54 protein-coding genes and 1 tRNA gene (2 of these 55 only partly in view) are annotated in these 57,422 nt (G+C 60.5%); 46 read left to right on the top strand and 9 right to left on the bottom strand.

The genetic code is table 11. The features are described 5' to 3' along the window. The 4 genes from ectB to RAS12_RS12480 all read left to right on the top strand — a co-directional run. On the top strand, window positions 1-251 hold the 3' end of the coding sequence (gene ectB, locus RAS12_RS12495; protein WP_306949997.1) for a diaminobutyrate--2-oxoglutarate transaminase. It extends 1,057 nt beyond the left edge of the window; 251 of the gene's 1,308 nt are visible here — the last part of the coding sequence; its start codon lies beyond the left edge, outside the window; the stop codon is at window positions 249-251. Continuing rightward, a complete protein-coding gene (locus RAS12_RS12490) occupies window positions 248-652 on the top strand; it encodes an ectoine synthase (RefSeq protein WP_306949995.1) in 405 nt (134 codons plus the stop codon). Before ectB ends, RAS12_RS12490 begins: the two co-directional genes overlap by 4 nt. Before the next feature lie 20 nt (window positions 653-672). Then, a complete protein-coding gene (gene thpD / locus RAS12_RS12485; protein WP_306949993.1) occupies window positions 673-1,599 on the top strand; it encodes an ectoine hydroxylase in 927 nt (308 codons plus the stop codon). 129 nt (window positions 1,600-1,728) lie between these two features. Next, entirely contained in the window at window positions 1,729-2,601 is an 873-nt protein-coding gene (locus RAS12_RS12480; protein ID WP_306949991.1) for an MOSC domain-containing protein, read from the top strand. 20 nt (window positions 2,602-2,621) lie between these two features. On the opposite strand, the gene sugE is transcribed toward RAS12_RS12480, so the two are convergent. Further along, window positions 2,622-2,939: a quaternary ammonium compound efflux SMR transporter SugE gene (sugE, locus tag RAS12_RS12475; RefSeq protein WP_306949989.1), complete on the bottom strand. Its 318-nt coding sequence runs from the start codon at window positions 2,937-2,939 to the stop codon at window positions 2,622-2,624. 213 nt (window positions 2,940-3,152) lie between these two features. On the opposite strand from sugE, the gene panD reads away from it, so the two are divergent. From panD to RAS12_RS12405, 14 genes are all read left to right on the top strand, one after another. Beyond that, entirely contained in the window at window positions 3,153-3,521 is a 369-nt protein-coding gene (gene panD / locus RAS12_RS12470; RefSeq protein ID WP_006224022.1) for an aspartate 1-decarboxylase, read from the top strand. Between the two features lie 56 nt (window positions 3,522-3,577). Further along, entirely contained in the window at window positions 3,578-4,624 is a 1,047-nt protein-coding gene (locus RAS12_RS12465) for a CDP-6-deoxy-delta-3,4-glucoseen reductase (RefSeq protein WP_306949986.1), read from the top strand. Window positions 4,625-4,804: 180 nt separating this feature from the next. Beyond that, a complete protein-coding gene (locus tag RAS12_RS12460; protein WP_306949982.1) occupies window positions 4,805-6,061 on the top strand; it encodes a D-amino acid dehydrogenase in 1,257 nt (418 codons plus the stop codon). 4 nt (window positions 6,062-6,065) lie between these two features. Continuing rightward, window positions 6,066-7,406, top strand: coding sequence for an extracellular solute-binding protein (locus tag RAS12_RS12455; protein WP_306949980.1), 1,341 nt, complete (start codon window positions 6,066-6,068; stop codon window positions 7,404-7,406). Between the two features lie 222 nt (window positions 7,407-7,628). Then, window positions 7,629-8,576, top strand: coding sequence for a TrbG/VirB9 family P-type conjugative transfer protein (locus RAS12_RS12450; protein WP_306949978.1), 948 nt, complete (start codon window positions 7,629-7,631; stop codon window positions 8,574-8,576). Then, the gene (locus RAS12_RS12445; RefSeq protein WP_306949976.1) at window positions 8,573-10,174 is read left to right on the top strand and encodes a hypothetical protein; all 1,602 of its coding nucleotides are present in this window, start codon (window positions 8,573-8,575) and stop codon (window positions 10,172-10,174) included. Before RAS12_RS12450 ends, RAS12_RS12445 begins: the two co-directional genes overlap by 4 nt. A 9-nt stretch (window positions 10,175-10,183) precedes the next feature. Next, on the top strand, window positions 10,184-11,524 hold the full coding sequence (locus RAS12_RS12440; RefSeq protein WP_306949974.1) for a type IV pilus inner membrane component PilO: 1,341 nt from the start codon (window positions 10,184-10,186) through the stop codon (window positions 11,522-11,524). Next, window positions 11,511-12,005, top strand: coding sequence for a hypothetical protein (locus RAS12_RS12435; protein WP_306949972.1), 495 nt, complete (start codon window positions 11,511-11,513; stop codon window positions 12,003-12,005). The genes RAS12_RS12440 and RAS12_RS12435 overlap by 14 nt, the downstream gene beginning before the upstream one ends. Continuing rightward, window positions 12,002-13,723, top strand: a complete 1,722-nt coding sequence (locus tag RAS12_RS12430; protein WP_306949970.1) for an ATPase, T2SS/T4P/T4SS family — start codon at window positions 12,002-12,004, stop codon at window positions 13,721-13,723. The genes RAS12_RS12435 and RAS12_RS12430 overlap by 4 nt, the downstream gene beginning before the upstream one ends. Then, window positions 13,716-14,846: a type II secretion system F family protein gene (locus RAS12_RS12425; protein WP_306949969.1), complete on the top strand. Its 1,131-nt coding sequence runs from the start codon at window positions 13,716-13,718 to the stop codon at window positions 14,844-14,846. The genes RAS12_RS12430 and RAS12_RS12425 overlap by 8 nt, the downstream gene beginning before the upstream one ends. A gap of 78 nt (window positions 14,847-14,924) precedes the next feature. After that, entirely contained in the window at window positions 14,925-15,542 is a 618-nt protein-coding gene (locus RAS12_RS12420) for a type 4 pilus major pilin (RefSeq protein WP_306949967.1), read from the top strand. Then, entirely contained in the window at window positions 15,539-16,672 is a 1,134-nt protein-coding gene (locus RAS12_RS12415) for a prepilin (protein ID WP_306949965.1), read from the top strand. Before RAS12_RS12420 ends, RAS12_RS12415 begins: the two co-directional genes overlap by 4 nt. Window positions 16,673-16,751: 79 nt before the next feature. Beyond that, window positions 16,752-19,376: an alanine--tRNA ligase gene (gene alaS / locus RAS12_RS12410; protein ID WP_306949963.1), complete on the top strand. Its 2,625-nt coding sequence runs from the start codon at window positions 16,752-16,754 to the stop codon at window positions 19,374-19,376. Next, complete coding sequence (locus RAS12_RS12405; RefSeq protein WP_306949960.1) at window positions 19,376-19,645, top strand: sulfurtransferase TusA family protein; 270 nt, start codon at window positions 19,376-19,378, stop codon at window positions 19,643-19,645. The genes alaS and RAS12_RS12405 overlap by 1 nt, the downstream gene beginning before the upstream one ends. A 91-nt stretch (window positions 19,646-19,736) precedes the next feature. Here the strand turns inward: RAS12_RS12405 and RAS12_RS12400 are convergent, their stop codons facing one another. Next, on the bottom strand, window positions 19,737-20,318 hold the full coding sequence (locus RAS12_RS12400) for a hypothetical protein (protein ID WP_306949959.1): 582 nt from the start codon (window positions 20,316-20,318) through the stop codon (window positions 19,737-19,739). 421 nt (window positions 20,319-20,739) lie between these two features. On the opposite strand from RAS12_RS12400, the gene rpsP reads away from it, so the two are divergent. From rpsP to RAS12_RS12360, 8 genes are all read left to right on the top strand, one after another. After that, complete coding sequence (rpsP, locus tag RAS12_RS12395; protein WP_006224007.1) at window positions 20,740-21,000, top strand: 30S ribosomal protein S16; 261 nt, start codon at window positions 20,740-20,742, stop codon at window positions 20,998-21,000. An 83-nt stretch (window positions 21,001-21,083) separates the two neighbouring features. Further along, complete coding sequence (gene rimM, locus RAS12_RS12390; RefSeq protein ID WP_306949951.1) at window positions 21,084-21,701, top strand: ribosome maturation factor RimM; 618 nt, start codon at window positions 21,084-21,086, stop codon at window positions 21,699-21,701. After that, the gene (trmD, locus tag RAS12_RS12385; RefSeq protein ID WP_306949949.1) at window positions 21,701-22,582 is read left to right on the top strand and encodes a tRNA (guanosine(37)-N1)-methyltransferase TrmD; all 882 of its coding nucleotides are present in this window, start codon (window positions 21,701-21,703) and stop codon (window positions 22,580-22,582) included. The genes rimM and trmD overlap by 1 nt, the downstream gene beginning before the upstream one ends. 108 nt (window positions 22,583-22,690) lie before the next feature. Then, window positions 22,691-23,365: a helix-turn-helix domain-containing protein gene (locus RAS12_RS12380; RefSeq protein ID WP_306949947.1), complete on the top strand. Its 675-nt coding sequence runs from the start codon at window positions 22,691-22,693 to the stop codon at window positions 23,363-23,365. 111 nt (window positions 23,366-23,476) lie between these two features. After that, complete coding sequence (locus tag RAS12_RS12375; protein WP_306949945.1) at window positions 23,477-24,232, top strand: ABC transporter substrate-binding protein; 756 nt, start codon at window positions 23,477-23,479, stop codon at window positions 24,230-24,232. 117 nt (window positions 24,233-24,349) lie between these two features. Then, window positions 24,350-25,003 carry an amino acid ABC transporter permease gene (locus RAS12_RS12370; RefSeq protein WP_306949943.1) on the top strand — a complete coding sequence of 218 codons (654 nt, stop codon included), beginning with the start codon at window positions 24,350-24,352 and terminating at the stop codon, window positions 25,001-25,003. Further along, complete coding sequence (locus tag RAS12_RS12365) at window positions 25,000-25,731, top strand: amino acid ABC transporter ATP-binding protein (RefSeq protein ID WP_306949941.1); 732 nt, start codon at window positions 25,000-25,002, stop codon at window positions 25,729-25,731. The genes RAS12_RS12370 and RAS12_RS12365 overlap by 4 nt, the downstream gene beginning before the upstream one ends. A gap of 9 nt (window positions 25,732-25,740) precedes the next feature. Further along, the gene (locus RAS12_RS12360; protein WP_306949940.1) at window positions 25,741-27,030 is read left to right on the top strand and encodes an NAD(P)/FAD-dependent oxidoreductase; all 1,290 of its coding nucleotides are present in this window, start codon (window positions 25,741-25,743) and stop codon (window positions 27,028-27,030) included. A gap of 82 nt (window positions 27,031-27,112) precedes the next feature. Here the strand turns inward: RAS12_RS12360 and RAS12_RS12355 are convergent, their stop codons facing one another. Continuing rightward, on the bottom strand, window positions 27,113-30,007 hold the full coding sequence (locus tag RAS12_RS12355) for a valine--tRNA ligase (RefSeq protein WP_306949938.1): 2,895 nt from the start codon (window positions 30,005-30,007) through the stop codon (window positions 27,113-27,115). Window positions 30,008-30,409: 402 nt separating this feature from the next. Here RAS12_RS12355 and ndk point away from each other — a divergent pair, with 402 nt between their 5' ends. The 20 genes from ndk to RAS12_RS12255 all read left to right on the top strand — a co-directional run bounded on the left by ndk (window position 30,410) and on the right by RAS12_RS12255 (window position 52,600). Then, window positions 30,410-30,835 (top strand): nucleoside-diphosphate kinase, encoded by a 426-nt coding sequence (gene ndk, locus RAS12_RS12350; protein ID WP_306949937.1) that lies wholly within the window; start codon window positions 30,410-30,412, stop codon window positions 30,833-30,835. Window positions 30,836-30,879: 44 nt separating this feature from the next. Next, window positions 30,880-32,034, top strand: coding sequence for a dual-specificity RNA methyltransferase RlmN (gene rlmN / locus RAS12_RS12345; RefSeq protein ID WP_306949936.1), 1,155 nt, complete (start codon window positions 30,880-30,882; stop codon window positions 32,032-32,034). Then, window positions 32,031-32,525, top strand: coding sequence for a helix-turn-helix domain-containing protein (locus RAS12_RS12340; protein ID WP_306949935.1), 495 nt, complete (start codon window positions 32,031-32,033; stop codon window positions 32,523-32,525). Before rlmN ends, RAS12_RS12340 begins: the two co-directional genes overlap by 4 nt. Before the next feature lie 14 nt (window positions 32,526-32,539). Continuing rightward, a complete protein-coding gene (gene ispG, locus RAS12_RS12335; protein WP_306949933.1) occupies window positions 32,540-33,826 on the top strand; it encodes a flavodoxin-dependent (E)-4-hydroxy-3-methylbut-2-enyl-diphosphate synthase in 1,287 nt (428 codons plus the stop codon). Between the two features lie 54 nt (window positions 33,827-33,880). Further along, on the top strand, window positions 33,881-35,167 hold the full coding sequence (gene hisS / locus RAS12_RS12330; protein ID WP_306949931.1) for a histidine--tRNA ligase: 1,287 nt from the start codon (window positions 33,881-33,883) through the stop codon (window positions 35,165-35,167). Window positions 35,168-35,170: 3 nt separating this feature from the next. Beyond that, complete coding sequence (locus RAS12_RS12325) at window positions 35,171-35,809, top strand: YfgM family protein (RefSeq protein WP_306949929.1); 639 nt, start codon at window positions 35,171-35,173, stop codon at window positions 35,807-35,809. A 5-nt stretch (window positions 35,810-35,814) separates the two neighbouring features. Beyond that, a complete protein-coding gene (gene bamB, locus RAS12_RS12320; RefSeq protein ID WP_306949926.1) occupies window positions 35,815-36,972 on the top strand; it encodes an outer membrane protein assembly factor BamB in 1,158 nt (385 codons plus the stop codon). 25 nt (window positions 36,973-36,997) lie between these two features. Beyond that, entirely contained in the window at window positions 36,998-38,350 is a 1,353-nt protein-coding gene (gene der / locus RAS12_RS12315; protein ID WP_306949924.1) for a ribosome biogenesis GTPase Der, read from the top strand. 3 nt (window positions 38,351-38,353) lie between these two features. Then, window positions 38,354-39,427 (top strand): histidinol-phosphate transaminase, encoded by a 1,074-nt coding sequence (gene hisC, locus RAS12_RS12310; protein ID WP_306949922.1) that lies wholly within the window; start codon window positions 38,354-38,356, stop codon window positions 39,425-39,427. A 157-nt stretch (window positions 39,428-39,584) separates the two neighbouring features. After that, window positions 39,585-39,821 (top strand): RNA chaperone Hfq, encoded by a 237-nt coding sequence (hfq, locus tag RAS12_RS12305; protein ID WP_006218585.1) that lies wholly within the window; start codon window positions 39,585-39,587, stop codon window positions 39,819-39,821. An 84-nt stretch (window positions 39,822-39,905) separates the two neighbouring features. Further along, the gene (gene hflX, locus RAS12_RS12300; protein ID WP_306949910.1) at window positions 39,906-41,012 is read left to right on the top strand and encodes a GTPase HflX; all 1,107 of its coding nucleotides are present in this window, start codon (window positions 39,906-39,908) and stop codon (window positions 41,010-41,012) included. Further along, window positions 40,978-42,285 carry an FtsH protease activity modulator HflK gene (gene hflK, locus RAS12_RS12295; protein WP_306949908.1) on the top strand — a complete coding sequence of 436 codons (1,308 nt, stop codon included), beginning with the start codon at window positions 40,978-40,980 and terminating at the stop codon, window positions 42,283-42,285. Before hflX ends, hflK begins: the two co-directional genes overlap by 35 nt. An 18-nt stretch (window positions 42,286-42,303) precedes the next feature. Further along, on the top strand, window positions 42,304-43,206 hold the full coding sequence (hflC, locus tag RAS12_RS12290) for a protease modulator HflC (protein ID WP_306949906.1): 903 nt from the start codon (window positions 42,304-42,306) through the stop codon (window positions 43,204-43,206). Between the two features lie 272 nt (window positions 43,207-43,478). After that, window positions 43,479-44,636 (top strand): ATP phosphoribosyltransferase regulatory subunit, encoded by a 1,158-nt coding sequence (locus RAS12_RS12285; protein ID WP_306949902.1) that lies wholly within the window; start codon window positions 43,479-43,481, stop codon window positions 44,634-44,636. Between the two features lie 76 nt (window positions 44,637-44,712). Next, complete coding sequence (locus RAS12_RS12280; protein ID WP_306949900.1) at window positions 44,713-46,008, top strand: adenylosuccinate synthase; 1,296 nt, start codon at window positions 44,713-44,715, stop codon at window positions 46,006-46,008. 83 nt (window positions 46,009-46,091) lie between these two features. Then, the gene (locus RAS12_RS12275) at window positions 46,092-46,637 is read left to right on the top strand and encodes a phosphoribosyltransferase (protein ID WP_306949898.1); all 546 of its coding nucleotides are present in this window, start codon (window positions 46,092-46,094) and stop codon (window positions 46,635-46,637) included. 410 nt (window positions 46,638-47,047) lie between these two features. Next, window positions 47,048-47,260, top strand: coding sequence for a 30S ribosomal protein S21 (rpsU, locus tag RAS12_RS12270; RefSeq protein WP_006218592.1), 213 nt, complete (start codon window positions 47,048-47,050; stop codon window positions 47,258-47,260). 19 nt (window positions 47,261-47,279) lie between these two features. Further along, window positions 47,280-49,331 (top strand): DNA primase, encoded by a 2,052-nt coding sequence (gene dnaG, locus RAS12_RS12265; RefSeq protein WP_306948774.1) that lies wholly within the window; start codon window positions 47,280-47,282, stop codon window positions 49,329-49,331. Between the two features lie 909 nt (window positions 49,332-50,240). Beyond that, window positions 50,241-52,514 carry an RNA polymerase sigma factor RpoD gene (rpoD, locus tag RAS12_RS12260; RefSeq protein WP_306948772.1) on the top strand — a complete coding sequence of 758 codons (2,274 nt, stop codon included), beginning with the start codon at window positions 50,241-50,243 and terminating at the stop codon, window positions 52,512-52,514. A gap of 7 nt (window positions 52,515-52,521) precedes the next feature. Beyond that, a tRNA-Ile gene (locus tag RAS12_RS12255) sits at window positions 52,522-52,600 on the top strand. Window positions 52,601-52,902: 302 nt separating this feature from the next. Here the strand turns inward: RAS12_RS12255 and RAS12_RS12250 are convergent. From RAS12_RS12250 to RAS12_RS12225, 6 genes are all read right to left on the bottom strand, one after another. Continuing rightward, window positions 52,903-53,337 (bottom strand): tail fiber assembly protein, encoded by a 435-nt coding sequence (locus RAS12_RS12250; RefSeq protein ID WP_306948770.1) that lies wholly within the window; start codon window positions 53,335-53,337, stop codon window positions 52,903-52,905. Between the two features lie 838 nt (window positions 53,338-54,175). After that, window positions 54,176-54,745 carry a YmfQ family protein gene (locus tag RAS12_RS12245; RefSeq protein ID WP_306948768.1) on the bottom strand — a complete coding sequence of 190 codons (570 nt, stop codon included), beginning with the start codon at window positions 54,743-54,745 and terminating at the stop codon, window positions 54,176-54,178. Further along, a complete protein-coding gene (locus tag RAS12_RS12240) occupies window positions 54,745-55,809 on the bottom strand; it encodes a baseplate J/gp47 family protein (protein ID WP_306948766.1) in 1,065 nt (354 codons plus the stop codon). The genes RAS12_RS12245 and RAS12_RS12240 overlap by 1 nt, the downstream gene beginning before the upstream one ends. After that, window positions 55,809-56,159 (bottom strand): phage GP46 family protein, encoded by a 351-nt coding sequence (locus RAS12_RS12235; RefSeq protein WP_306948764.1) that lies wholly within the window; start codon window positions 56,157-56,159, stop codon window positions 55,809-55,811. The genes RAS12_RS12240 and RAS12_RS12235 overlap by 1 nt, the downstream gene beginning before the upstream one ends. Window positions 56,160-56,213: 54 nt before the next feature. Then, a complete protein-coding gene (locus RAS12_RS12230) occupies window positions 56,214-56,861 on the bottom strand; it encodes a phage baseplate assembly protein V (protein ID WP_306948762.1) in 648 nt (215 codons plus the stop codon). Further along, window positions 56,858-57,422: the 3' end of a phage baseplate assembly protein gene (locus RAS12_RS12225; protein ID WP_306948761.1), read on the bottom strand. The gene runs 569 nt beyond the window's last position; the window shows 565 of its 1,134 coding nt (coding positions 570-1,134); its start codon lies off the right edge, out of view; its stop codon occupies window positions 56,858-56,860. Before RAS12_RS12225 ends, RAS12_RS12230 begins: the two co-directional genes overlap by 4 nt.

The raw sequence follows: 57,422 nt of genomic DNA, 5'->3' as shown, positions 1-57,422 counted from the left end.
TGATCCAGGGGCTGGTGTGCAACGCCACGCCTGCACTGGCCAACCGCATTGCGCAAAACGCCTTCAAAAAGGGCGTCGTGATCGAAACCTCGGGCGCGCATGACGAAGTGTTGAAGCTGCTGCCCGCCTTGACGATCGAAGAAGAACTGCTGACGAAGGGCCTGGATGTGATCGAAGCCAGCGTGGCTGAGGCGCTGGCTGAAGAGGGGCAGTCTGCCCGAATTCTGAAATTTGGAGGAAAACGTCAATGATCGTACGCAATGTCAAAGATGTGATCGGCACCGCTGATGAAGTTCGCACCGATACCTGGGTCAGCCGCCGCGTGCTGCTGAAGAAGGACGGAATGGGCTTCTCCTTCCATGAAACCACCATTTTCCCAGGCGGCCGCACCCACATCCACTACAAGAATCATCTTGAAGCGGTGTGGTGCATTGAAGGCGACGGGTCTATCGAGACCATTGCCGATGGCAAGAAGTACGACCTGGGCCCCGGCGTGGTCTACGCCTTGAACGAGAACGACGAGCACTGGTTGTGCGGCGGCAAAGAGCCGCTGCGCGTGATCTGCGTTTTCAACCCGCCGCTGACCGGCCAGGAAGTGCACGACAAAGAAGGCGTTTACGCCTTGCCCGAAGCCCAGGCCCGCGCGGCCTGAACCAAGACAAGGAGGTTCGCATGATTTCACCTGCACAAGATCCGTACGCCTCGCGTACGGATCGAAGTTCGGCCATCATTGCCCGCCAGGACCCGGTGGTCTATGACAATGGCCAATACGCCAACGCCATCTCTGGCGAGCAAGTCGGCCAATATGAGCGCGATGGTTTTCTCTTGCTGGAAAACCTGTTCTCGGAAGACGAGATCCGCGCCTTATCGGCTGAAGTCGAGCGTATGACGCGTGACCCGTCGATCATCCGGCGCGAAGAGTCCATCACCGAACCCGGCAGCAATGCCGTGCGGTCCATTTTCATGGTGCATGTGCTCAACCCCGTGCTGTCGCGCCTGGTGCGCGACCCCCGGCTAGTCAACGTGGCGCGCCAGATTCTTGGGTCAGAGGTGTATGTCCACCAGTCGCGCGCGAACATGAAACCGGGTTTCAAGGGCAAGGAGTTTTATTGGCACTCCGACTTCGAAACCTGGCACGTTGAAGATGGCATGCCGTCGATGCGGGCTCTGAGCTGCTCGGTGCTGTTGACCGACAACAACGAGTGCAACGGCCCGTTGATGCTGGTGCCCGGATCGCACCGTCAGTTCATTTCGTGCGTGGGCGAAACGCCCAGCGACCACTACAAGCAATCGCTGAAAAAGCAGGAGTACGGCGTGCCGGACCCGGTCAGCCTGCAACTGCTGGTGGAGCAGGGCGGTATCCGCTCGATGACGGCCAAGGCCGGATCTGTGGTGTTCTTTGACTGCAACACCATGCACGGCTCGAACAGTAATATCTCGCCGTGGCCGCGCGCCAATGTCTTCATGGTCTACAACAGCATGGAGAACACCTTGAATCCGCCCAAATACGGGCTGACACCGCGTCCCGAGCATATTGCGACGCGCAAAGGTTTCAAGGCAGTCACGCCGCTGGATACCTTAAAGCTGGTGGGTAGTTAATCCAGCGTTATGCAAGCCCGGGTCCGCCCGGGCTTATTTGCGTTTTGGACCGGCGCAAGCCAGGGTTCGAATTCCGGCACGGCTCTCTGCTATTCTTTCGCGGATTCGTCATGTTGAGCCCTTGCCGCTATGTCTGCCCGTATCCTCAGCTTGCATATTTATCCGATCAAATCCTGCGCAGGCATCGACCTGAGCGAATCGCCCGTCGACCGGGCCGGATTGGCGTATGACCGCCGCTGGATGCTGATCAGCGCCGATGGGCAGTTCATGACTCAACGGCAATGGCCGGCAATGGCGCTGATCCGTACCGCGATCACGGCGGACGCATTGCGCGTGTCGGCCCCGGGCATGGCTGATCTGGAGGTGCCTCTGGATGGCTCGGCGCTTCTGCCCGGCACGGAATCCGTTGAGGTCTGGAGCGACACCATTTCTGCCCAGCGCGAAGGCGCAGAGGCGGGGCTATGGTTTTCTGATTTCCTGAAAACGCCGTGCCGCCTGTATAAGGTTGGCGCGGTGGCCGAGCGGACCGCAAAGCCGGACTGGGTTTCGCGCTGGCTGGAATCGCATCCCGATCTGGCCGAGCCGTTCGCAGGTAGCCACCACTTTGGTTTTGCAGATGGATTTCCTTTGCTGGTGGCCAACCAGGCATCGCTCGACGATCTGAACGCGCGCTTGCAGGCCAAGGGCGTGGCGCCCGTGACCATGGACCGTTTCCGCCCCAATATCGTGGTCGAAGGCGAATGGGAAGCCTTCGAGGAAGACCAAACCGCGATGATCACAGCGGCGCAGGTGCGGATGGCCTTCGTCAAGCCCTGCACGCGCTGCTCGATCCCCGACATTGATCAGCGCACGGCCCAACAATCCGACGAGCCCGGCCGCACGCTGGCGGGCTATCGCAATCTTGCCATCGGAGTTGTGTTTGGCCAGAACGCCATTCTGGATGCGCCGGCTGGCGCGCGCTTGAAAGTGGGCGACGGGGTCGAGATCGAACTGGATTTCTGAACCGCCGCCCAAGGCCGCGGTTAGGCGGTAGACAGCTTCAGGCCGACCAGGCCCAGCACGATCAGCGCCACGCTGGCGATCCGCATCCAGCTAGTGGATTCGCCGAACAGCACGATGCCTGCAATGAATGCGCCCACGGTGCCGATGCCTACCCATACGGCGTAGGCGGTGCCCAAAGGCAGCGTTTTCATGGCGATCGCCAGCAGCCAGAAGCTGATGATCATGCCGCCTGCGGTAATCAGGGACGGCACGAGCCGGGTAAAGCCGTGGGTGTACTTCAGGCCAACGGCCCAGACGATTTCAAACAGCCCTGCGAGTACCAGGATGATCCAGGTCATAGTCGACTCCTACTCTTGCGCGGCCGGCAGGTTGCCGGCATTGAGGGGTCGTCCCCGGATAAAAAAACGCGGGTCATTTGACCGCGCGCAGCAACAGGCCGTCCTGAAGCAGCAAAAATTATAGAATACCGGCTTTCCACGGCAAAACCGGGTGCCGGGCATCACTCTTGCAACACTTCGCGTTCCGGGCCGCGAAACCAGGATTTTTCTATCATGCAACGCATCATGCTGCGGGCAAAGCTGCACCGCGTCACGGTCACCGAAGCCGATCTTCACTACGAAGGATCTTGTGGCATCGACGAAGACCTGCTGGACGCTGCCGGCATGCGCGAGTTCGAACGCATCGAACTCTACAACGTCACCAATGGCGAACGTTTCGATACCTACATCATCAAGGCGGCCCGCGGTAGCGGCGCGATCTCGTTGAATGGCGCCGCCGCGCGCCGGGCGCAAGTGGGTGATCTGTTGATCATCTGCACCTATGGCCCCATGTCCGAAGCGGATTCGGCCACCCATAAGCCCCAAGTGGTGCTGGTGGATGACGCGAACCGCGTCAAGGAAATCCGCAAGTTCCCGGCCTGACGCCGGGCCGGGCGCAGCGCTGAGTCAGTGCTGCGTCAACCCTGAACCGTTTCATCATGAGCTTCCAGGTCATCATCCAACCCAGCAAGCATCAATTCCCGGTCGAACCCGGCCAGACGGTGCTCGACGCCGCCTTGGCCGCGGGCATCGTGCTGCCTTATAGCTGTCGCAACGGCGCGTGCTCCACCTGCAAGGGCAAAGTGGTGTCCGGGGAGTTCGACGCCGGTCAGTATCCGGCGCAAATCCTGTCGCCCGAGGAGCTGGCCGACGGTTACACGCTGTTCTGTCAAGCGCGGCCCGAGTCCGACATGGTGGTCGAATCCACCGAAGTCCGGCTTGCCAGCGACATCCAGATCCGCAAGCTGCCGTCGCGCGTTCAGACGCTGGAGCGCGTGGCGCCGGATGTCACGGTGCTCAAGCTGCAACTGCCCGCGTCAGAGCAGTTCCGCTATTACGCGGGCCAGTACATCGAAGTCATTCTGAAAGACGGCCGCCGCCGCAGCTATTCCATGGCGGGTGCGCCGCACACCGGCAGTCCGCTGGAATTGCACATCCGGCATATGCCTGGCGGTCTGTTCACGGATCATGTATTCGGCGCGGGCGACACGCAGATGAAAGAACGCGAGATTCTGCGTCTGGAAGGGCCGTTTGGTTCGTTCTTCCTGCGTGAAGACAGCGACAAACCCATCGTGTTGCTGGCCAGCGGCACCGGTTTTGCGCCGGTGAAGGCGATTGTCGAGCACATGATTCACAAGAACATCAGCCGTCCCGTCACGCTGTACTGGGGCGGCCGTCGTCCGGGCGACTTGTACATGGATGCGCTGGCGCAATCGTGGTCGGGTCTGTTGCCGAATTTCAGCTACGTTCCGGTCGTCTCCAATGCCTTGCAGGAAGACGGCTGGACTGGCCGCACGGGTTTTGTCCACGAAGCGGTCATGCGCGACATCGCCGATTTGTCCGGCTATCAGGTCTATGCTTGCGGCACGCCGCTGATGGTTGATGCCGCCCGGCGCGAGTTCTGCTCCCAGAACGGGCTGCCTTCGGAAGAGTTCTACGCGGATGCGTTTACCTCCGAAGCCGACTTGGCTAAAGCCGCGCCGTAAGCTTGGCGGTACACGTGTCAGGGGAGGAAACGCCGGGCCTGGAAAGGTTTGTCACTTCCTCCCCTTTTTAATACGTAGGCGGTGGCAAATCGGCAGGGTAAACTGCCTTGGCATCGGCCTGCCAAGGGACGCGGACATCGGGTCTGCCAGCCGATTTGGCGCGCAAGGAGCAATGCAGGCATGAAAGTAGCGGTATTGGGTAGCGGCATTATCGGAATCTCCAGCGCCTGGTGGTTGAGCCAGGCGGGCCATGACGTTGTGGTCATTGATCGCTGCACCGGTCCTGCGCAGGAAACCAGCCTGGCCAACGGGGCGCAGATCTCCGTTTCCTACGCCGAACCCTGGGCCAATCCTCAAGCGCCGCTCAAGCTGCTCAAATGGATGTTCCAGGACGATGCGCCGCTGCTGTTCCGGCCGCAACTGGATTGGCGGCAATGGATGTGGGGCTTGGCGTTCCTGCGCGAATGCCTGCCCAGCCGTCTGGCGCCGAACATCCGCGCCATGGTCCGCATGGCGGAATACAGCCGCAGCACGCTGCGCGATATGCGTGCCGAGCTGGGCATCGAATACGACCACCTTGAACGCGGCATCCTGAATTTCTACCGCGACCCCCACGAATTTGAAAACTCGCAACGCGCCGCCGGCCTGATGCGAGACTTTGGCGTCGAGCGCCGTGTGGTCTCGACCGACGAGGTCATTGCGATCGAACCTGCCTTGGCGCCGCATCGTCAAACCATCGTCGGGGGCGACTACACGCCCGAAGACGAAAGCGGAGACGTGCATCTGTTCACGGTGGCGTTGGCCGAACGATGCGCTCGGGCAGGCGTCGAGTTCCGCTACAGCACCCGAGCCACCCGTCTTCTGACGCAGGGCGGCACGGTGCAGGGCGTTGAAGTCATTGATCCCGATGGCACCTACAACACGGTTTCGGCCGACGCATATGTCGTGGCGATGGGCAGTTTCAGCCCCATGATGCTGCGTCCGCTGGGCATTCCGTGCAATGTTTACCCCGCCAAGGGCTATTCGGCGACGTTTCCGGTCATCAAGCCGGAAGCCACGCCCATGGTCAGCCTGACTGACAGCAGTCACAAAATCGTTTTTTCGCGCCTGGGCGACCGGTTGCGCATGGCAGGCACGGCAGAGCTGTCGGGTTATTCCCGTGGCCTGAATACCAGCCGCTGCGAAGCCTTGACCCGCCTGGCGCAAGAACTCTTTCCCGACGCGCTCGATTTCGAGAGCGTCAGCTATTGGTCGGGCTTGCGCCCGTCCACCCCCTCGAACGTGCCTATCATTGGCCGCAGCCGTATCCCCAATTTGTATATCAATACAGGACACGGTACGCTCGGCTGGACGATGGGTGTTGGCTCGGGCCGGGCATTGGCCGATCTGCTCAGTGGACGGCGGCCAGAACCGGAATTTCCTTTTCTTGGTCTGTGAACCTATGAAGAATCTGCAATTGGCGGGCGTAGCCCGCGCAATGTTCGCCAGCCGGCGTGCATGGGTATTCGGCGCCGCCATGGCGCTGGCAGGTGTGGCACATGCCGCCCCGGTAGAAATCCAAGTCTGGCACACGCTGTCGGACGCAAACAAGGCCGAGTTCGAAAAGCTGGCCAAGCAATACAACAAGGAACAGGACCAGGTCAGCGTCAAGCTGCGCGCGTTCAATTCCCAGGCCGCGCTGGAACAAGAGGCCACCACGGCAGTCAAGGCGAAGAATGCGCCCAACCTGCTGCAATTGACGGATAACCACTCGCCTGAAGTCGTGGCGCAACACAAGGCGATCCTGCCCTTGTACCAGTTGCTGGCAAAGTATCCGATCAAGGACTTGAACTGGTTTGTGCCGGCCACCAGCAGCTTTACGCGCGACGATAAGGGGCGCCTGCTGGCCTTCCCCTGGATGGCCGAAGTGCCGGTCATGTTCTATAACACCGCCGCCTACAAGAAGGCGGGGCTGGACCCCAACAATCCCGCCCGCACCTGGAGCGGCTTGCAAGCCGAACTGCTCAAATTGCGCGACGTGGCTGATATTGACTGCCCCTACGCCTCCAGCGATCAGGTAACGGTTCACCTGGAGAACCTGGCGCCCGTCAACGGCCAACAGTTCACCAGCAACAATAATGGCCTGGACGCGGTCACCAAGAAGAGCGCGGCGCCTGCCATGCAATTCGACACGCTCTACATGCGCCATATTTCGCTGATGGTCAGCTGGAAGCGCTCGCTGTTGTTCATGGCGCATTCTGGCGACTCCACCGCCGACAAGCTGTTCGCCAAGGGCGAGTGTGCCGTATTGACGTCGAATTCGGGCGCGTTTGGCACCTTCCTGAACACCAAGTCGCTGTCGTTTGGCGTGGCGCCGCTGCCTTACTACGACCAAGCCACCAAGACGGGCGGCCAGCCGTTCGTCAGCGGCTCGGCCTTGTGGGCACTTGAAGGCCGTCCGCAAGCCGAAGAAAAAGCCACCGCGCAGTTCCTGGCCTGGCTGTCCAAGCCTGTCGTTGCTGCCGAATGGCATCAACGCACGGGTTTCCTGCCGTTGACCGAAGCCGCGTTCCGCGCATCTGACGTGTCGTTCTACAAGAGCATCCCGGGCGCGCAAGCCGTGGTTGCCTCGATGAGCAACCGTCCGGTCAGCAACAGCCGCGGCTTCCGTATGGCGAACTACTCGCGCATCGAGCCCGTGCTGAACCAGCAACTGAATGATGCCTTCGAAGGCAAGGTGCCGCCCGTTGCGGCCCTGAACAACGCTGCCTCGCAGGCACGCAGCATTGCCACGCAGCGCTGATCGTTCCAGGACTGAACAGCGCTGATGCGCTGCCGGTCCCACGCAAAAACCCGATCCTGGTGATCGGGTTTTTTTTCGTCCGCACGCCCAGCAGTGGCCGTATCCGCCGGGGCGGGATCAAAGCATCCATGCGTACATGCCAGTCTGGCGGTGCAACGCCGTGCCATCCACCATGCCGTTACTGCGTACTGCTTCGGGTACGCCTATCGATTGCGGTGAGGCATGGTTCGAATCTTCTTCCTGGCGGCAGGCCTGTCCTGCCTGGCTGCTTGCACAAGCTGGCCCGCCTATCGTGTTGCCGGGTCATCCTGGCAGGGCGCTGGGCCTGCGGCGCAGGGCTTTCGCTTTGACTGGCAGTTGTCGGGTGATCAGGCCGTCGCGCCCATGCAGGTCTTTGACGACGGCCGCGAGGTCTGGCTGCAATTCGCGCCGGGCCAACGCCTGCCCGCTATTTTCGGCTTGCGGGCCGATGGCGAGCATGCCTTGCCTTATACGCGCCGCGAACCCTACGTGGTGGTGACGGGCGCATGGGGCGGGTTGTTGTTTCGCGGCGGGCGCCTCGCTGCCCGCGCACGGCGCGAAGGCGAGGCCGCTACCGCAGGCGTGGCGCAACCCGCGGCTGTGACGCAAGAGCAGGGGCAACCCGCCGTAGCAACGGCGTTGGGCGTGGGGCGGCTGGCGGCTGACGGCCCATTGGCGGCTGATGGCGCTGCGGCAGGTGTTGTTGCCCCCGCCGCAGGCGACGCGGCGGCTGCAAAAGCTTCGCCTGATACCGCGAGGCCTATGCCGGTCAATGTGGGGTTGCCCCAGAAAGGAGACTCAGGTTTGCCGGTTCCGCAAATTGCGACGCCAACGCTTGTCACGCCCTCGGCCCGGCTGTTTCTTGCGGCCCCGCCAGACACCACGCTGCGCGCGGTTCTGGCGCGTTGGGCGGCTGGTTCGGGTTGGACGTTTGAGGCCCAGCATTGGGCCGTGGATGTCGACATCCCGCTCTCGGCCACAGCCGAGTTTTCCGGAGACTTCAAGTCGGCTGTGCGTGAACTGCTCGCCGCAACTGAATTGGCGGACAAGCCTTTGCAGCCTTGTTTTTATGGCAATCAGGTGCTGCGCGTGGTGCCTCTGGCTCAGCCGTGTTCACGGGCGGCGTCACCATGGAGGGCAGGTGCATGACTATCCACTGTCTACCGTCCATCGTCGTATGTGTGGCCGTGTGCGGCTTGCTGGGCGGTTGCGCCGCCTCGCAACGGGCTGCTGATTTGCGCCTTGCGGCAAGCAGCCAGCATGCCAATATCACGGACCATCATCAGGCGTTCGCCAATGGGTTGGCTGATCGACAGGCGCGTATCGCGGCGCAAGAGGTCACGGCGCCTTGGATCGCCGGTAAGCCGCAGCCTTTGGCGCGAGAGGTCTCGCTGCCAGCCGCTCTGCGCGCAAACGTGCACACCACGTTAATGTTGGCTGATGAGGCTGATTTGCCTGCGCTTGCGCAGCGTCTTACTGCGGCGACTGGCATCCCGGTGCGCGTGCGGCCAGATGCCTTGCTGCCGTTGGAATTGTTCTTGCCTCGTTTGGCCGTCCAAGGCGTATTGGCAGTCGCTGCTCCGGCGCGGCATGAAGTGCGCAGCGGCCCTCAGCCGCTTGCCAATCTGTTGGATATGCTGGCGGCTCGGTTTTCGGTGCAGTGGCGCTATGAGAAAGGCGTATTGGACTTCTACCGAACCGAAACCCGCGCGTTCGACGTGCGGGCGCTATCCCTTACCAGTAAGGTCGATGTGCGCTTGGGCCGTTCAGGCGGCGCCAGCTCCGAGGGTTTCGAAAGCACGTCCAACACCGCCTTGTCAGCAAAAGAGCACAATGCGCTGGCCATTTTGCGCGCCAACGTAATGCCTTTCCTGACTCGCTCAGGCGTGATTGCGGAAGCGGTCGATGGCGCCTCGGTCCTGGTGGTCACCGATACTCCCGATGCGCTGGACCGCGTCGCGCATTATCTGGACCGGCAGAACAAGGCGTTGACACGCCGGGTACGCCTTGTCTTTGAAGAAATCACCGTGATTGCCAAGGACTCGGCCTCGGGCGGCATGGACTGGAACGCGCTTTATTCGGCGGCAGGCGCGTCATTGGGTTTTGCCGCGGCGCCTGCATCCGTGACGGGCGCCGGTGCATTCAATGCGATTACGGGCCGGGGGCCTTTCCAGGGCTCGCAGGCCATCGTGTCCGCCTTAAGCACAATGGGCGCAATCGTGCGTCACAGAAAAGTCCCCGTTCTGACCTTGAACCGGCGTCCGGTCACGCATGCGGTCAGAACTACGTTTTCCTATATCGACCGGGTGCAAAGCACAGCCGTCCCAGGCACTACTGCGGGCGGCGCCAATGGCTCCTTGCCCGCCGTGTCCATCAGTCAGAAAGATGAAACGGTCGGGTCGTTCCTGACCCTGCTGCCGGATATCCAGGAAGACGGCCAGATCTTGCTATCCATCGCTTATGACAATGCGGTGGCGCAGCCCTTGAAAACCATCACCTTTGGTGAACGCGGCAATCAAGTGCAAGTGCAGCAGATCACGATTGATGGCAACGGCACGGTGCAGCAGCTTGAGCTGCGCCCGGGCCAGCCTGTCATCGTGTCAGGGTTCGATCGTAGCCAGGATCAGCATGATCGCCAGCGCGTGGCGCCTGGTCTGCCTTTGATTGCGGGTGGTCAAGATAGCGCGGTGTCCGAACGCGAGACGACGCTGGTCCTGGTCACGGCTCAGGTCGAAGAAGGGTACTAAGGACACGTCATGCATCGAGCTCCTTATCTGCTCTTGATCAAGTGCGCTGGTGCATTGCCCCCCGGCGCAGTGCACCCCGGCGCAATGCGCACGTTGGCGTTCGGCCTGCGTTGGCAGGTGCTTATCGGCTCGAACGCTGCGGGTCTGGCGCAAAAGCGCGGGCGGCGGTTGAAGGCCACGCATTACGTCATGGGTGGTTCGCTGGCCATGGTCGCCGGATACGGGCGTGTGCGCTCTGGATGGCGTCATCGTCCGCTTGGCGGCGCCGGGGCCCATATTCAAGCTGCTGCACAGCTGTACGCGGTGTTGTATCCGTCGGGTGGGCGTAGCCTGATCCGCCTGCCGGACGGGCGCTATTGGTGGGTAGGGGCGATTGACGGCACCGTTTTGTCGCAGACGGACAAGGTGTTCACATCACAGGATGAAGCACTGCGCGCGCAGGCGTTGTTGGGTGCGCAGCGGCCAGAATTACAAGAGCATGATGCCAATGAAACTTGGGCCGCGTTGCTTCAGGCGGTGGACCCTGACGCCCGGTTGGTGGGGTTGCCGTCTCGCTGGGCCGCATTGCCGCTTGCGCCGCGTATGTTCCTGGCATGTTTGGGGCTGTCCGCGGTTGCGCCACCATTGTGGAATGGGTTGGCGCCGCTCGTGCGCTCAAGCCCGCCCGTTGCAGTGCTGCCATCATCAGGTGATGTGAGCCGGGCGAATCCCTACCAGGTGATGCTGCGGGATACGGTTGTGCATTCCCCTGCCGAGTTGCCTCGTCTGCTGCGCAGCCTGGGCAAGCTTCCTATTCAGGTCCAGGGCTGGGCGTTGCGTCGTGCCCAATGCGATGCGGATAGGTCGGGTTGGAACTGTTCGGCTGCATATGCCCGTGCGCATTCAATGGCGACGAATCATCAACTATATCTTCGCCTTCCTGCGGGTTGGCAGGTGTCTTTCAATCCCTTGGATGAGGCCTCGCTGTCCTGGCGCGTTGCGTCAGACGGTGTTCCATTGGCGGACTTGAATCTTCCCGGCCGGCTGCGGGTAGATACCGAATTGGTCGCCGGCCTGCAGCAACTGCGGCCAGCTTTTGCTTCGCTGGCGCTGGCGCCTGCGGTGCCGTTGTCGGCTACTGGCGCATCGCTTTCCGGGGTAACAGACTCTGCGCAGCCAGAGCCACGCATAGTGCGGCGGCGTGCATTGCGTGTGCACGGACCATTGCGTTCGTTGATGCTATTGCCGGGCCCGATCCTGGCCGCCCGATGGTCGCGCCTTGTGCTGGATGTGCAGGCGCAATTGCGGCCTGGTTTGATTGCCAGCGTGTTGGTCGCTGAGTTGGACGGGGATCTGTATGAACAAGACTAAATTCTTCGCGCTTTGCGGCGCAGTCGGCGGGCGAGCGGTCTTTAGCCTGGCGTTGTTGGCGTATGCGGCCAATACGCCGGCAGAGGAATCTGCGATGCCGCAGGACGATGCCCATGCATGGCCGGAAGTGGAGACCGTGCGTACGTTGTTGCGCGCCGATGCGGCTGCTGCCTTGGCGGATTGCCGGGTGCCTGGAATTTGCCGACCGGGTTTGGATTCTTTGGGGCAGAAAGTTTCCGCACTGCGGCCGCCCGCCGATATACGCGTGGTGGCGATATTCGGTATTTCCAGCCGGCTCAAGGTCGATCTGATCGTCAATGGCACGTTGCTTCGTTATCAAGCGGGCCGCCAGGAGCCTATCGCGGGGGCGGTCACGGCCGGCGTGTACAGGCTGCTTGCCATCGACGGCGCGTGCGTCCGTCTGCGTGGGGCAGAGCAGGACCACACTGGCTGCATGGATGCGGGAGGGAATCATCCATGACCCGGCAATCTGCGGTGGATCGCAAGACGTCCGCACCCGAGCTTCGTACGGCGCAGGATATCTCCCAGTTGCAGCCCGCATTTGTCTGCGCACTGGGCCGGGAGTTCGATCTTGCCGCCCTGGCAGGGCGTTTGTGCCCCGTGCTTCTGGCAAATGGCCAGGCCGCTATCTTCGCAGTCCAGAAATACATCCAGGGAGATGCGATTGACGAAGTCGAGCGCATGGTGCGGGCCAAAGGCTACAGACTGGCGCAACCGTCGCGGTACGCGTTACCGGCCGCGTTGCTGCTGATGATTGCGCGCGAACAATTGACGGCGCAGGGTTTGGGCGGGCAGGGCGGGTCCGTGCAGGCCGACCGCCGTTCCGCGCTGGCCGCGTTGTTTCTGGACATCGTGCGCTGGGGTGTGGCGCAGGGGGCAAGCGATATACACGTCAACGTAAACCAACGTCGCGGCGCCTGCGAGATCCGCTACACCATCAATGGCGAATACGTCAGCACCGAAAAATTCACCGGTTTATCCAATGCCACGCTACTGGAAGTGTTAGCCGTGGCCTGGATGGATGTGCGCGGCGGCAATGGCGCTGTATTTGATCCGGCGCTTGAGCAGCAAGGTCGGATCGCGCTCGATTTGGACGGCATTCCTGTCGTATTGCGCTGGGCCTCTTTGGCTACTGACATGGGCCCATCCGTGTGCTTGCGCATCCTGCGCCTGGACGCCACGGCTGGTGGCGATCTGCATGCGCTGGGTTATTTTCCTGAACAGATATCCACTTTATTGCGAGCTCGAGAGCGTGAGGGCGGCGCCATTGTGCTGGCTGGTGTTGTGGGGTCGGGAAAGTCCACTACGATCGCGACGCTGATGCGGGGCATTGCTGCCACCCGCAAAGTGATTACGCTCGAAGACCCCGTTGAATACATCATAGGCAATGCACTGCAAAACACGCTGGGCAGCGCGTTGGCGGGTTCGGCCTGGCCTGCTTTCGACGCCAAACTGAAAACCATCAAACGGTCAGCTATGAATGATTTGTTGGTCGGTGAAATCCGCGACGTCAATACCGGCCGCGCATTCATGGACCTGGCAAGCTCGGGCATCAGTCTCTACACGACCACGCACGCGGGTTCGGCAGCGATGATTCCTGAGCGGCTGGCTTCAGATGCCATCGGCGTATCGCGCGATTTCCTGGCGGCGCCAGGAGTGCTGAAGCTGCTCGTCTATCAGACGCTGTTGCCACGCCTGTGTGCCCGCTGTGCATTGCCCGTAGACAGCCTGTGGCGAATGCCTAGCGGGCATCGCACATTTGATGCCGCCGAATGGCAGCCATGGGTGCAGCGTATGCAGCAGGTTTATGGTTTGGAGCTTGACGCTTTGCGCGTCACAAATGCGGCAGGTTGCGTTGAATGCAGACGCCCGCAACTCACCGCGTTGAATGGAATCGCAGGGCGCAGCGTCGCCGCTGAAATGATCGAGCCGGACAGGGTGGAAGGTTTTCATGAGCGCGTGCGCGAACGTGACAACCTGGCCCTGAAACGACACGTCGACTCGGCAGGCCCGGAGACTTGGCGCGATGTCAGCCAGCGTGGAAAGCGAGCGCTCGACGGCGCGCTCTACAAAGTCAACCAAGGAGAACTCGACCCAAGGGTCTTGCTACAGCGGTTTGATCTGCTTGCTACGCCCAGCGGGTCGGGCGCAACACCGCAACGGGGCGATCATGACTGAATGGCGTCTGGCGCTTTCTTCCTGGTTTTCGGCAGGCGGTTATGGCCTGATGCTGGATGCTTGGCGTTTCCGTTCCCGCAGGGCGGACTACTACGAATATCTGGCGGATCTGGTCGAAGGGACGCAAGGCCGAAAAAGCCTGCGTGACATCTTCGAAGACGATGCGCGCCGTTATGGGCCAGGCACTGTACGCGGCCGCTTGTCTCGGCACTGGGCATTGTCTTATCTGGAGGCTGGCGGAGACCTGGGCGGAGCATGGGCCTCCACATTGCCAGCCAGAGACTGTCTGCTGCTTGCCTGCGTCCAGGAAGAGGGTGGCGATTTGCCCGCTGCCCTCAAAGACATCGCGCGCGCCGTTCGTCTGGCGGCAGATGCCCGCATGGCTGTGATGACCGCAGCCGCGACGGGTATGGTCGCCGCGCTGGTGGCCTTCGCCTTGCTGTGCGCCATTCCCTTTTTCAGCGTGCCCCGCTTGCAAAGCGTATTCCAGACGGTGCCTGCCGAAGACTACGGGCGACTGACGCAAGGGTTGTTTGCACTGGCCGGATATGTTCGCGAATGGTTGGTCTTGTGGCTGGTATCAACGGTGGGTCTGGCGCTGCTTGGCCAATGGTCGTTGGCCAATTTGACGGGGCCGTGGCGCGACAGATTGGATAGCTGGTTGATCTGGCGCCTGTACAGAGATTTTCAGGCCATTCAATTCCTGTCCCTGCTGGCTGTGCTGGTGCGTGAACATGGTGCGGCCGACACGCGATTGCGCAGAGCGTTGTCCGTGCAGTGCCGCGGAGCGCAGCCCTGGCTGCGTGGGCATTTGCAGACGATGTTGGATCGGACCGATGCCGGTGTGGCGGGGCCCGAACTCTTCAATACGGGCCTGCTCGATGCCGAAACGTGGTGGTTTATGGCCGACATGATGGACGCCTCGGGGCTGGAGACGGGACTGGCCCGAGTGCGCTTGCGGGTTGAAGAGCGGCTGCTGGTTCGGGTGTTGCGCCAGGCGTCCACATTGCGCTGGACGTTGCTGATTGCGTCGCTTGCGACCGTGTTGGGAATCACGCTCTGGCACTACGGCGTGATCAACGAACTGCGTCAATCACTCACAAATTTTTATGCAAACCAGTAGTAGCCGGACCTTACGGCTCGAAAACGACGTTGCAAGGCATATCCACCAATCCTTGATTGCTTTCAGCAGGAGGTAACGATGCAGAGGTTCGACAGGGGTCGATTCGGCGCCATGCGCCAACAAGGTTTTTCACTGATGGAGGTATCCATTGTCACGGCGATCGTCTTGCTGATTGCGATTGTTGGCATCCCGGCAATTGGCGGCTACGTCATCGAAAACAAGGTGCCCAAAGTAGGCGAAGAACTGCAGCGCTTTATTGCCAGCATGAAGATCAATGCGCAAGGGGGCGGCATCACGCCATACGCTGGCCTCGATACCGGCGCCATGGCCAACGCATTGCGCGATTCAAGCGTGTTGTCGGTACAGGGTTCCGGCGCGTCGGCCACTATCGCGCACGGTTTGGGCGGATCGGGTTCGGGGCGCAACGGTATTGTCGAAGTTGCGCCGGCCGCTTTTGATGGGGCAGGTTTGGGCGCCGCTTTTACCGTCACGCTCACCAATGTTAGCCAGGCTGCCTGTCCATCGTTGGCTTCGGTATTGCAGCGGGTGTCTGAATCGATTTCGATTGATGGCGCCAGCGGCGCCAAGCTGGTCAAAGACTCGATAGCCACGCCCCGCGTTCTCTATCGCGCCGCGCTAGCCCAGGCGCAATGCGGCCACGGAGACGTCAACACCTTTGTGTTTACCGCCCGATGAGCAGCCACCTGTGTCCGGCGCGCTGGCGTGGTGGCATTGCGCTGCGGTTGATGCAAACAGGATATTCATTGGTGGGCGTGGCGCTGGGCTTGGTTCTGACCTCCCTGATTGCCATTTGGGCTTCCAATCAGCTCGTACAGCGGATCGAAGATGCGGCGGCGCATTCAACCGGCGTATGGCTGACGCAGGTTCGCCTGGCGTTAGCGGGGGTGCTGAACCTGCATTTCGACGCCTTGGCCAATGGGCAGGCGCCATTGGGCAGTCAGGGCAAGCCGCTGTTCGTGAACCCGCTAATGCCCACTGTGGCCGAGTTGCGCACGCAGGGGCACTTGCCAGCGGACTTTCCAGAGCAGTCTTCCATGGGGTTCGGTGCGCAGATCAGGATCGCCCGCGCACCGGCCTGTCCGGGCGCGTCGTGCCGTCTTGACGGATTGGTCTACAGCGCCACACCGGTTTTAAAAAGAGGAGCGCAAGTTGTTGATCTTGTGGGCATATCTGCCGTAATTGCCGCCGCGGGCGGTTATGCGGGAGCGGTATGGCCCCAGTCGCCAGGGGTGGTGCGGGGGGCTGTGTTCAGCTTTGCCAACCCTTTGGCGTCCGGCGCCCCGCGTTATTTGCCCGGTACGCTGGCGCTTTGGGCGGGCGCGGGGACAGGAGGTGGAGGCGGGCAGCTAGATGTGGACCGATTTGTCACGCTGCGGGATACGCGAGATCCCATGCTGAGAGGGGCGTTGTCGGTGGCGTCCAACATGTCTGCGGGCGGCCGTCTTGCGGTTGGAGGCGTGCTGTCGACCGCTACCGACGTTTCTGTTGGGGGACATATCGTGATGGCCGCGCGCGCTGTGCCAGGCCATTTCTGTCCACGCGTCAACGGCACTCTGGCAACGTCGCATGGGGGCGAATTACTCTCCTGCCAGGGAAATGTGTGGACACAGGCCAGCGGCGGTTTCGGAGGCGCCTACAGTGTCAATGCCCCTAGAGGATGCTGGCATTACACGGGCGTGCCAACGGTAAACCCGCGAACGGGAGACTGCTCTTGCCCGGCCGGATTTACGAGTGTCATCGTGTCAGCGGGCGGAAAATGGACGGATAACGAGGGTTGGACCACCGGTTACGTCTGCGTCAGGTAGCGCCGATTGCGCCGCATTCCCGCGCAAGCCCGCCAACCCTCTATAATCAAAGATTCGCCTAAATCTTGCTTCATCCACGATGAAATCCTCCGAGATTCGCCAGCAGTTTCTGCAATTCTTCAAGTCCAAGGAACACACCATTGTTCCTTCGTCGTCGCTCGTCCCCGGCAACGACCCGACTTTGCTCTTCACTAATTCGGGCATGGTCCAGTTCAAGGACGTCTTCACGGGCAAGGAATCGCGGTCGTATACGCGTGCCACATCGTCGCAGCGCAGCGTGCGCGCCGGCGGTAAGCACAATGACCTCGAGAACGTGGGCTATACCGCCCGCCACCATACGTTCTTCGAAATGCTGGGTAACTTCAGCTTTGGCGACTACTTCAAGCGCGACGCCATTCAGTACGCCTGGGAACTGCTGACGCAGGTCTACAAGCTGCCAGCCGATAAGCTCTGGGTCACCGTCTACCAGGAAGACGACGAGGCCTACGATATCTGGGCCAAGGAAGTCGGCGTGCCGACCGAGCGCATCATTCGCATCGGCGACAACAAGGGCGCGCGCTACGCGTCTGACAACTTCTGGCAAATGGCCGACACCGGTCCTTGCGGCCCGTGCTCGGAAATCTTCTTTGATCACGGTCCTGAAATCTGGGGCGGCCCCCCGGGATCGCCCGAAGAAGACGGCGACCGCTACATCGAGATCTGGAACCTGGTGTTCATGCAGTTTGAACGCGACGCCGCCGGCAATATGCCGCGCCTGCCGCGTCCCTGTGTCGATACCGGCATGGGTCTGGAACGTATCGCCGCCGTGTTGCAGGGCGTGCATTCCAACTACGAAATCGACCTTTTCCAGCACCTGATCGCCGCCGCAGCCCGCGAAACCGGCATCAAGGACCTGGAAGACAACTCGCTGAAGGTCATTGCCGACCACATTCGTGCCTGCTCGTTCCTGATCGTCGATGGCGTGATCCCCAGCAACGAAGGCCGTGGCTACGTGCTGCGCCGTATCGTGCGCCGCGCCTTGCGTCATGGCTACAAACTCGGTCAGACCAAGCCGTTCTTCCATCGCATGGTGCCGGATCTGGTTGCCGAGATGGGCGAAGCCTATCCCGAGTTGGCCGCTACGGCCGACCGCGTTGCGCAGGTGCTGAAGCAAGAAGAAGAGCGCTTTGGCGAAACGCTGGAACACGGCATGCGCATCCTGGACACGGCCCTGGCTAATGTGGCCAAAGGCGGCGTGCTGGATGGCACTACGCTGTTCACGCTGTATGACACCTACGGTTTCCCCGTGGACCTGACCGCCGACATCTGCCGCGAACGCGAAGTGGAAATCGATATGGCGGGTTTCGAGGTCTCCATGGAGCGTCAGCGCGACCAGGCCCGGGCCGCCGGCAAGTTCAAGATGGCCGAAGGACTAAGCTACGAAGGCGCCGAAACGCGCTTTGAAGGCTACGAAAAGCTGGAACTCGACAACGTCAAGGTCACGGCCTTGTACGTGGACGGCACGCACGTCCAGCAAGTGACGGCCGGCCAAAGCGCCGTCGTCGTGCTGGACGCTACCCCGTTCTACGCGGAGTCGGGCGGCCAGGTGGGCGACACCGGTTTGCTGGAAGCCGACGGCTTGCGTTTTGTCGTTGCTGACACGCTGAAGATCCAAGCGGGCGTGTTTGGTCATCATGGCGTGCTGGAATCGGGTTCGCTGTCCGTGGGCGACACCCTGCTGGCCCGCGTGGACGCCGTCCGCCGTGCCCGCACGATCCGCAATCACTCTGCCACCCATTTGATGCACAAGGCCTTGCGCCAGGTGCTGGGCGCGCACGTGCAGCAGCGCGGCTCGCTGGTGGACCCCGACAAGACCCGCTTCGACTTTGCGCAAGACGCGCCGATGACCGCCGAACAGATCGCGCGTGTCGAGGCCATCGTCAACGCCGAAGTGCTGGCCAACCAGCCCACCGTGGCCCAGGTCATGGCTTATGACGACGCGGTCAAGGGTGGCGCCATGGCGCTGTTCGGCGAAAAATACGGCGATACGGTACGGGTGCTGGATATCGGCTTCTCGCGCGAACTCTGCGGTGGCACGCACGTCAGCCGTACGGGCGATATCGGTCTGTTCAAGATCATTTCTGAAGGCGGCGTGGCGGCTGGTGTGCGCCGTATCGAAGCCATCACTGGCGACAACGCGCTGGCCTGGGTGCAGAACCAGAATGCCTTGCTGACCCAGATCGCGGGCATGCTGCGCAGCACGCCGGCAGACCTGCCGACGCGTATCGCCCAGGTGCAGGATCAGGTCAAGGCGCTTGAGAAAGAGCTGGAGCAGTCGCGCAACAAGCTGGCTGCCAATGCTGGCAATGATCTGGCTGCCAGCGCTGCTGTCGACGTCAAGGGCATCAAGGTCCTGGCCGCCAGCATCGGCGACGTGGATCCCAAGGCGCTGCGCGGCATGGTCGACAACCTGAAGGATCGTCTGAAGCCGGCCGTTGTGTTGCTGGCAACGGGGTCCGCAGATGGCAAGATCAGCGTGGTGGGCGGCGTTACCGCCGACCTGACCGACCGCATCAAGGCCGGCGATCTGGTGGGCTTTGTGGCCAGCCAGGTGGGCGGCAAGGGCGGTGGCCGTCCTGACATGGCCATGGGCGGCGGCACCGATATCGCAGCCTTGCCCGCAGCAATTGCAGGCGTGCAGAAGTGGGTTGACGAGCGTCTCTGATGAGCAGCGTGGAAGCCGGTCTTGATACCGGCGCGCAAGCGCCGGATTTCGAGCAAGAAGTCGACGCTAGCGGGCTGACTTGCCCGCTGCCCATCCTGCGCGCGAAGAAGGCGTTGGCGCAGATGGCCAGTGGTCAGGTTTTGCGCGTCATCACCACGGATCGCAACGCCATTCGCGACTTTCAGGCCTTTGCGCGCCAGACCGGTAACGTGCTGGTTGCGCAGCAAGAGTCCGATGGGCGCGGCGTGCATTTCTTGCGCCGCCGCTGATCCTGGCCAGCCAACCGGCTGCTCGGTTCGCTCCATACGACAAGAGCCCGCCTTCATGGCGGGCTCTTTGCTTTGCGGGTCAGCGTGCGGCTTACTTATGCACGGCTGCGGCAACGGCTTGGGTAATGGTGAAATCCACCAGGTCGCCTTCCTTGAGCTGCTGCAGGCGGGCTTGCAGGGCAGGGTCTTTCACCTGGATCGTGCGCATGCCCCCTTGGGGGCCTTTAAGCGTGACAAGATTGGCACTTTTGTTGATATGCCAGATCTCGGCCGTGATCGTGGTTTGGCGACCCATTGCGCCGCCGGGCTTGGCGCCCGGAGCGCTGCGCGTCCCGGCTGTCTCGGTGACGACTTCAGGTATGCCTGATCCGGCGGGTCGCACATCAATCCCCACGGACTCGTAATAGTCGAGCGTCAGCGAGTCGCCTGGCTTGATCTGATTGAAGTTGCGAATGTCGGGGCCGGCCTGAACGTTCACGGTGTTGCCATTCTCACCCTGCAACGTGATGGTCCGGGTAGCCGGGTCCACGGCGGTAACTTTACCCGTGGCGGTGGTTAGCGCCGCGCCGACCACGCGGGCGGAAGCCGTCAGTGGCATTGCCAGCGTGCCCAGCAAAATGCCCGCCAAGGCCAGGCGCGCGACGGGAGTGAAGGCTGATTTCTGGTTCTTCATGGTGTGGCACTCTCCTGAAATGGAAGTGTTGGGGAAAAACACGGAGACACGACGAAACGGGCGCAAAGGCTCCGCCCATCAGGACGATGGCTTGAAAGCAGTAAGGGGGCTGCGCCATGGTGGCGCGGACGGGTGGAGCAAAGCGCGGGATGAGGCGTAGGACGACATAAAACCGATCTCTCCAACCGGGCTATTCTTCAAACGCACTTAGGGTCAAACGCAGGAAAAGCAGACGTAAGCGCTGCCGGGCGGCTACACTTTGGGCTGCGGCGGGCTCCGGCCCACATTTGTAGAATACCCGGATGTGGTGTTTTAGGATACAAATCGCGCCGCTACGCCTGATTCAGCACCTGCATTTGCCAGCTGGCTTGTTTAAGTGCTAGAATTTCCCGTTTTTCACAACTAATTCAAGGGATTACCTATGGTGGTGATTCGCCTGGCCCGCGGTGGGTCCAAGAAGCGTCCGTTTTACAACCTGGTGGCCACCGATTCGCGTAACCGTCGCGACGGCCGCTTCATCGAGCGCGTGGGTTTCTACAACCCCGTAGCTAGCGAAGGCACGGAAAACCTGCGCATTGCGCTGGATCGCGTGCAATACTGGACCGGCACTGGCGCGCAATTGTCGCCCGCTGTCGAGCGTCTGGTTAAAGACTACTCGGCCAAGGTTTCCGCCGCAGCTTAATTGCCTGCGTCGTTTAAACCCCAAGCTGTTAGTTAGTAGAGCTACCATTTTTAGCTGTTTCATCGTTACCAAGAGCACGATACATGCCTGATGCCGCAAACTCCAACGCGGCGCCTACGGATTTGATCGAGCTGGGCCGCATCAGTGCGGCCTACGGTGTGAAAGGCTGGGTTAAGGTGCAGCCACATTCGGCCAATGCCGAAGTACTGCTCTCAGCATCTCAATGGTGGTTGACTCGCCCTGTGCCTGAATTGGCGCGGGGCGCTGTCGCGTCTGCGCCTGTCGCAATCAAGGTTTTGCAAGTCCGTACGCAGGGCGCCACAGTGGTGGCCCAGTTGGCGGGTATTGCAGATCGCGATCAGGCCGAAGCCTTGCGCGGATATTCCGTCCAAGCGCCGCGCGGTTCTTTTCCCGCGCCCGAGGAAGACGAATACTACTGGGTCGACCTCATCGGCTGCGCGTTGTACACCAACGCCAACGGTGAAGCCACGCTGATAGGCGTGGTGGGTGAAGTCCTTGATAACGGCGCACATGCCGTCTTGAAGGTCTTGTGCCAGAAAGCTGGAGCCGAAGGGCTCGAGCCTGTCCTGGACGCCAAAGGCCGACCTGCCGAAATGCTTGTTCCGTTCGTACGCGCGCACATACACGCCGTCGATTTGGCCGCTCGCCGCATAGACAGCGACTGGCCCGCGGATCTTTGATGCGATTCGACGTCATTACGCTCTTTCCCGAAATGTTCGGGGTAGTGCGCGATCTGGGTGTTACCGGCCGGGCGCATGCGCAAGGCCGGTGGTCCTTGCACGCTTGGAATCCCCGTGATTTCACGCAGGACGTCCATCGCACGGTGGACGACCGTCCTTACGGCGGCGGCCCCGGAATGGTGATGATGGCGGCGCCTTTGGAAGCCGCTGTCAACGCCGCCCAGGAAGCGCGTGCCGCGCAAGGTCTGGCCCGCGCCCCTGTGGCGCTGCTGGCGCCTGTAGGCAAGCGCTACGATCAGGCCGACGCTGAATCGCTGGCTGCCAGTGAAGGCATCATCCTGATTTGCGGCCGGTACGAGGGCGTGGACCAGCGCTTCATTGAACGCTGCGTCACGCACGAGATTTCACTGGGCGACTTTGTGTTGTCTGGCGGAGAAATTGCAGCCCTGGCGGTCATCGACGCAGCAGTCCGGCTGGTGCCGGGCGTGCTCAACGATGGCGACTCCGCATTGCAGGACTCGTTCAACGACACCTTGTCCGGTTTGCTGGATAGCCCGCATTACACGCGCCCCGAGGTCTATCAGGGTGAGCCTGTGCCCGCGCCCTTGTTGAGCGGCCACCATGCCAATATCGCTCGTTGGCGGCGTGAGCGTTCGCTTGCCCTGACGGCGGCCCGGCGTCCCGAGCTGATCGAATCAGCACGGGCCAAGGGATGGCTCAACAAAATCGACGAGCGCTACCTGGCCGAGCTGGCCGGTACCTACGATCCCGCCTCAGAGCCGCCTAAGCGCAGGCGCCGGCCTTCGGCCAAACCCGCTGCCGACGCCTTGGCAAGCACGCCGCCGTCACCGGTTCCGCCCAAGACGCCAGACGCCTCTTAAGGTGTCTTCGAAATTCGATAAGCCCCACCGCCGCTAGGGATGTTCCTAGGTTGTGGGGCTTTCTTCTGCTCCTTAGTATTGAAAATTACATGCAAATGAAATTTTCATATGAGCCTCTCTGCCCTTAAACGTCTTGATCACGCTGGACTGCCAACCGCGCCATCGCAGGCGGGGCGGCCGGAATCCGCTGTCGATTTGTGGTTGGGCCAGCAGTTGCGCCAATTGCGCAAACAGCAACGCCGCTCATTGGCTGACGTCGCCAGCGCTTGCGGCATGTCGCTAGGGTTGTTGAGCCAGATTGAGCGCGGGCTGAGTTCCGCTTCGGTGAAGGTCTTGCATCTGCTGGCTCGCGAGTTTCATGTGTCCGTGAATTCATTGCTGCGCAATGCCGAACTCACGCAGGGCGAAGATGATGGCCGCGTCGCGCGCGCCGGCACACATCGATATATCGATCTGCGGGAAAAGGGCATCAGCAAAGAGATGTACACGCCGCCCGCGTGCCGCAGCATGGATTTGTGCCGGGCGTCCATTGAACCCGGCGGCTCCACCGGCAATGAATTGTTCGTCACGGGGCAGGGCGAGCAGATTGGTCTGGTGCTTAAGGGTTCGCTGGAACTATGGGTGGGCGACCGCGTCATGTTGCTCAACGAAGGCGATAGTTTCTGCTATGCCAGCAGCACGCCGCGCCGATGGCGCAATCCCGGGTCCGAGACGACTGAGGTCATCTGGGCTATCTCCAATATCACTCAAGCCGCGGGGGACGATACGCAACAGGCGCCATAAGCGCGCAGCACTCATAGCGGGGCGATGACACTGGGGATCATCGCGCCATCCGGAGAGGCGATGCAGCCGCAACGCAGTATCCGGACTTCTTTGCCACGACGAGGATATGTCATGAAATTCAAGACTCTGGTTGTCTCTGTATTTGCAGCATTGTCCATGGCCGCGGGCGCTCACGCCCAAACGGTGTTGAAAGTGGGGTCGACACCCACCGGCAGTCCGTTCACCTTTCTTGATACCAAGACCAACTCTATTGAAGGGGTGATGGTCGATATTGTGAAGGCAGTTGGCAAGGAAGCGGGGTTCGAGGTGCAGATCGAACCCATGGCATTTTCCGCGTTGATCGGATCGTTGACGTCCAAGCGCATCGACATCGTGTCGGCCGCCATGTTCATCACGCCGCAGCGCCAGCAGGTCGTGAGCTTTTCAGACCCGGTGTACCGCTACGGCGAAGGCTTGATGGTGCTGAAGACCGACAACAAGGAATACAAAGCCTTTGCGGACATGAAAGACATGACGGTCGGCGTGCAAGTCGGCACCGCATTCGTCGAACCGATCCAGAAAAGCGGCGTATTCAAGGAAGTGAAGCTTTACGACAACCCGCCTGACATGATGCGCGACGCCAATGCCGGCCGCATCCAGGGCGGTTTCATGGACTACCCGATTGCCGCCACCATTTTGCGTCAGGGCAACTACCCAAATCTGAAAATGGCGCAGGCCTACCAGCCGACTGTCATGGGCAGCCTGGGCCTGGCAACGCGCAAGGATGACACGGCGCTGCTTGATCGCATCAACAAGGCGCTGGTCAAGCTGAAGGCCGATGGCACCATCGCCGCCATCCTGAAGAAGTGGGGCCTGGAAGGCGTGTGACGCCAGCCTGATCTCGCACGACCCAAGCGTTATGGCATCAGTCCGGCCGGCGTGCATGCGCGCGCCGGCGGGCGGGGCGCATTCCGCGCGTGTTGTCCTGTTGGGGTAGATGAAGTTATGACGGAACTCTTCAAAGACTGGGCGGAGTACCTGCCGATACTGTTGCAGGGGGCCAAGTTGACGATCCTGGTGACCCTGGGATCGCTTGCGCTTTCGACAGTGTTGGGGCTGGTGTGGGCGCTCATGCGGGTGTCGGGCAACAAGTATTTGTCCAGTATCAGCGGTGGCGTGATCAACCTGCTGCGCGGCATCCCGATCATTGTGCTGCTGTTCTATATCTACTTTGTGATGCCTGATATGGGCGTGTCGCTGACCGCTGTGCAGGCGGCCATCATCGGTCTGGGCGTGGCGTATTCCGCGTATCAGGCTGAAAACTTCCGCGCGGGCATTCAGGCTATTGACCGGGGGCAGATCGAAGCCGCGATGGCCATGGGTATGAGCTGGAGCATGACGATGCGGCGCGTGGTGCTACCGCAAGCCGTGAAAATCGTGCTGCCGCCATACGGCAACATCATGATCATGATGCTTAAAGATTCGTCGCAGGCGTCCACCATTACCGTCGCGGAATTGGCGTTGCAGGGCAAGCTGATTGCCGTGTCCACGTTCAAGAACGCGACGGTGTTTTCGCTTGTGGCGCTGATGTATCTGGTGATGTGCGTGCCGCTGATTATGCTGGTGCGGCATCTGGAAAAAAGGAGCGCCTCCAAATGATCGAGCTTCAGGGGGTACGCAAGAGTTTTGGCGCGCTTGAGGTGCTAAAGGGCATCGACGCCGAAGTCACCAAAGGCGAGGTCGTGTGCGTCATCGGGCCATCCGGCTCCGGCAAGTCCACGATCCTGCGCTGCATCAATGGACTGGAACGCTACAACGCCGGACGCATCACCATCGATGGCGAACTCGTCGATTCCGATGCGCCCTCCATCGTGTCCATCCGCACCCAAGTGGCCATGGTGTTTCAGCGTTTCAACCTGTTTCCTCATCGCACGGCGCTGGAAAACGTCATTGAAGGGCCGATCTACGTCAAAAAGGAACCGCGCGCGCAGGCGTTGGAGCGTGGCCGCGAGCTGCTGGCCAGCGTGGGTCTGGCGGACAAGGCCGATGCGCATCCGCCGCAGTTGTCAGGCGGCCAGCAGCAGCGCGTGGCCATTGCCCGCGCGCTGGCAATGCAGCCCAAGGCCATCCTGTTTGATGAACCCACATCCGCCCTGGACCCGGAGCTGGTCGGTGATGTGCTGGGCGTCATGCGCAAGCTGGCCGAAGCGGGTATGACCATGGTCGTCGTGACGCACGAAATGAGTTTTGCTCGAGAGGTGGCCGACCGTGTCATGTTTTTCGATGGCGGCGTCATGGTTGAGCAAGGCGTCGCTCGCGAAGTGTTGAATCATCCGCAACACCCTCGGACGCAGGATTTCCTGCACCGGGTGCTGCACCCCATGTAAGGAATCATCATGCAGCAAGGGCCGTTTCCTCTTTCCCCTTCGTTATGGGCAGCGACCGCGGCCGCGCCGCCGCCGACCGACGCGCTGACCGTATCCGCGCAAGCGGACGTGCTGGTGATCGGCGGCGGCTACGCTGGTCTGAGCACGGCGTTGCATCTGGCCGAGCGCGGGGTCAAAGTCATGTTGCTCGAAGCGCGCGAGATCGGCTTCGGAGGTTCGGGCCGCAACGGCGGCCAGGTGATTCCGGGTTTGAAGTACGACCCCGATGCAATGATCTCGATGTTCGGGCAGGAGCGCGGTGAGAAACTGATTCGTTTTGCTGGCGCCACTGCGGATTCAGTGTTTAACCTGATCGATCGCCATGCCATGGATGTGCCACACGTGCGCCATGGCTGGGTTCAGGGCGCGCACAATCCCGAGGCGCTGCGTATGGCGCATGACCGGGCCGCCCAATGGGCGCGCCACGGCGCGGATGCCCAGCCGCTTGACCGCGCGCAGGTTGCCCGGCTGGTGGGAACGGACAAGTATCTGGGCGGCTGGGTGGACAAGCGTGCAGGCGCTATCCAGCCCTTGAGTTATGCGCGCGGATTGGCGCGCGCGGCGTTGAATGCGGGCGCCGATATTCACACGGAAACGCCGGTCACCGGTCTTAAGCGCGATGGCGGCAAGTGGACGGCAACCACGGCTGGGGGCGCCACCGTCACGGCTGATCGTGTGGTGATGTGTACGAACGCCTATGGCGGAGACCTTCTGCCCGCTTTGAAGACATCGATCATCGATGCCAATACCTTTCAGGTCGCCACCGAGCCGCTGCCGGAATCGGTGCGTGCAGGGATCTTCCCTGAAGGTCATGTCACATCCGACACGCGCAACCTGCTGCTGTACTTCCGGCTGGATCATCAGGGGCGATTGCTCATGGGCGGGCGCGGTCCGTTTCGTGAGCCGAAGGGCCCCGAAGACTGGGCGCATCTTGAGCGCGTGATGCTGAAGATGTTTCCGCAGGTCGCGGGCACGCCGTTTGCCTACCGCTGGTGCGGCCGCGTTGCGATTACTCGCGACTACCTGCCGCATCTGCATGAGCCGCAACCTGGGTTGCTGGTGGATATCGGTTGCCAGGGCCGCGGCGTGGGCTTGCAGACCAGTATGGGCCGAGCGATGGCTCAATACGTGGCGACGGGCGACGCCAATGCGCTGCCCGTGCCGTTGTCGCCCGTCGTGCCGTTCCCCTTGTATGGATTACGCAGGCTGTATGTGAACGCGGTCGTCACCTGGTATCGGATGACAGATGGCGGTGTCTGATCCGGCACGCGAATAGTCCTAAACGTAAAAACCCCGGAGCGAGTCCGGGGTTTTTTGCGTTCAGCGACAACAACTGGTCCGTTTAGTCGCCCAGCTTGGCGCGCTGTTCACGCACCTTCTGCAAGGTTTCGCCAAACTGCGCCATGCGCGCCTTTTCTTGCTCGACCACTGCGGCCGGCGCCCGTTCGACGAAGCTGGCGTTGGACAGCTTGCCGTTGGCCTTGGTGATCTCGCCTTCCAGGCGCGCGATTTCCTTGTCCAAACGTATGCGTTCGGCGGCCACGTCAACTTCAACGTGCAGCATCAACCGGCTGGCGCCCACGACCTGAACCGGTGCGCCCGCGTCAGGCAGTACGTCCAGCACGTCGACCTGGCTCAGCTTGGCCAGCGCGGCCAGATACGGCGCGTTGCGCTTGAGCGTGGGTGCGTCGCCCTGGGCGCACAGCGGCACCTTGACTGCAGGCGACAGGTTCATTTCACCGCGCAGTGCGCGTACGGCTTCGACCTGGGCCTTCAATTCGGCCACGTTGGCTTCGGCGGCAGTGTCCACGGCAGCCAGATTGGCCTGCGGGTAGGGCTGCACGCTGACGCTGTCGGCGACGCCTTCCTTGCGCTTGCCCGCCACCACCGACACCTTTTGCCACAGCTCTTCGGTGATGAACGGAATGATCGGATGCGCCAGGCGCAGTACGCATTCCAGCACGCGGATCAGTGTGCGGCGCGTGCCCAGTTGCTGGGCGGGCGTGCCCGTCTGGATCTGCACCTTGGCCAGTTCCAGATACCAATCGCAGTATTCGTCCCACACGAAGCGATACAGCGCGTTGGCGATGTTGTCGAAACGGTAGTCGGCAAAGCCGCGCGCCACATCGGCTTCCAGCGTTTGCATCTGGCTGATGATCCAGCGGTCCACGAACGACGTTTCGCCGCCGTCCGAACCCGTCAGGTCGTGGCCTTCCGTGTTCATCAGCACAAAGCGCGTGGCGTTCCACAGCTTGTTGCAGAAGTTGCGATAACCCTCGCAGCGCTTCAGGTCAAAGTTGATGTTGCGGCCCAGCGTGGCGTAAGCGGCCATCGTGAAACGCAGTGCATCGGTGCCAAAGGCAGGGATGCCGTCGGGGTACTGGCGGCGCGTGGCTTTTTCGATGGCGCCGGCTTGCTTGGGGTTCATCAAGCCATAGGTGCGCTTGACGACCAGGCCGTCCAGGTCAATGCCGTCGATCAGGTCTACCGGGTCCAGCGTATTGCCCTTGGACTTGCTCATCTTCTGGCCGTCAGCATCACGGATCAGTCCGTGGACGTAGACGTGCTTGAACGGAATCTGGCCGGTCAGGTGCGTGGTCAGCATGACCATGCGGGCGACCCAGAAGAAGATGATGTCAAAACCCGTGACCAGCACGCTGGACGGCAGATAGCGTTGCAGGTCCGGCGTATTTTCCGGCCAGCCCAGCGTCGTGAAGGGCACGAGGCCCGACGAGAACCAGGTGTCCAGCACGTCGGGATCGCGCTTGAGCTCGCCCGTCACGCCGGCGGCGCGCGCCTGTTCGATCGCGCCCGCTTCGTCGTGCGCCACAAAGATCTGGCCGTCTTCCGAATACCAGGCCGGGATCTGGTGGCCCCACCACAGTTGGCGCGAAATGCACCAGTCCTGGATGTTGTTCAGCCACTGGTTATAGATGGTGGTCCAGTTGTCGGGATAGAACTGGATGCGGCCGTCGGCCACGACTTCCAGCGCCACTTCGGTAATGCTCTTGCCCGGATTCAGCGTGCCTTCGGGGGCGGGCTTGCTCATGGCGACGAACCATTGGTCGGTCAGCATGGGCTCAAGCACGACGCCGGTGCGGTCGCCCTTGGGCTGCATCATCTTGTGCGGCTCGATCTTGACCAGATAGCCATCGGCTTCCAGCTGGGCGACCACGGCTTTACGCGCTTCGTAGCGCTCCAGGCCCTGGAACTGCTTGGGTCCGTTTTCGTTGATGTGCGCGTCGAGCGTGAAGATCACGATCAGCGGCAGATCATGGCGCATCGCGCAGGCATAGTCGTTGAAGTCGTGCGCGCCAGTGATCTTGACGCAACCCGTGCCGAAAGCGGGGTCAACGAAGTCGTCCGCGATGATGGGAATGTTGCGGTCGCACAGCGGCAGTTCGACTTGCTTGCCGACCAGGTGCTGGTAGCGAGGGTCGTCGGGATGTACGCACAACGCGCCGTCGGCCAGCATGGTTTCCGGGCGGGTCGTCGCGATGGTCATGCCGCGCAGGGTGATCGTTTGGCCATCCTTGTCGACAATCGTCTGCGGTCCGTCAACGAACGGGTACAGGATGTGCCACATGTGGCCATCGGTCTCTTCGGACTGGACTTCCAGGTCGGACACGGCGGTCAGCAGCTTCGGGTCCCAATTGACGAGGCGCTTTCCGCGGTAGATCAGTCCCTGTTTATGCAGGCGAACAAAGGTCTCCACCACGCCGCGCGACATGCGGTCGTCCATGGTGAAGTATTCACGCGGCCAATCTGCGGACGCACCAAGGCGGCGGACCTGCTCAGTGATGGCGCTGCCGGACTTTTCTTTCCATTCCCAGACTTTCTCCACGAATTTCTCGCGGCCGAGGTCGTGGCGGGAAACCTTCTGCGCATCCAGCTGTCTTTCAACAACGATCTGCGTCGCGATGCCGGCATGGTCGGTGCCAGGGATAAAGACGGTATCGTCGCCCGACATGCGGCGGTAACGGACCAGACCGTCCATGATGGTCTGGTTGAAGGCATGGCCCATGTGCAGCGTGCCCGTCACGTTGGGCGGCGGGAACTGAATCACGTAGGGCTGGCTTTCCGTCCCCGTTTTTACATGCTGGCCCGCCGTGAAGTACCCGCGCTTGTCCCACTCGGCGTACCAGCGGGATTCCAATTCGGAGGGTTCGAAGCTCTTGGAGAGTTCCGGGGTATCGCTCGCGGGGTTCGCGGCGTTCGGGGGAGCAGCTTGAGTCATTACAGGGTTCCGGCAAACAGGGCGCCCGGCGTAGGGATACGGGCAGCAAACCGCTCATTTTAAGATGTATTGCGGTCTTCTCAGCGTGTTAGAATACCGGGTTACTGTAAACCTTTTAGAAGTCCCTGAATTCATTGAGGATTCCTTCAGAAATAGTTGCTGAAAAGCAGTTATTTCGGAAAATACTGCGGAATTTGCAACGAAAATCGGGGCGTGTCGAATCGGTAGGCAGTGCCGAATCCCTGCCTTGGCATGTGGTTCAGGACGGCCCGAAACGTTCATCTGTTTCGGACCTCTTGTGCGCCAATAGCGCGATGACACTTCTAGGTTGACGCCGACAAGTGCAGAGCCACACCAGGCAATTCATTAGAAACCAGTCAGAAATCAGCTTTCGGAGTTCCTATGTCCATTCAACGTACCCTCTCGATCATCAAGCCCGACGCCGTCGCCAAGAACGTCATCGGTCAGATCGTCGGCCGCTTCGAGCAAGCCGGCCTGAAGGTCATCGCCGCCCGTCTGGCGCAACTGTCGCGTGCCGACGCCGAGCGTTTCTACGCTGTGCACTCGGAACGCCCCTTCTTCAAGGACCTGGTCGATTTCATGATCTCGGGCCCGGTCTTCGTGCAAGTGCTGGAAGGCGAAGAAGCCATCCTGAAGAACCGCGACCTGATGGGCGCAACCGACCCGAAGAAGGCCGCTGCCGGCACCATTCGCGCCGACTTCGCTGACAGCATCGACGCCAACGCTGTTCATGGTTCCGACGCTCCGGAAACGGCTGCTGTCGAAATCGCTTTCTTCTTCCCCGAAATCAACATCCACAGCCGTTGATTTTCGCGAAAGCACTGTTTTAGATTTTTAGCGTTACCCAGGTCATGGAATCCGTCGAACGAATCAATCTGCTGGGGCTGGATGGCTCCGCCCTGTCCGAACTTGTCGGGCAGTGGGGCGGCAAGCCGTTTCGCGCTCGCCAGCTGCAACGCTGGATGCACCAGCGGGGCGCCGATTCTTTCGACGCCATGACCGATCTGGCCCGCGAATTTCGCGGCCAGCTCGCGTCGAACTGCTGCATTGAAGCCTTGCCCGTCAATATCGAGCAACGCTCGACTGACGGCACGCGCAAGTGGCTGTTCGATGTGGGGCAGGGCAATGCCATCGAAACCGTCTTCATTCCCGAAGACGATCGCGGCACCCTGTGCATTTCCAGTCAAGCCGGTTGCGTGGTGAATTGCCGCTTTTGCTCGACCGGGCATCAGGGCTTTAACCGCAATCTGAAGACCAGCGAAATTATCGGCCAGCTGTGGTGGGCCAAGCGTGTGCTGGAAGCCGATATCGGCACGGCGCGCCTTGCCAGCGCCAAGGCCACCGAAGATACCCGCGTCATCAGCAATGTGGTCATGATGGGCATGGGCGAACCCCTGCTCAACTACGATCAAGTGCTGCCCGCCCTGCGACTGATGCTGGACGACAATGCCTATGGCCTGTCGCGCCGCCGCGTCACGGTGTCCACGTCGGGCGTCGTCCCCATGATGGACCGCCTGTCGCAGGACTGTCCGGTGGCGCTGGCTGTGTCGTTGCATGCGCCGAATGACGCGCTGCGCGACGAGCTGGTGCCGCTGAACAAGAAATACCCGCTGAAGGAGTTGATTGCGGCGTGTGAGCGCTACCTGGCGTTTGCCCCGCGCGACTTCATCACATTTGAATACTGCATGCTGGACGGCATTAACGATACCGACCAGCATGCCAAGGAACTGATCCAAATTGCACGCCAGATCCGCTGCAAGCTCAATCTGATTCCGTTCAATCCCTTCCCCGAGTCGGGCTTGAAGCGCTCCAACTCTGCGCGCGTCAAGGTGTTTGCCCAGCGTCTGATGGACGCTGGCATCATCACCACCGTCCGTAAGACCCGGGGTGACGATATCGATGCAGCTTGTGGTCAACTGGCCGGAGAGGTGCGGGACCGCACTCGGATTACCGAGCGCAATGCCGCACAGCGCCAGACCATACCAATTAAACAGGTGCATGCATGACGCAGGATTTCGCTTCTGCAGTTTCTGAAACGTCCGCCAGCGCTGCGGGCAACGTGGGCTCGGCATTGCGTTCGTTGCGCGAGTCCAAAGGCTGGTCGTTAGATGAAGTGTCCAGCCGCATCAAGTTTTCCACCAAGCAGATCGAAGCCCTTGAAAACGAAGCGTGGGCTGACTTGCCCACCGGCGTTTCCCTGCGCGGCCTGGTCCGCAACTACGCGCGCCTGCTTGGCGCCGATTCGCAGGCTATCGTCGATTCGCTGGACCCGAAGGCCCGTGTCACCGGTCCGGTGAAACTGAGCCCCGGCGCCTTGCATTCGGCGCATTCCATCCCTCAGTCCAGCGCCGATGACGACCGTTCGTCGTCGACGTCGTGGGGATGGCTGATCGCCATTGTGCTGGTGCTGGCTGCCGGCGTGGCGTATGCCTTCTGGCAAGGCTGGTTGCCGCAGCATTGGCTGCCGTTCGACTGGCTGCAGAAGCCCGCCAAGTAAACCCGGTTCCATCGATGCAAGATTCTTCTTTGCCTTGCCAGGATGCGCCGCCTCCCTCCGTGGGGGCAGCGCTACGCCGCGCCACACGTTCGGTTGCGGTGAAGTGGGGCGACCGTGTTGTGATGGTGGGCGGCGACGCCCCGGTCGTGGTGCAGTCCATGACCAACACCGACACGGCTGACGCCATCGCCACGGCGATTCAGGTCAAGGAACTGGCGCTGGCCGGTTCCGAGCTGGTTCGGATCACGGTGAACACGCCCGAAGCGGCTCGTGAAGTCGTCGCCATTCGCGAGCAGCTCGACCGCATGGGCGTGAATGTGCCGCTCGTCGGCGACTTTCACTACAACGGCCACAAGCTGTTGACGCAGTTTCCGGAATGCGCGCAAGCCTTGTCCAAGTACCGGATCAATCCGGGCAACATGGGCGGCGGCAAGCGGCGTGACGATAACTTCGCGCAAATGATTGATGTGGCTTGCCGTTACGGCAAGCCGGTGCGCATTGGCGTGAACTGGGGCAGCCTGGATCACGAGCTGATGGCGCGCAAAATGGATGAAAACAGCCGCCGCGCGCAGCCGTGGGAAGCGCAGGCGGTGATGCGTGATGCGCTTGTTGTTTCGGCCATCACGAATGCGCAGCGCGCCGAAGAACTCGGCCTGAGCCGCGACGCTATTATTTTGTCGTGCAAGGTGAGCCATGTGCAGGACCTGATCGCGGTCTATCGCGACCTGTCCGCGCGTTGTGACTATCCGCTGCATTTGGGCTTGACTGAAGCCGGCATGGGCAGCAAAGGCATTGTGGCTTCCACCGCCGCGCTGGCCGTGCTGCTGCAACAGGGCATCGGCGACACCATTCGCATTTCGCTCACCCCCGAACCCGGCGGCGATCGCACCCGGGAAGCCATCGTGGCGCAAGAAATCCTGCAAACGATGGGCCTGCGCGCGTTCACCCCGATGGTGGTGGCGTGTCCTGGGTGTGGCCGCACCAGCAGCACGTTCTTCCAAGAGCTTGCTGATAGCATCCAGTCCTACCTGCGTCGCCAGATGCCGGTCTGGAAGGCGCAGTACCCCGGCGTCGAAAGCATGAACGTCGCGGTCATGGGCTGTGTGGTCAATGGGCCGGGCGAAAGCCGTCATGCCGATATCGGAATCAGTCTGCCGGGAACGGGCGAAGTGCCCGCGGCGCCGGTATTCGTGGACGGCGAGCGTACGGTTACGCTCAAAGGCGACCATATCGCCGAAGAGTTCCAGGCCATCGTCGAAGACTACGTTGCGCGCCGCTATGGCGCGCTCGCCTCTCATTAAAGTAAGGGTGTAGCCGCTACCGCGCCGGCAGGTGCGTGTGACGGCATGATCAAGATGACTCAAGCTTTCCAAAAAGTGGCCGCCATACGCGGCATGAATGACCTGTTGCCGGGGGCAAGCGCCCGCTGGGAGCAATTCGAGGAAATCGTGCGCGGCTGGCTGCGCGGCTACGGCTATCGCAATGTGCGCACGCCGGTGCTTGAGCATACGCGTCTGTTCGCGCGCGGCATTGGCGAAGTCACCGATATCGTCGAAAAAGAGATGTACACGTTCACCGATGCGCTCAATGGCGAATCGCTGACGATGCGTCCCGAAATGACAGCGGGTATCGTGCGCGCGTCCATCGAACACAACCTGCTGTACGACCGCCCGCAGCGCGTCTACTCGATTGGCCCGGTGTTCCGCCACGAGCGCCCGCAGCGCGGCCGCTATCGCCAGTTCCACCAGATCGACGTTGAAGCCCTGGGCTTTGTCGGCCCCGATGTGGATGCCGAGCTGATCGTCATGCTGGGCCGCCTCTGGAAGTTGTTGGGCTTGAAGGACATCCGGCTGGAACTGAACTCGTTGGGTCAGCCTGCCGAGCGCGCCGCTCATCGCGCCGCCTTGATCGAGCACTTGGAAAAGCACCGCGACATCCTGGACGAAGATGGCCAGCGCCGCATGTACAGCAATCCGCTGCGCGTGCTGGACACCAAGAATCCCGCCATGCAGGAAATGGCTGACAGCGCCCCGCGCCTGTTCGATTTCCTGGGCGAAGAGTCCCGCGCTCACTTTGATGGCGTGTGCCAGTGCCTGGCCGACGCAGGTATCGAATACCGTCTGAATCCCCGCCTGGTGCGCGGGCTGGACTACTACAACCTGACCGTGTTTGAGTGGGTCACGGATCGCCTGGGTTCCCAAGGCACGGTGTGCGGCGGTGGCCGCTACGACGGCTTGGTGGAATTGCTGGGCGGCAAGCCCGCGCCCGCCGTCGGCTTCGCGATTGGCATGGAGCGCCTGCTTGATCTGTGGGAGCAAAGCGTACAGATCGACGCGCCGGCGGAATGCGATGTCTACATCGTGCATCAGGGCGAAGATGCGCAGCGTCTTGCCGCCCGCGTGGGCGAAGATCTGCGCGACGCCGGTTTGTCGGTCATCGTGCATGCCGGTTCGGCCGGCTTTAAGTCCCAATTCAAGCGTGCCGATGCCAGCGGCGCCCGCGTTGCGGTTATTCTTGGCGCCGACGAAGTCGCCTCGCAGACCGCCAGCGTCAAATACTTGCGCGCGGATGCACAAGGCGAAACCGCACAACAACAAGTCCCGTTGGCGGCTTTGGCTGCGCTACTGAACAACAAGGGTTAAGGCATGGCATACGATCTCGAAGAACAGGAAAAACTGGACGCAATCAAGGCCTGGTGGGCCCGTTACGGCACGCTGGTCGTCACGCTGTTTGCCGCAGTGGCATTGGCTTGGGGCGGCTGGTGGGGCTGGAAGGCGTATCAGTCGCACCGCGCGAATCAGGCCATGGGCTACTTCGAAGCACTGGAAGACGCGGCCCGCCTGGGTGGCGCGGATTCGTCGGTGCGCATCAAGACCGCGGCCGCTACGCTGCGTGACCAGTACCCGGCCACGGGCTATGCCGCACGCGGCGCGCTGGTCGCCGCGCAGGCTCTGCAAGCGCAGAAGGATGAGGCTGGCGCCCGTGAGCAACTCGAATGGCTGGCAGGGCAGGGCAAGAACCCGTCCATGCAAGCCGTGGCTCGTCTGCGCCTGGCCGGCATGCTGCTGGACCAGAAGCAATACGATGCCGCGCTGGCGCAACTGAATAACCCGCCCGCCGCCTTTGCGTCCTTGTTCGCCGATCGCCGTGGCGATATTCTCGCGGCCCAAGGCAAGCGTGAAGAGGCGCGTGCGGCATGGCAAAGCGCTATTGATGGCCTGGGGTCGGCAAACCCGTTGACCCAGGTTGTGCAATTGAAATTGGATGCCCTGAGCGGAGCGTGACTGTAATGCGTAAATTTGCACCTGGTCGTACGTGGCGTGGCGCCGTCTGCCTGGCAAGCTTGCTTGCCCTGGGCGGATGCGGTTTGTTTTCCCACGATGACGGCCGCTACGACCCCGCTCCGCTGACGGAGTACAAGGCCGGCATGTCCGTCCATCAAGTTTGGTCCACGTCGATTGGCAGCGGTTCCGGCCTGGGGTTTGCGCCCACGGTCTTGGGCAGCGCGGTCTACGCCGCCACGCCCGATGGCTCGGTGGGTAAGTTTGATCTGCAAAGCGGCCGTCCTCTGTGGAAGGCGAAGACCGACGGCAAACTGTCGGCTGGCGCTGGCAGCGATGGCACCACTACCGCCGTTGCCTCGCCAGATGGCGATGTCATCGCCTTCGACGAAACGGGCAAAGTGAAGTGGAAGGTCCGCGCCACTAGCGACGTTTCGATCCCCCCGGTCGTGGGTTATGGCATTGTCGTGGTCCGCAGCGGCGACTATCGCATTCAGGCATTCGACGCCAACAGCGGCGAACGTGTCTGGAACGTGCAGCGCCCAGGCCCGTCGCTCGCTTTGCGCAGCGTGTCGCAGATGGTGTTGGCCGAAGGTCTGGTCATTACCGGCCTGCCCGGCGGTAAGCTGATGGCGATTGCTTCCGATAGTGGTAACGTGCAGTGGGAAGGCACCGTGGCAACACCGCGCGGCGCCAGCGATCTGGAACGCCTGACCGATGTGGTTGGCGCGCCCCGTATCGCGGGTAGTCTCCTTTGCGGCGTCGCTTACCAAGGACGTATCGTTTGCTTTGACGTGACGGCCGGCGGCCGCCCGCTCTGGGCCAAAGACTATTCCAGCGTCAGCGGTTTGACGTTGGATGACCGCTTTGTCTACTCGGCGGACCAAAACAGCGTGGTCAATGCGTTTGCGCTGGATAATGGCGGCAACGTCTGGAAGCAGGCAGCGCTGAAGAATCGTCAGGTCACAGCACCGGCAATGCTCGGCGGCGCACTGGCAGTTGGCGATCTGGAAGGCTATTTGCACTTCCTGTCGCGTAGTGATGGCAGCCTGATGGCACGGCTGTCCGTGGGTGGAGGCGCCGTCGTTTCGCCGCCGCAAACCACCCCCCAAGGTGTGCTGGTCCAGACGGGTAATGGCAATCTCGTTATGATCGGCGCCAACTAAAACCTATAGAACAAAGCCTTACACCGTGTCTTTCAAGCCTGTCGTTGCCCTGGTCGGTCGCCCCAATGTGGGGAAGTCGACCCTTTTCAACCGCCTGACGCGATCGCGCGCCGCACTGGTGGCCGATTTTTCCGGCCTGACCCGCGATCGCCATTACGGTGAGGGCAGGGTAGGCGAGATCCCGTTCATCGCTATCGATACAGGCGGATTCGAACCCGTTGCCAAGGACGGTATCCTGCTGGAGATGGCTCGCCAGACCCGGCAGGCCATCGCCGAGGCGGATGTCGTGGTGTTTCTGGTCGACGCGCGCGCCGGCCTGAACGCGCATGACCACGAAATCGCCAAATTGTTGCGTAAATCCGGTCAACAGCGCGTGCTGCTGGCCGTGAATAAAGCGGAAGGCATGGGTTTGGGCGCTGCCATTTCCGAGTTCCATGAACTCGGTCTGGGTCAGCCCTATCCGATTTCTGCGGCGCACGGTGATGGCATCGTTGACCTGATCGAGCTTGCTCTGAAGGATCTGGCCGAGCCGCCCTCTGAAGAGGAAGTTCCCGAAGAAGGCGAACACGATCACCGCATCAAGCTGGCAATCGTGGGCCGTCCCAACGTGGGTAAATCGACGCTGATCAACACGCTGATGGGCGAAGAGCGCGTGATCGCGTTCGACTTGCCGGGCACCACCCGCGACGCCATCGAAATCGACTTTGATCGAGACGGCCGCCGCTATACCTTGATCGACACTGCGGGTTTGCGTAAGCGCGGCAAGGTGTTCGAAGCGGTTGAAAAATTCTCCGTCATCAAGACGTTGCAGGCCATTGAGGCTTGCAACGTCGTACTGCTGATGCTGGACGCGCAAACCGAAGTTTCCGAGCAGGACGCCCACATTGCGGGTTTCGTGCTGGAAACCGGTCGCGCAGTGGTCGTTGCCATCAATAAGTGGGATGGTCTGGACGGCGAAGAAAAGGAACGCATTGAACGCGATTTCGCGCGCAAGCTGCGCTTTTTGTCGTTCGCCCGCGTGCACACCATTTCGGCCCTGCGCGGCCAGGGTATCAAACCGCTGCTGAAGTCCATCAATTCGGCCCACGCCGCGGCGTTCGCCAAGCTGTCCACGCCCAAGCTGACGCGTGAGTTGCAGGCCGCTGTCGAGCAGCAGCCGCCACCCCGCAAGGGCATCTTCCGCCCCAAGATGCGCTATGCGCACCAAGGTGGCCAGAATCCGCCGCTGGTCGTTATTCACGGCAACGCGCTGGATGCCATTCCGGATTCCTATCGCCGTTACCTGGAAACGCGTTTCCGCAACGCGTTCGATCTGGCCGGCACGCCGCTGCGTATCGAATTCAAGTCATCGCACAACCCCTACGCGCAGGAAGACTGATTCATGAGCCGCTTCTGGAGTCCCGTCGTCGGGACGCTCAGTCCGTACGTCCCGGGCGAGCAGCCCAAGCTTCAGAATCTCATCAAGCTGAACACCAACGAGCATCCTTACGGCCCATCGCCCAAGGTGCTCGATGCCATCCGCGCAGCTTGCGACGACACGCTTAAGTTGTACCCGGACCCCTCGTCAGACCGTTTGCGTCAGGCAATTGCGTCGACGGTGGGAGTGGAGCAGGCCCAAGTGTTCGTGGGCAATGGTTCCGACGAAGTGCTGGCGCATGCCTTCCTGGCGTTGCTCAAGCACGATCGCCCGCTGCGTTTCCCGGATATCACCTACAGCTTTTATCCGGTGTATTGCGGCCTGTATGGCATCGAATATGAAACGGTGCCGTTGACCTCTGACTTCCGCATTGATGTCGAAGACTATCTGCCGGGGCGCAACGGGCAGGCAGGCGCCATCATTTTCCCCAATCCCAATGCTCCGACGGGTACGGCGCTGACCTTGGCAGAGGTTGAACGTATCGTGGCGGGCAATCCCGACTCGGTTGTGGTCGTGGATGAAGCTTATGTGGATTTCGGCGGCGAATCGGCGATTGGCCTGATTGCCCGATATGACAATCTGCTGGTGGTGCAGACCTTGTCCAAGTCGCGTTCTCTGGCCGGATTGCGCGTGGGCTTCGCTGTAGGAAGCGCCGAACTCATCGACGGGCTCGAGCGCGTAAAGAACAGTTTCAACTCCTACCCCATCGATCGTCTGGCAGCCGCCGGCGCAGTAGCGGCGTTGGAAGATACAGAGTACTTTGAGAAGACTCGCCAAGCTGTGATCGACACCCGGTCGCGGATGACGGCGGGCCTGGAGTCCTTGGGTTTTGAAGTGCTGCCGTCGGCCGCGAATTTCGTGTTCGCGCGGCACCCCTCCAAAGAGGCTTCGGGTCTGGCCGCCGCCTTGCGTGAGCGCAGCATCATCGTGCGCCATTTCCGTCATGCCCGCATCGATCAGTTTCTTCGCATTACCGTGGGCACGGATGAGCAGGTTGACCTGCTGCTGAAAGGGCTCGCGGAGGTCCTGCAAGCGTAAGAATCAGAGCCTTTCCAACTTGAAAACTCTGGTGTCATTTTTGCTTCCTGGCCAAGTAGCACGGGCCGGGAAAACCCTGTAGAGTACGTGTTTCGGTGTGCACCACCAGTTCAAAAAGCACATCACTACTCAATAACAAACAAATGGAGCCTGGCCAATGAGCAATAAAGGGCAAACTCTGCAAGATCCGTTCCTGAACACGCTGCGCAAAGATCATGTGCCCGTGTCGATTTACTTGGTGAACGGTATCAAGCTTCAAGGGCAAATCGAATCTTTTGATCAGTACGTGGTGCTGCTGCGTAACACGGTCACGCAAATGGTCTACAAGCACGCCATTTCCACCGTTGTTCCCGCCCGCGCCGTCAACTTTCAGGTGGAAGTCCCTGCTGAGTAATCTCGCTCCCGCTTTACCTTTTTTTGCCCGCCGGACGGTTGACGTCGGCGGGCATTTTCGCTTTGGCTCCAATATGGTGCATGTATGCGCGCTCTGATTATCAGTGTTGATCTGGGGGACCCGGACTTCACAGCCCATGCCGAGGAATTCGCCATGCTGGCCAAGGGCGCGGGCGCTGAAGTCGTCGGCACCTTGACTGCCCGGCGCGACCGGCCCGACGCAAAATTTTTCATTGGTTCAGGCAAGGCAGACGAAGGTGTCGCGATGGCGCAAGCCTTGCTGGCCGATATCGTGCTGTTCGATCAGCCCCTGTCGCCGGCGCAGCAGCGTAATCTGGAGCGCGCGTTCAATCTGCGCGTGGTGGATCGCGTGGCGCTCATTCTGGATATCTTCGCCCTGCGCGCGAAGAGCCATGAAGGCAAACTACAAGTTGAACTGGCGCAGTTGCAGCATCTGGCCACGCGTCTGACGCGTATGTGGAGCCACTTGGAGCGCCAGCGCGGAGGTATCGGGATGCGCGGGCCAGGCGAATCCCAGCTTGAAATGGACCGCCGAATGATCGGGGTCAAGGTAAAAACGGTGCGAGAGCGCCTGGACAAGGTCGAACGGCAGCGCATCACGCAGCGCCGCGCGCGGGCCCGGGGCGGGGTTCTGTCGGTGTCGCTGGTGGGCTACACCAACGCGGGCAAGTCCACGCTGTTCAATGCCCTGACGCGCGGAGACGCCTACGCCGCCGATCAGCTCTTCGCCACGCTGGATACGACCACGCGCCGCATTTGGATTGAAGGCGCGGGATCAGTGGTGGTGTCGGACACGGTAGGGTTTATTCGGGATCTGCCTCACGGTCTGATCGCGGCATTTCGTGCCACGCTGGAAGAAACGGTTCACGCTGATCTGCTGCTGCATGTGGTTGATGCCGCTAGTCCGCAGCGTGATGAGCAGATTTTCGAGGTCAATAAGGTCCTTGCTGAAATTGGCGCGGCCGACGTGCCGACCATTCTGGTATACAACAAGATAGACCGGGCTGGTTTGGAACCCCGGGTGGAGCGCGATGCACATGGTACGATTGCGCGAGTATTTGTAAGCGCTACCGAGCGCGCCGGTTTGGATGCGTTGCGCGGGGCAATTGCGGAGACCGGACAGATTGTGGGAAACAATGCCGCGAATTATCAAACTCTTCAATCTGAATGACCCCGGTTGGGGTCGTGGAAATAACAACGGCTCCGAGCCGCCGCCGAAGCGGCCTCAAGGCAGTGGAGACGGCCCTCCTGACCTGGACGAGGTCTGGCGCGATTTCAATAATCGCATCGGATCGCTGTTCGGTCGCAAGGGCGGTGGCGGTGGTAACAACCGTCCCGGAAATCGTGGCGGCATAACGCCGCCATCGCCGCGTGGCGCGCGCATCGGCCTGGGCGTCATCGCCTTGGTGGCGGTGGGCGTGTGGGCGGCCAGCGGCTTCTATATCGTGCAAGAAGGCCAGGTTGCGGTCGTGACCCAATTTGGCAAATACAAAAGCACGTCGCAAGCCGGTTTCCAGTGGCGCCTGCCGTATCCCATTCAAAGCCAGGAAATCGTCAACGTGTCGCAATTGCGCACGTTCGAAGTGGGTTTCCGCGGCGGTTCGCGCAACAAGGTTCTGCCTGAAGCGCTGATGCTCACGACGGACGAGAACATCGTCGATATGCAGTTCGTCGTCCAGTATCGCCTGCGTGCCGATGGCGCCCCTGATTACCTCTTCATGACGCGTGACCCGGACGAATCTGTCCGTCAGGCCTCTGAAACGGCCATGCGCGAAGTCGTGGGCAAGCAGTCGATGGACTTCGTCCTGTACGAAGGCCGTACGACGGTTGCCACGCAGGTGCAGGCGCTGATGCAGCAGATTCTGGATCGCTATCAGACCGGCGTGCAGGTCAGCACGGTTGCCATTCAGAACGTGCAGCCTCCTGAGCAGGTGCAAGCCGCGTTTGACGACGCCGTCAAGGCGGGTCAGGATCGTGAGCGTCAGATCAACGAAGGCCAGGCGTATGCCAACCAGGTTGTGCCGTTGGCCAGTGGTCAGGCGTCGCGCATGACCGAGCAGGCTGAAGGTTACAAGGCCAAGGTTGTGGGCGATGCGCAGGGTAATACCTCGCGCTTCACCAGCGTCCTGGGTGAATACGAGAAGGCGCCGCTGGTTACTCGCCAACGTATGTACCTGGAAAGCATGCAGGACATCTTCACGCGCGCCAGCAAGGTCATGGTTGACACCAAGAGCAACAACAATATGTTGTACCTGCCTTTGGACAAAATCATGCACTTGGCCGCTCAGGATGCCAGCAAGTCAGGTTCGGTCGGCAACCCGGGTTCGCCTGCTTTGATCAGTCCGCCAGTTCAACCGCCGTTGCGTGGCAACGCGGTACCGGTGCCTCAGTCTTCCGGCAGCAGCAATAGCAACACGCTGCCTCGCGACCGTACGTCGCGCTAACCCGGAGGATTTCTGATCATGCAACGTTTTATGCCCATCCTGGTTGGCCTGCTCATTGTTCTGGCTGCCCTTTCTTCTTGCGTCTTTGTCGTGCGTGAGCGCGATTACGCCCTGGTGTTCTCCCTGGGTGAAGTGCGCAAGACCATTAGTGAACCCGGCCTGTACTTCAAGGCTCCGCCGCCGTTCCAGAATGTCGTGACGCTCGACAAGCGCATTCTGACCATCGAAACCAACGAAGCCGAACGCATCCAGACTTCTGAAAAGAAGAACCTGCTGATCGACTCGTACGTCAAGTGGCGTATTGCGGACCCCCGCCAATACTACGTCTCGACGGGTGGTAACGAGCGCGTCGCTCAAGAGCGTCTGCAATCGCTGATTCGTGACGCTTTGAACGCCTCGGTCAACGTCCGCACGGTGCGCGACGTGGTCTCGACCGAACGCGACAAGATCATGGCCGAAATTCTGACGAATGTGGCCAAGCGCGCCGAGCCTTTGGGCGTGCAGATCGTCGACGTGCGTTTGCGCCGTATCGAGTTCGCGCCTGAAATTTCGGAATCGGTGTATCGCCGCATGGAAGCGGAGCGTACGCGCGTCGCTAACGAGCTGCGTTCCATTGGTGCGGCCGAAGGCGAGAAGATCCGCGCTGAAGCTGATCGTCAACGCGAAGTGATCGTGGCCCAGGCTTACGCCAAGGCCCAAGGCATCATGGGCGAGGGCGATGCCGCAGCAGCATCGATCTATTCTCAAGCCTATGGCAAGAACCCGCAGTTCTACACGTACTACAAGAGCTTGGAAGCCTACCGCGCTTCGTTCTCGAAGCCGGGCGACGTGCTGGTGGTTGATCCCAGCTCCAGTTTCTTCCAGTTCATGAAGGACCCCGCTGGCGCTGCTGTAGCACCGGTCACCATTCCGACCAAGTAATTCGGTATTGGCAGCTTGGCAAAAGCCCCTTGGTATTCCAAGGGGCTTTTTACTGGGAAAGGGGTTGCTCAGGTAGAGGTTGCTCCGTCAGTTTGGCAATAGGGGACGGCTTGATTTCCGGCCAATCCGGCTGGCGCCGGACGCTGACTCATGTACAATACCCCGTAAGCTAGAAAACATTCCGCAGCGGCTGAGCGGGCTTACGCCCCCTCAGCCGCTTTTTCGTTTGGGCGACGCCCACGCATCTCTTGGCGTTATTCAGGTAAACATTCATGGGTAACTGGTTGCTGCCCGAGAGCCTTGCCGACGTACTTCCGGCAGAGGCCCGGCGCATCGAGGAATTGCGCCGCGAACTTCTCGATTTGTACCGTACTTACGGCTTCGAGCTGGTCGCGCCGCCCCTGGTCGAATACATTGATTCATTGCTGTCGGGTACCGGCAGCGATCTGGATCTGCGCACTTGCAAGCTGGTCGACCAGCTGACTGGCCGCACGCTTGGTGTGCGTGCGGACATGACTCCTCAGGTCACGCGTATTGATGCGCACTTGTTGAACCGTGCCGGCGTAACCCGCCTGTGCTATTGCGGCAACGTGTTGCACGCCCGGCCGGCGGACTTGCTGTCCAGCCGCGAGCTGTTGCAGATCGGTGCCGAGATCTACGGGCATGCCGGTTTTGAAGCTGATCTGGAAATCATCCAGCTCGTCTTGGAAACGGTGGCGATTGCCGGGGTGCGTAACCCCCGTCTGGACTTGTGCCATTCGGGTGTGGTTCGCGCCATTATGGAATCGGACCCGGTTGCATTGGCGTCTTCGGAAGAAATCATCCGTCTGCTGCGCGAGAAAGACGTGCCGGGTCTGGGTGAGCTTGCCGGCCGTGCGCCAGGTATGCGCGCTGAAACGCTGAAGGCGTTGCAGCTGCTGCCCAATTTGTATGGCGGCGGGGAAGTGCTTAAGGAAGCGCGCCGCGATTTGCCGTTGTTGCCTGGCGTTGCTGCTGCGCTGGATGCGCTGCAAGTGGTGGTGGACGCCATGCCGAACGTCGCCTTTGGTGTCGATCTGGCAGATGTTGGCGGCTATGGCTACCATTCCGGCGTGAAGTTCGCGCTGTATGCAGAAGGCTGGCACGACGCATTGGTCAGCGGTGGCCGCTATGACGACGTCAGCCGGGCCTTCGGCCGGGCCCGTCCTGCCACTGGCTTTAGTTTGGATTTACGCAAGCTGGCGGCAGGTTTGCCACCAGCGGAACGGGCGCGTTCGGTTCGCGCGCCTTGGGGGCAGGCCCCCGCCTTGACCGAGGCGGTTCGCCGTCTGCGCCGGTCAGGGGAAATTGTCGTTCAGGTATTGCCCGGTCACGAGCAGGATCAGGACGAATTTGTTTGCGATCGCGAGCTGGTGCTGCAGGATGGCGCCTGGACGGTCAGAACGCTGTGACTAACTCCCTCTTGGAAACGAGAGGGCCGCGGGGAGATTTCCGGATTTCCCGAGAAACTCGATATTGATTCGTAACATGAGCAAGAACGTAGTCGTAATCGGCACCCAATGGGGTGACGAGGGCAAGGGCAAGATCGTCGATTGGCTGGCGGAATCCGTCCATGGCGTGGTCCGCTTTCAGGGCGGTCACAATGCTGGCCATACGCTGTGGATCAATGGCAAGAAGACGATTCTTCGCCTGATCCCGTCGGGCATCATGCATCCTGGCGTCACCTGCTTCATCGGCAATGGTGTGGTGCTGTCCCCGGAAGCTCTGCTCAAGGAAATCGAAGAGCTGGAAGCTGCCGGCCTTGATGTGCGCTCGCGCCTGCAGATTTCTGAAATCTGCCCGCTGATCCTGCCCTACCACGTGGCAATCGACAAGGCACGTGAAGCACGCAAGGGCGATGGCAAGATCGGTACGACCGGTCGCGGCATTGGCCCCGCGTACGAGGACAAGGTTGCCCGCCGCGCACTGCGCGTGCAGGACTTGTTCAATCCCGCGCTGTTCGACGAAAAGCTCGCCGAAGTGCTGGATTATCACAACTTTGTGCTGACCAAGTACCTGGGCGCCGAAGCGGTTTCCGCCAACGAAGTGCGCGATCAAGCCATGGCTTTGGCTCCCGCGATTGCTCCGATGGTCAAGGACGTGTCGAGCAATCTGTACGCCCTGCAACAGGAAGGCAAGCGCATCCTGTTCGAAGGCGCGCAGGGCGCACTGCTGGACGTGGATCACGGCACTTACCCCTTCGTCACCAGCAGCAATTGCGTGGCTGGCGCGGCGTCGGCCGGTGCTGGCGTGGGTCCGCAGCAGTTGGACTACGTTCTGGGCATCACCAAGGCGTACACCACTCGCGTCGGTTCGGGTCCTTTCCCGACCGAACTGGTTGACGAGATCGGCACCCGCCTGGCCACGATCGGCAAGGAATTCGGTTCGGTCACGGGCCGTCCGCGCCGTTGCGGCTGGTTCGATGGCGCTGCGCTGAAGCGTTCGGTTCGTCTGAACGGTATTTCCGGCCTGTGCATCACCAAGCTGGACGTGCTGGACGGTCTGGAAACGATCCAGCTGGGCGTCGGCTACCGTGTGAACGGCGAGTTCCGCGACGTGCTGCCGTATGGCGCGCATGCCGTGGCGCAAGCCGAGGCTGTGTTGGAAGAGCTGCCGGGCTGGTCCGAATCGACCGTCGGCATCACCGAGTACGACAAGCTGCCTGAAGCGGCCCGTCGTTACCTGGAGCGTGTGGCCGAAGTGTGCGGCGTGCCGATCGACCTCGTGTCGACGGGTCCCGACCGCAACGAAACCATTGTGCTGCGTCATCCCCTGAAGGGCTGACATCGGGTTATTATTCCAAAGGCCGCCGCCGGTCTCATACCGGCGGCGGCCTTTTCGTATCTTTAAGCAGGAGATGCTTTCCTATGAGCACGACGCCGACCAATGATGACAGCCATCTGTGGGTGACGTGGGACGATTACAACCGCTTGATCGAGCGCCTGACTTTGCAGGTGCACCAATCGGGCTGGAAGTTTGACAAGATTCTTTGCTTGGCGCGCGGCGGTATGCGCGTCGGTGACGTAATGTCCCGTATTTTCGATGTGCCGCTGGGCATTCTGGCCACGAGCAGCTATCGCGAAGCAGCTGGCACCAAGCAAGGCGACATGGATATCGCCCAGTTCATCACCATCACGCGCGGCACATTGTCCGGGCGGGTGTTGCTGGTGGACGACATGGTCGATACTGGCAAAACCTTCAACAAGGTCTATGACCACTTGAAGCGCCAGTTCGCCGACATTACGGAACTGCGTAGCGCAGTGCTGTGGTGGAAGGGCCATTCCCAGGCAACGCCCGACTACTATGTCGAAAAGCTGCCGACGAATCCCTGGATTCACCAACCGTTTGAAGATTACGACAGCCTGCGTCCGCATCAACTCGAGGCCTGGATACGCAAGGGTTCCCAGAGCTGAGGTTGTTGTGACGCGTCAGGGTGGGGCGGCAGGTAGCATCTAGGCGCTCGGCTGCCCCGCTAGTAGTCAAAACAGTCTTGACCATGCTAGAATCGCTGGTTATCGCTTAACCGAACTTGGCTTGTTACTCTCTGGGTAGTCTTTGGGTAACGGAAACAGCCAGCGTAAATCCGGAAAAAGCGCTGAGTGGAACGAATATCGTCCTGCTTGGTACTGCCCCCACGGATTGCGCTCTCAGGGTTCCTAGTTCCGCGGTACTTGCTTCTATTGATTTGAATGTATGCATGATTCATGCACGTATTCTTTTCGTAGAGGAATGTTTTCGCGGACCTGGACCCGCGCAGCGTTGCTGGTAAGCAAGCCAGGTTTGTCATCAACTTTTGTTACCCTACAAGCAGGCCAATCACTTTATGCCTATCGTTCGACTGAAGGAAAACGAACCGTTTGAAGCCGCTCTGCGCCGCTTCAAGCGCACCATCGAAAAGACCGGTTTGCTCACCGAGCTGCGTTCGCGCGAGTTCTATGAGAAGCCCACGGCAGAGCGCAAGCGCAAGCACGCCGCCGCCGTGAAGCGCCACTACAAGCGCATTCGTAGCCAACAACTGCCCCCCCGCCTGTATTGATTTTTGATTCCCGAATCTATTGATTCCAGAATCATTCATCCAGGATCTACTCGCCCGAGTCGACGTTGTCGACGTTGTCGGGCGATACGTGCAGTTGCGAAAGGGTGGGGCCAACTTGCTTGGCCTGTGCCCCTTTCATAACGAAAAAAGTCCGTCGTTCACTGTCAGCCCGACCAAGCAGTTTTATCACTGCTTTGGCTGTGGAGCGCATGGCAGCGCCATCACTTTCCTGATGGAGCATACCGGCACCAGTTTCCCCGAAGCCGTGCGTACTCTCGCGGCTTCGGCGGGAATGACGGTCCCGGAAGAAAACCGCAGTCCACGCCAGCAACAGGAATCCGCGCGCCGCAAGGCCGAGGAATCCCGTCATACGCAGGTGCTGGATGCCGCCCAGGCGCATTACCTGAAGCAGTTGCGAGCGTCGCCCGTGGCGATTCGCTATCTGAAGCAGCGAGGCCTGACCGGCGAGATTGCGGCGCATTTTGGCCTGGGTTGGTCTGGTACCGACCGTCATGGGCTATCCCAAGTATTTCCCAATTACGAAGACCCCACTTTGGTGGAGTCTGGCTTGGTCATTGAGTCGGAGGACGGGCGTCGCTACGATCGTTTTCGCGAACGCGTCATGTTCCCCATCCGCAATGCGCGGGGCAGCCTGATTGGTTTTGGCGGTCGCATCATAGGCAAGGGCGAACCCAAATACCTGAATTCACCCGAAACGCCTTTGTTCTCGAAGGGCCATGAGCTGTACGGCTTGTGGGAGGCGCGTCTGTCCATCCGTCAGGAAGGGCAGGTGATCGTGGTTGAAGGGTATATGGACGTCGTTGGCCTGGCGCAGCAAGGCATTGCTAACGCAGTGGCCACGCTGGGTACGGCCACCACGCCGGACCACGTGAAGAAGTTGCTGCGCGCCAGCGACAAAGTGATTTTCAGCTTTGACGGCGACGGAGCGGGCCGGCGCGCTGCCTGGCGGGCCTTGCAGGCCTGTCTGCCTGTGCTGCGGGACGATATTGCCATCCGCTTCCTGTTCCTGCCGACAGAGCACGACCCGGATTCCTATGTGCGCGAATTTGGCGCCGAGGCTTTCCGTGCCTGTCTGGGCGACGCGGTGGCGTTGTCGCGCTTCCTGTTGGATGAGCTGGCGTCACGGCACAACATGAACGAAGCGGAAGGCCGCGCCAGTTGCCTGCATGAAGCCAAGCCGTTATTGGCCACCATCCCCGAATGCGCGCTGCGTGTGCAGATCGAGCGGGAAATGGCCAAACTGGTCCAACTGACGCCCGAGGAAATGGCCCAGATCCTTGCGCAGCAGCCGGCAAAACCGTTCGCACCGGCGTCCAAACCGGCGGCGGGCGACGCGGCAATTGCACGATCTGGTTCGCCAGATGATGACGGCGGTCATGCCGATATGGGTTATGACTTTGCGGGCCATGATTTTCATGACATCCCCGCCGATGAGCCGGACTACAGCGAATACAACCATTTTCCGTCCCAAGGTGGCGATCCGTCAGGCGGTGGTTCACGCGCTGGGGGCAAGCAGGAATGGAAAGGTAAGAGCGACTGGAAGGGCAAAAGCGATTGGAAAGGCGGCAAGGGCAACTGGAAGGGGCGTCGCGATAACGACGTTGGCGGCTTCGAAGGCCGCCGCACGATGCCGTCGCTGGCCAAGCGCTTGCTGGGCCTCTTGTTGGCCCATCCTGAGCTGGTGGACTCCATGGGAGATCAGCAGCTTGAAGTTATCGACCATGGTCCCCATCTAGGATTGGTAAGGGACTTGATCATGCTGGCGCAATCCAGCGGTGCGCGCCATGTGGGTGCGCTGCTTGAAGCCGCCGACCCGGATTCGGACTTGGCTACGGTGCTGAAAGGCCTGCGGGCGGATATCTTGTCCCAAGAGGATCTGCCGGACCCGCAGACCGAGTGGGATGACGCGCTGCGGCGCATCGAATTCGATTCGGCCAAGCTGGAGATGGCCAAGCTGGCGGCGACTGGTCTGACTTCCGACGAATCGCGTAAGCGCTATTTGGAGCTGTCCAGCCGGATGAACATCCTGAAGGGTGCCGGGATACGCTAAATGCGCTAAAATCGAAGGTTGTCCGCTGGCTGGGAGGCTGGCCCGTGCGGATTGAGTAGATGAAAAACCGATGGTGGGGACTTGGTGAGGCGTCTGGTTGTAAGCCGAGGGCCAGGAACTAAGTTGGGGTTAATCCCTAGGTTCAAGGTCGGAGGCTAAGACCCAAGGCTAAAACCCGAGGTTAAAACCCAGAGGTGTAAGTCCCCGGCTGCTGCCGAAAGTTGATCATGTCGAATTCTGCGTGAATTTGCCAGAGATCCTGAAGCGGCGTTGCTGGGTACGAAGAAAATAGTTGGAAAGAAAAATAGTCGGGCAGACGGAATCAATTTTGGCTGCCCGAATCTAATTTAGAGATGTGCAGGTTTGGCCCAACTCATTGGGTAAGCAGGTTTTTGGTGTGTTTGGCAAATGCTGGTTTGGCAACAACAGCGTTTTGGGGTGGGGGAGTAGATTTCCCGGCCCGTATCGTGAAAAAAATCGAACAAATCACCTCAAGCAAGCGGCAAATTTGTTACGTAGTTAATTAATATAGCTGAGCGGTGAATTACGCAGTTCAGCGGCGGTTATCTTCGCGTAGCGTTAGTGGTTTGGGTGCTGTGTCTACATCAGCTGCCAGGGGCAATGTCCCCATTGCAAGCAAAGCCTATTTATAGGCAGACAGCCCCCCCAACGCCCGGGATTCGCCGTGGAATGAGGCCATGCACGTCAAAGCGCCAGTACCGGTATGCAGATAACGCACCGCAACGGCGCCAAGCGGGCTCGCAAGAGCTAGCGCTGCGAACAACGCAGCCGCATGGTCTCCGCCGATTCACCAGTTTTACCCGTATGTGCCGTGCTGGGCCTCCGTCCAGGGCGGCCTTTTGCGGTGCAAAAAAGCCCAAACGGGTTGCGACGACCACGGAAGCGACTATGACCAAATCCACCGGCAAATCCTCCTCTGCAATTGATGCGGCTGAAACCAAGGCCACTACGGCCAAGCGCGCCGTAAGCATGGCGGCGGAAAAAGCGCCTGCCAAGACGGCGGTAAAGGTCGCCAAGCCCGCTGCCAAGACGGCTGCCAAAAAGGCAACCAAGACGGCAACTGGTGCTGAGAAGCCCGAAAAAGTAACGAAGGCACGTGCCAAGAAGGCCGAGGACAAGCTCGCCGATCTGGTGAGCACCCCACGTTCGGGTCCCGTGCCGAGCGGCCGCCGTCCGGGCCGCCCCGCGAAGAATGCCAATAATGATGGCGACGGATTCGACGACACCATGGACGGCGAAGGCGAAGTGCTGCCTGACTTGAAGCCGCCCAAGCGCGGTGGCAAGCGCGGCAAGGCCGACGCCAAGGACCTGATCGCTCGCGGTCCCGTGACGCCGGAAGAATACGAAGCGCGCCGCAACCGCTTGAAGCAGCTGATCAAGCTGGGTAAAGACCGCGGCTACCTGACGTACGGCGAAATCAACGACCATCTGCCTGACGATCTGGTCGATGCCGAAGCCATCGACGGCATCATCAGCACGTTCAGCGACATGGGTATCGCGGTCTATGACCAGGCACCCGACGCCGAAACGCTGCTGATGAGCGAAAACGCGCCGGTAGCGTCGAACGACGACGACGTCGAAGACGAAGCCGAAGCCGCGCTCACCACCGTGGATTCCGATTTCGGTCGCACCACCGATCCCGTGCGTATGTACATGCGCGAAATGGGTTCGGTCGAGCTGCTGACTCGCGAAGGCGAAATCGAAATCGCCAAGCGTATCGAAGACGGCCTGAAGCACATGGTCATGGCCATCTCGGCCTGCCCGACCACGATCAACGAGATCCTGGCCCACATCCTGCGCGTGCGGGAAGGCCAAGCGCAGATCGACGAAGTGGTCGATGGCCTGGTTGATCCGGAAGACGGCGAGGAATACGCCGGCGCCGGCGTCACGGCCGACGAAGACGAAAGCGATGACGGCCCCGCGGGCGGTATGTCCAGCAAGCAGCTGGAAGACCTGCGCGTGAAGGCGCTGGCCAAGTTCGACGAAGTCAGCAAGCAGTTCGACAAGATGCGTTTGTCGTACGAGAAGGACGGCTACAAGTCGGACATCTACGTGCGCGCTCAGGAATCCATCCAGAACGAACTGATGGGCATCCGCTTCACTGCCAAGATGGTCGAGAAGCTGGCCGACACGCTGCGCAACCAGGTCGAAGAAGTGCGCCAGCTTGAGCGCGCCGTTCTGCACACGTGTGTGGACAGGGCCGGCATGCCGCGCCTGCACTTCATCAAGGTGTTCCCGGGTAACGAAACGAACCTGCAGTGGGTCGTGGACGAAGTGGCCGCTGGCCACCCGTACGCCGAAACGCTGGAGCGCCAGATTCCCGCCGTGCAGGAATTGCAGCAAAAGCTGATCGACCTGCAAACGCGCGTTGTGTTGCCGCTGAAGGATCTGAAGGACGTCAATAAGCGCATGGCCACCGGCGAAGCCAAGGCTCGCAAGGCCAAGCGTGAAATGACCGAGGCCAACCTGCGTCTGGTGATCTCGATTGCCAAGAAGTACACGAACCGTGGCCTGCAGTTCCTGGATCTGATTCAGGAAGGCAACATCGGTCTGATGAAGGCCGTGGACAAGTTCGAATACCGCCGTGGCTACAAGTTCTCGACGTACGCCACGTGGTGGATTCGTCAGGCCATCACGCGCTCTATCGCCGACCAGGCGCGCACCATCCGTATACCGGTTCACATGATCGAAACGATCAACAAGATGAACCGGATCAGCCGTCAGATTTTGCAGGAAACCGGTGCTGAGCCTGATCCCGCGACGCTGGCGCAAAAGATGGACATGCCGGAAGACAAGATCCGCAAGATCTTGAAGATCGCCAAAGAACCGATCTCCATGGAAACGCCGATTGGTGACGACGATGACTCGCATCTGGGCGATTTCATCGAAGACACGTCGACGCTGGCGCCTTCCGACGCGGCATTGCACGGTTCTATGCGCGATGTGGTCAAGGAAGTGCTAGACTCTCTGACCCCGCGAGAAGCCAAGGTTCTGCGCATGCGTTTCGGTATCGAAATGAGCACCGACCAGACCTTGGAAGAAGTGGGTAAGCAGTTCGACGTTACGCGTGAGCGCATTCGCCAAATAGAGGCTAAAGCTCTGCGTAAGCTGCGTCATCCTAGCCGCGCCGATAAGCTGAAGAGCTTCTTGGAAGGGCAATAAGTTTTCTGGGCCTCTAGCTCATGCTTGGTTAGAGCAGCGGACTCATAATCCGTTGGTGCCGAGTTCGACTCTCGGGGGGCCTACCAAAGAAATCCTGAGAAATCAGGTACCTACAGCCGCCAGCAATGGCGGCTGTTTCGTTTCCAGCGCCGACATTGACGTAATCTTGACGTTCTCGGCGTGGTGGGCCAGATGGGTCGGGGCGAGGTGGGCATACTTCTGCACCATCTCGATCCGTTCTGTAGCGCGGCGCGTCGTTTGAGACGGAAAAGCGGCTCGTTTGAGACGGCCCACACGCCTCTCCAGGCTCCAAAGGGGGCAACCTAGCCTTTCCCCCCCACCAGGCCGTTGCGCGGCGCTCCGGACGCTCATGATGGCGTCCTTGGGTTCAGGCGTCGGGGGGCTGTGGCCACGCGATGGATTCCGGAAAGTCCGGTTGCAGCTCAATGCGATTGAGCTGAATGCGGTGTTGCCGCCAGGCAATCAATGTCGCCCGCTCTTCCTCGGTGGCCATTTCCAGCTCTATGGCGTCCAGCAGGGGGGCCATTCGCAGCGTTGCGTACTGCAATAAGTTGTCCCGTTGCGCCAACGCGGCATCTTTAAGCTGTTGTCCGTCTGGACCTGCAAGTTGAGGGGCATCCTCCTCCAGCCACCCACCATCTTGGAACAAATAGCGTTTGTCCTGTCTCAAAGCCTCGGGCGGGGGGATATCGACCGATCCACCAGGCAAAAGGTATACGCCTGGCTCCAGGGGGGACGGGTCGGCCTTGACCTGTCCGACGAACCAGCCTGATGCGTCTAGCTGCGAAACCAGCTTTTCCATGTGTTAAATCCCTTCTAGTATTTGATGCAACCGAGCAATGCGACGTTTCGCGCCCGCACGGTGAACCGCGAAGCCGTAGTACCCCCCCCCGATGTGTAGGTAACCGCAGGACTGCCGCCAGCCGTGGACGAGTCCACGTCGGTCGCTCGGTTCGATGCTGCCGCGCCGGTGGTGTCGCTATTCGGGGCTAAGTACATCGACGTGGCGGCCTGCATAGAACCTATGGCACGGCCTGCGTCGATTCCCCGGCTATCGTCCACACCTCGGATAAACTCGCCTCGGGTCTCTGGCAAGACGATGTACCCGCCCGTCACGCTGCGACTCGTTGCCGGACTGGCGGGATTGGTGCATCGGTAGCCCACTGGGGCAGTTGAGTTGGCCAGGTCGCCGCAGTAAATGGCAGAAGCTAACCCGGCATAGGCAGAAACTGACACTGCGGCCTGGTTCGCCTTCAACCATCCGGGTGGGGGAGTCAGGGTAGGAAAGAAGGCCACCAGCCCCGCAAACGGGGAACGATAGCCAGTGAACGCTGGTGACTCCACCCACTCCATTGCACCAATTCCTGGGACGAAAATCGCACTGGCCACCTTCTGAACTGGCGGTGATGCCAACAGCGGCATGTAGCCTTCGTTAGCCTTGAGCATCATTTGCTTGAGCGCTTTAACGATCTGCCCATCATCGGCTGGGTCAGGCTCCAGCCCCCCCGCATGCACAATCCCTAGCAGCTCCCGCAGCCACGAATTCATCAACAGAGCAGTCAACATACTGCCCGGCTTGCCGGTGGCGGGATTCCCGCCTAGAAACTCACCTGATTCGGTCTCCGGGATTCTCACAATACTTACTCCTGATAGTCGAACAATACGAATGTGTGGGCGGGCTTTAGGTCTCGGAAATATTCCTCAATCACCGAATCGCTGAACGAGAGCAGAGCCTCATCTACGGATGACATATCGAGATAAAAGGGAAACGCACGGACCTGGCCGCCTATCACGGAGACTTGCCAAACCCAAATGACATCCTGGTCAAAAAGAATGTCCTCATTCAAATGGCTGTAATCCAGAAAGAACGGTTCGAATTCCGTAATTTCGATTTCGTAGCCCAGTCGCCTGGCCAAGCCCTTGAAGTACGGAATGGATAGGCCGCCCAGCTCTTGCAACTTGGCCAGGACGGCCTCTAGGCGCTGCTGCCGGTTCGACCCATCCGCTGGAGTCAGTCCGCAAACCCTTTCCCAATCCGGCAACGTGTCGATTGCGCCTATTGGCGTCACGCTGTTCAAAACCTGGCCGGACTTCTGCTGTGCGCGGTCTAGAGCTTCGCCCTCCGCTTTCAATTCGGCAGACAATCCCGTCCCACTGATTTCATAGGTGCGCGGCGGCAGAAGCCGTGCCAACAATTGCTGGTGCTTCACTACATCGGCTCCACGGTGACAGCACCGAGGCGCAGCCACTCAATCACGTCGGCATTGACGACCGGCACGATGTTGGCAGTGGGTGACGAGATGTGGCGATCAATGACGCCAGCGACGTTTGAGACAAGGGCTTCCGATTGACTGCGTACCCATGCAGCGCCGGGCGCGATCTGATCGAACTGAGTCGCTAAGGCCCGATTAATGGCGATGCTGGCCAGCTCCAGGCTGGTGTCGCGCAACGAAGTACGGACACGTACATCTACATGACGCAAGGTGGGCGCGACAATCAAACAACCTTTTGCCGTCACAGGTCGGACGTCATCGATGTAGGCCAACACCCTATTGATGGTGTCTTGCGATGGCAATCCATCACCGGAGACGATGGCCACATCAACCGTCCCTAGGCCACGGCGAAGCGGATATACGAACGCGTCAGAGACGCCTTCGACTTCCATGGCCCAGCGCCGGTAGTCGTGACGATTGCCACCGGCGGGTGGTCGTCGGATGAGTTCCAGTAAGCGCGCAAGCAATTCAGTATCAGTTTCCTGGGCGACCCCGCCACGCATTAAGAAAAGTTTGGCATCTGAGTCCAGACCACTCGGGGCTACCTGGAGCGTCACGGGGGTGTCATCGTCTGCATTGCCCGTGACCCCTGGCGTCAAAGCTTCAGCCGCAAACAATCCGCTTCCCGCCTCCGGCATGTGATCGCTCGCCGTCACGCGATACAACACACCATCGCCGCGCTTGGCCTGCAAGCCCTCGGGAACCTGTTTTCCGGGCTGACCGGTAAGGCGCAAGTATCCACGGGCAGGAATAGCTTGCTTTAGATTCAGCCCCCTAACAGCTGCGTGCATGTAAAGATATTCTTGGTCCGCTGTATCCGGAAATATCTGGCGCACCATCCACGCTTGATGCTGATACAACCCCTCAATCGAACTTGCTACAGACGTGGCACGAATAAAGAAATCGCTGTCAGTAGTGACATCTGCATCAGGCCGATAGTTCTTGAGGTCGCGCAGCAGATTGCTGCGAATCTGTGAAAACGCAGGAACGGGGAAGGGCATTATGCGACCTTCACCGGATGTTTGAAATGTTGCTCTTGACTCGTGTTGTCAATGACAGACACGTGAAGGTCGCACCAGCTTTTGCGCACCTGTATTGCTGTGACGGTGATGCTCTGCGCGCGGCCGGTATCAATCAACGTCTTAAGCGCTTGCTCGGCGTACTGACGAGCTAGGATTCGCACGCGAGATACGTCCAGCTCCCTTTCCAGTTCATGAAGGCGAGACCCTAGTGTTGGATCAGCCCACCATGAGCCAAGAGGTGTTGTGAGACGTACATAGACGGCATTGGCGAGCGACGTAATGCGCTCGCCGCTGTAGTCGCCTGTGCTGGGATCAATTCGCGGGTCCATGCCAGCATTGTGGCGAGAGGGAAACGCGGAAATCAGCTGAAAGACTTCAGTGGGTCAGCGAATAGGGTTACCAGTCACGCCTCCCAAAGAATCTTTGTGTTGATGACCGATCTGACTAACGCCACCGGCAATGACATCTTCCGTCACTCGCATCGTTCCCGCGATGCTGGCTACTGCGCTGCCGCCTCCGCCCTTCTCATTGGACAGTGACAGACCGCCCTTGCCGGTCACCAAACCATCAATCTGCGCCTGCTTAGTTACGTTAAAAACCGGGGTGTCCATCGTCGCTCCACTTGACGCCTCAACGCGCCAGGTCTTGCACCGTATGACGTACTCGTCGCATTCTGCTTCGATGATTCGGCCGTTCTTTAAGTGAATGAAATGCCCATCTTGATGCACCAGCGCAACCTCTCCCGTTTTCAGGTCTATGCCAACGGTTGCATGTTGGGTTGCCACGATCACCGCGTGTGATGTCGCGCCGCCCAGGGCCACCGCGACACCCATGGTCCCCTCGGGCGGAACGGAGTGATAGCCATATTGCTGAATCAATTCAGCGTCCCGCACCGCCTCACCGGCCAGCGCTTCGCCGGACACCTTTTTGATGCCGACACCCGTGGATGTTCTGCCTATCATCATGCGGAACGGCTGACGAATTGATCTAAAGAAGCGGCGAATACGTTCGTCGATAGTCCTAATGTTCATGGTGTCGTGTCCAATTCTTCCGGATCAAACGCCTTGGTTTCCAGTTTTCGTTTTCCCTTGGGCACAACGAGCGGTATCCACACCTTGTCCTCTTTCAGCGTTAGAGTGGTCGTCGTGCTGGTGCCGCTTCCCCCTCTAAAGCGCCGAGCCATTACAAACAGGATGCCACTGAAACCCCTGCGCTCGTCCTCAAGATGTACGCGTTGGCCTGGCTCCCACAAGACACCATTACTTGTTCGATGACCTCGCACGTCAGCTTGGTAGGTCAACCCGTCTAAGCGTCCATCTGCAAGCGCCTTTTCCGCTTGGCGCAATAACGAATCACCGCTTAGCGCGTCACCGTCTGTCAGAATCAGTGGCCGATATATTTTTACGTCTGGGTCACGGACGATTGTCCGCATCGCATTCTGACCATTCGCGGCATTCGTACCATTGGATTGACCCAAGATCGTGATTTCGGAATAACGTCGGGCGATTGACTTGATGCGGCGTAGGCGGTTTATGTTGTTGCCTTTGCCGTCTCGCCTGAGAATCAAGCTAGCCACTGGCGGTGCGTCATAG

Source organism: Achromobacter seleniivolatilans (assembly GCF_030864005.1).
GTDB classification, from domain to species: Bacteria; Pseudomonadota; Gammaproteobacteria; order Burkholderiales; family Burkholderiaceae_B; genus Achromobacter; species Achromobacter seleniivolatilans.
The sequence above is the reverse complement of the archived record's forward strand: the minus strand, read 5'-3'. Positions and strand labels throughout refer to the sequence as shown.

Coding starts and splice junctions, on each gene's coding strand:
- RAS12_RS12490 (WP_306949995.1), top strand. CDS start 248: ATGATCGTACGCAATGTCAAAGATGTGATCGGCACCGCTGATGAAGTT.
- thpD (WP_306949993.1), top strand. CDS start 673: ATGATTTCACCTGCACAAGATCCGTACGCCTCGCGTACGGATCGAAGT.
- RAS12_RS12480 (WP_306949991.1), top strand. CDS start 1,729: ATGTCTGCCCGTATCCTCAGCTTGCATATTTATCCGATCAAATCCTGC.
- sugE (WP_306949989.1), bottom strand. CDS start 2,939: ATGACCTGGATCATCCTGGTACTCGCAGGGCTGTTTGAAATCGTCTGG.
- panD (WP_006224022.1), top strand. CDS start 3,153: ATGCAACGCATCATGCTGCGGGCAAAGCTGCACCGCGTCACGGTCACC.
- RAS12_RS12465 (WP_306949986.1), top strand. CDS start 3,578: ATGAGCTTCCAGGTCATCATCCAACCCAGCAAGCATCAATTCCCGGTC.
- RAS12_RS12460 (WP_306949982.1), top strand. CDS start 4,805: ATGAAAGTAGCGGTATTGGGTAGCGGCATTATCGGAATCTCCAGCGCC.
- RAS12_RS12455 (WP_306949980.1), top strand. CDS start 6,066: ATGAAGAATCTGCAATTGGCGGGCGTAGCCCGCGCAATGTTCGCCAGC.
- RAS12_RS12450 (WP_306949978.1), top strand. CDS start 7,629: ATGGTTCGAATCTTCTTCCTGGCGGCAGGCCTGTCCTGCCTGGCTGCT.
- RAS12_RS12445 (WP_306949976.1), top strand. CDS start 8,573: ATGACTATCCACTGTCTACCGTCCATCGTCGTATGTGTGGCCGTGTGC.
- RAS12_RS12440 (WP_306949974.1), top strand. CDS start 10,184: ATGCATCGAGCTCCTTATCTGCTCTTGATCAAGTGCGCTGGTGCATTG.
- RAS12_RS12435 (WP_306949972.1), top strand. CDS start 11,511: ATGAACAAGACTAAATTCTTCGCGCTTTGCGGCGCAGTCGGCGGGCGA.
- RAS12_RS12430 (WP_306949970.1), top strand. CDS start 12,002: ATGACCCGGCAATCTGCGGTGGATCGCAAGACGTCCGCACCCGAGCTT.
- RAS12_RS12425 (WP_306949969.1), top strand. CDS start 13,716: ATGACTGAATGGCGTCTGGCGCTTTCTTCCTGGTTTTCGGCAGGCGGT.
- RAS12_RS12420 (WP_306949967.1), top strand. CDS start 14,925: ATGCAGAGGTTCGACAGGGGTCGATTCGGCGCCATGCGCCAACAAGGT.
- RAS12_RS12415 (WP_306949965.1), top strand. CDS start 15,539: ATGAGCAGCCACCTGTGTCCGGCGCGCTGGCGTGGTGGCATTGCGCTG.
- alaS (WP_306949963.1), top strand. CDS start 16,752: ATGAAATCCTCCGAGATTCGCCAGCAGTTTCTGCAATTCTTCAAGTCC.
- RAS12_RS12405 (WP_306949960.1), top strand. CDS start 19,376: ATGAGCAGCGTGGAAGCCGGTCTTGATACCGGCGCGCAAGCGCCGGAT.
- RAS12_RS12400 (WP_306949959.1), bottom strand. CDS start 20,318: ATGAAGAACCAGAAATCAGCCTTCACTCCCGTCGCGCGCCTGGCCTTG.
- rpsP (WP_006224007.1), top strand. CDS start 20,740: ATGGTGGTGATTCGCCTGGCCCGCGGTGGGTCCAAGAAGCGTCCGTTT.
- rimM (WP_306949951.1), top strand. CDS start 21,084: ATGCCTGATGCCGCAAACTCCAACGCGGCGCCTACGGATTTGATCGAG.
- trmD (WP_306949949.1), top strand. CDS start 21,701: ATGCGATTCGACGTCATTACGCTCTTTCCCGAAATGTTCGGGGTAGTG.
- RAS12_RS12380 (WP_306949947.1), top strand. CDS start 22,691: ATGAGCCTCTCTGCCCTTAAACGTCTTGATCACGCTGGACTGCCAACC.
- RAS12_RS12375 (WP_306949945.1), top strand. CDS start 23,477: ATGAAATTCAAGACTCTGGTTGTCTCTGTATTTGCAGCATTGTCCATG.
- RAS12_RS12370 (WP_306949943.1), top strand. CDS start 24,350: ATGACGGAACTCTTCAAAGACTGGGCGGAGTACCTGCCGATACTGTTG.
- RAS12_RS12365 (WP_306949941.1), top strand. CDS start 25,000: ATGATCGAGCTTCAGGGGGTACGCAAGAGTTTTGGCGCGCTTGAGGTG.
- RAS12_RS12360 (WP_306949940.1), top strand. CDS start 25,741: ATGCAGCAAGGGCCGTTTCCTCTTTCCCCTTCGTTATGGGCAGCGACC.
- RAS12_RS12355 (WP_306949938.1), bottom strand. CDS start 30,007: ATGACTCAAGCTGCTCCCCCGAACGCCGCGAACCCCGCGAGCGATACC.
- ndk (WP_306949937.1), top strand. CDS start 30,410: ATGTCCATTCAACGTACCCTCTCGATCATCAAGCCCGACGCCGTCGCC.
- rlmN (WP_306949936.1), top strand. CDS start 30,880: ATGGAATCCGTCGAACGAATCAATCTGCTGGGGCTGGATGGCTCCGCC.
- RAS12_RS12340 (WP_306949935.1), top strand. CDS start 32,031: ATGACGCAGGATTTCGCTTCTGCAGTTTCTGAAACGTCCGCCAGCGCT.
- ispG (WP_306949933.1), top strand. CDS start 32,540: ATGCAAGATTCTTCTTTGCCTTGCCAGGATGCGCCGCCTCCCTCCGTG.
- hisS (WP_306949931.1), top strand. CDS start 33,881: ATGACTCAAGCTTTCCAAAAAGTGGCCGCCATACGCGGCATGAATGAC.
- RAS12_RS12325 (WP_306949929.1), top strand. CDS start 35,171: ATGGCATACGATCTCGAAGAACAGGAAAAACTGGACGCAATCAAGGCC.
- bamB (WP_306949926.1), top strand. CDS start 35,815: ATGCGTAAATTTGCACCTGGTCGTACGTGGCGTGGCGCCGTCTGCCTG.
- hisC (WP_306949922.1), top strand. CDS start 38,354: ATGAGCCGCTTCTGGAGTCCCGTCGTCGGGACGCTCAGTCCGTACGTC.
- hfq (WP_006218585.1), top strand. CDS start 39,585: ATGAGCAATAAAGGGCAAACTCTGCAAGATCCGTTCCTGAACACGCTG.
- hflX (WP_306949910.1), top strand. CDS start 39,906: ATGCGCGCTCTGATTATCAGTGTTGATCTGGGGGACCCGGACTTCACA.
- hflK (WP_306949908.1), top strand. CDS start 40,978: ATGCCGCGAATTATCAAACTCTTCAATCTGAATGACCCCGGTTGGGGT.
- hflC (WP_306949906.1), top strand. CDS start 42,304: ATGCAACGTTTTATGCCCATCCTGGTTGGCCTGCTCATTGTTCTGGCT.
- RAS12_RS12285 (WP_306949902.1), top strand. CDS start 43,479: ATGGGTAACTGGTTGCTGCCCGAGAGCCTTGCCGACGTACTTCCGGCA.
- RAS12_RS12280 (WP_306949900.1), top strand. CDS start 44,713: ATGAGCAAGAACGTAGTCGTAATCGGCACCCAATGGGGTGACGAGGGC.
- RAS12_RS12275 (WP_306949898.1), top strand. CDS start 46,092: ATGAGCACGACGCCGACCAATGATGACAGCCATCTGTGGGTGACGTGG.
- rpsU (WP_006218592.1), top strand. CDS start 47,048: ATGCCTATCGTTCGACTGAAGGAAAACGAACCGTTTGAAGCCGCTCTG.
- rpoD (WP_306948772.1), top strand. CDS start 50,241: ATGACCAAATCCACCGGCAAATCCTCCTCTGCAATTGATGCGGCTGAA.
- RAS12_RS12250 (WP_306948770.1), bottom strand. CDS start 53,337: ATGGAAAAGCTGGTTTCGCAGCTAGACGCATCAGGCTGGTTCGTCGGA.
- RAS12_RS12240 (WP_306948766.1), bottom strand. CDS start 55,809: ATGCCCTTCCCCGTTCCTGCGTTTTCACAGATTCGCAGCAATCTGCTG.
- RAS12_RS12235 (WP_306948764.1), bottom strand. CDS start 56,159: ATGGACCCGCGAATTGATCCCAGCACAGGCGACTACAGCGGCGAGCGC.
- RAS12_RS12230 (WP_306948762.1), bottom strand. CDS start 56,861: ATGAACATTAGGACTATCGACGAACGTATTCGCCGCTTCTTTAGATCA.